The sequence below is a fragment of the Pseudomonas sp. AMR01 genome, assembly GCF_041946035.1.
In the GTDB taxonomy this organism is placed as follows: Bacteria; Pseudomonadota; Gammaproteobacteria; order Pseudomonadales; family Pseudomonadaceae; genus Aquipseudomonas; species Aquipseudomonas antarctica_B.
Map to the genome: position 1 here is coordinate 167,934 of NZ_JAUTYR010000004.1, position 56,991 is coordinate 224,924.

Genomic DNA, 56,991 nt, shown 5'->3' on the forward strand with positions numbered 1-56,991 from the left:
CAAGACCCATGTATTACCCCTTACACCGCGGCTGGTGTAGAGATTTCTATTCGGGTGGGTGCGGATTTATCAATGACATAACCGTCGCCGCTCACATCATTGCTTGCCCGTATCGTGAATATCCGAGAAGTGGTGATATCCAGGTCTCGATTGGTGACGCCACCGTCTTCGGTCAGAAGTTTAAGGTCCCATTTTGTAGTGGCCTTGACCGTGTGGGTATCACTGCCCGGGTTGTATTCAATGGTGAAATACTTCTCGCCCGCTGAAACGCTGTAACCCTCCTTCAATACCGGTGGCATGAGTTCTACAAACGCAGGAAACGATGCGCCTTGGTGAGCAACCTCTGAAATACGGGCTCTCAGATTCGGGTCGGGAATGGTGGCTTCCAGTGTGGCAAGCCTTGTTTTAATCGTTTCCTCATCGGACGTTGACCTGAAATCCAGCTTGGTGCGCACCTCAGTAGCACCTTCTCTGGTAACGATTGTGTAATCGCCTCGGTTCAAGTCGACCGGGAAGCTCGTGGAGTACTCGCTGTTGTAACCGTCAATGGGCTGGGCTCGCTCGGTCTCGGTCACCGCGAACTGCCCGTCATCGATTCTCCAGGAGACGGCAAGGCGCCTTTTAACGTTTGGACCGTCGCTGAAGAGATTATTGATGAACGTATAGTCTTTGCTTTCGTCAACGTTCAAGTAGTCGTCAAACTTGGCAGAGCCGGGGATTTTCGAACCATCAGACTCAACAAATCGCTCCGAAAACTTGGGCGTCGACAATGATTCATCACTGGCGGTTGAGGTGATCGGGCGATTCCAGAACCATCGTCCGCCACCGGTTTCGCCGGCTTTGGTCCACACCCCTGTTTCATCAGGGCTGGCAATAATGGCGCTGCTCGCCAATTTTGATGAATCCTTCGGATCCTTGACGCGCAACAAGTAAGCCGTGCCGTCCCACGCATCGGGTTTATCAGCAACGAAATACGTTTTGCCCCTGTACTTTATTTCCTGCATCCCCGGAAAGGATGAGGCAGGCGTGGTTGCAGGTTTGACTGCGCCTGTTTCAGCGTTTGTCGAAGCCTTTGGGGTTCGCACGAACTCAAAATCGCTCGACTGCTCGTCATATTTCCAACGGTAATGCGGGCTCGTGGCGGACTGGGCGGGGAGCGAAGGTTCACCCAGCCCGGCTTCCACGGCAGAGGGTGCAATTTCGTGGGCCAGCTGCAGGCCCGATATCACCGCTGCGGCGGTGCCGCCCACGCGATCGTCGGCGGTCTTGCCATGGAGGGAGTCATGAATGCCAAAGACGATATTGCCCGTGTTGCCCACGACGGGGATGTAACCGAAGGTACGTCCCCACAATTCTTTGGCGCCCTTCCAGCTTTGTTGCGCGGAGCCAAACACTTCTGTCTGGTCGTCCGATTGTGCATTCCTGGCATTCAGCGCCTGATAGTCGGCGGCAATACCGTTATTAAGCTTGCCGAACTTCAAAACATAGTCGTCTTTTCGCGATTGGGAGTAATTAAACGTCTCCCTCACCGGTACCGCTTTATCCTTGAACAGGCTTTGACGTCCCGGGTAGGTGGCGTGATTTCCTGCAATCAAGTTGTCGAGTACATCAATCGCTTTCGGCCAATGAGCATCTTTGCCGCCCTGGCGGTCTTTGGAGTTGAAACTGCGCTGCAGTTCACTGCGGTTTTCTTTTGCCCAGTTGGCAAAGTCTTTATCGCCGTTTATTTCATTGATCTTGCCGTTCTTCAGGTCAATCATCAGACCTTTATTGGGCCTGTGGTCATAATCGCCGTGATAGTTAACGTACGGAACAAATGCATACCCGGCCAATGGGTAGCCGTATACATTTGGAATCACCACATTACCGTTCTTATCCAGCGTGCGGTTGATCGCTTCCTGCCCGGCAGGTGTCAGTTTTTCATAACTGTGTTTGTCGTTACGCAGGCTTTGTAAAGTGCCCCGCACCGCATAGGCATCGGCTTTTCCCGAACGCTTCGCCAATGCGCCTGACGCGTCCTGCATGGGTTTGGTTATTTCATCGGTCCAATGATCCTGCAGCCGTGCGCCCAGCGCTTCCAGACCGTTGATCTTGTTCCGGTCTTTTGGCTGAATTTCCATTGTTTGGAAATTCAGCAGGCCGCCGCCTGCGGGCCTGTCGTGCTTAAGGGCCCCGGCTGCAATTTCCCAGGCAAAGTAGGTGCGTTCATCGGTATTGGTTTTATGTTCCGGCTTCCATTTGCCGACATAAGCGTTGAACGTCACCGTGATTTTTTCATGCGGGTCATACCCGGCAGCCAACAACCCACCGCTGAAGTAACCGGCCGGTTCCAGGAACTGGCGAGTCTTCTGGAACCTGATATTGCTTTCGCCTTCCTCACCACTTTCTATGTGTTTGATTTGCACCACAACGCGCGCGGCAAACGCATCGACGTGCTGAAGACGTTCCTGTTGCGTATAGCTTTGCGTGGGAGGTGAGACATTGACGGAGCCATAAATAACAGCCTTGGCAAAATCAAGCTCATGGTTGGGAGTTGGAGCCAGTGTCGGTTTTTCGCCAGGACTTATCTTTTTATCTTGCTCGCCGCTGGGTGTTCCCAAACGTATATTTTCTTGCGGTGGCGAGGCAACAACTGCCCGCGTCGTGCGCGTGTGTACAGCCGGTGTTGGAGGGGCAGTGACGAAAGGCTGCGGCAGCGAAGTAAGGCTTATGGTCATGAGCGGCTCGTTATAGGTATGGTTTTTAATTCATAGCGTGGCGTGCCTGAATAAGAAGGGCGGTGCGCACACTGCATAACGTTGCGTCGTCATCAATTGATGTGTCTTTGCTGTCGCGTGGTTTGTTTACAGCTGTGGAGTTGAACGCATAGTGCGAATGCGTCTGTCGAGTCAGGGTTGAGTGCTCGAGTGCGACAGTGTCCGTATTGAATGACGTGCAACTGGGTGGTTACTTGCGCGAAAAGAGTTCCACCTTATGCCCGTGCGGTGTACTCAGCATATGTATAACGAGCGGAAAATCTTACGTCGACGGGCATACAGCTCGCTTAAAAAAAACGGCGCGAGCCTTAAAGGGCCGCGCCGTTTTTATGCCTCGAAAAGAGTTACTGAAGAACTTCAATTACCCCTTCGGCACTCATGTGGACCTGGCTGGTGCCGGCTTCCACTTCCGGCGTCGGCGCCGAATCGGCCATCGCGGCCTTCAGCATCATCGCGCCATTGCGCGCATACGGTTGCGGGTAGCCATTGGTGTTGAAGTTCAGGTTGACGATTTTATAGCCCTTGCCGCCGAGTGCATCGGTGGCCAACTGGGCTCGCGCCTTGAATGCGGCGACCGCGTCTTTGAGCAGCGCGTCTTCGCTGGACTTGCGCGTGCTGTCGGCGATGGCAAAGTCCATGTTTTCCATTTTCAGGGTGTTCAGCAGGTCGCCGGTGAGCTTGGACAGGGCAGGGAAGTCCGCACTTTCCAGGCGCAATTCGGCGCGTTCACGCCAGCCGGTGATCTTCTGGTTCTTGTTATCGTAGATCGGGTAGCTGTTGCGGCTGCCCTGGCGCAGGGTCACGCCTTTGACTTCGCGGGCCTCGCCGAGCGCCTTGTTCACGGTGTTGGTGATTTCAGCGGCGAGCTTGGCCGGGTCGCTGTTCTGGGATTCTGTGTAGAGGGTCACGATCATCTTGTCGCGGGCAACCTCCTGGCTGACTTCGGCACGCAGGGAAATCTGGTTGTAGTTCAGCGCATCGGCGGCAAGTGCCGGCAGGCTGGCGAGGGCGCCGACGCCGAGGGTGATAACGGCTGCACTGCGAGTGAAACGAGACATGGAAGCTCCTTGGGATAGTCGTGTTCGGTATGACTGTAGACGGTGGTATCGGGTTCTTCGGGTTTACACATTCCCTACACGTGCGGCCCAGGCCGACGAACGGTAGGTTGAGCGGCCTGCGTCAAAGAGCCACACAGGCCGTGGCGGCGGGCCCGCTTCGTTTATACTCGTGCCGATCCGCCTGCAGCGCTCACCGGGAGAGCTCATGCTCGCCGCCGTAAAACTGACTTCCGCCACACGCCAGAACCTCTGGCGCCTGACGTTCATTCGAACCCTGGTATTGGCCGCGCAGGCCGGTTCCGTCGGGCTCGCCTACTGGTTCGACCTGCTGCCACTGCCCTGGCTGCAACTGGCCGTGACCCTCGGTTTTTCCACTGTGCTCTGTGCGTTTACCGCCATCCGGTTGCGCACTACTTGGCCGGTGACCGAGCTGGAATACGCCCTGCAGTTGGCCTGCGACTTGTTTATCCACAGTGTGTTGCTTTATTTCTCGGGTGGTTCCACCAACCCCTTTGTTTCGTTTTACCTGGTGCCCCTGACCATCGCCGCCGTGACCTTGCCGTGGCGCTTTTCGGTGGTGTTGTCGGGTATCGCGCTGACCTTGTACACCTTGCTGCTGGCGCGGTTCTATCCGCTGCAAACCTTTCCCATCGCCCGCGAAAACTTGCAGATCTACGGGATGTGGCTGAGTTTCGCCCTCTCGGCTGCGGTGATCACCTTTTTTGCCGCGCGCATGGCCGAAGAGCTGCGCCGCCAGGAAGAATTGCGCGCCATTCGCCGTGAAGAAGGCCTGCGCGATCAGCAATTGCTGGCCGTCGCCACCCAGGCCGCCGGTGCCGCCCATGAGTTGGGCACGCCGCTGGCCACCATGAGCGTACTGCTTAACGAAATGGTCCAGGACCACCACGACCCGGCCCTGCAGGATGACTTGGGCGTGTTGCAGGAGCAGGTCAAGCAGTGCAAGCAAACCTTGCAGCAACTGGTGCGCGCCGCCGAAGCCAATCGCCGTTTGGCGGTGGAGATGCAGGACGTGACCCAGTGGCTCGACGAAGCCCTGAACCGTTGGCACCTGATGCGCCCCGAAGCCAGTTATCGCTTTCATCTGTTGGGCCAGGGCAGCGTGCCGCGCATGGCGCCACCGCCGGACCTGACCCAGGCGCTGCTCAATCTGTTGAACAACGCCGCCGACGCGTGCCCCGAAGGGTTGGGCGTGCAGCTGGACTGGGACGCGGAAAACGTGACCATCAGCATTCGTGACCACGGCGCGGGCGTGCCGCTGGCCATTGCCGAACAGATCGGCAAACCTTTCTTTACCACCAAGGGCAAAGGCTTCGGCCTCGGCCTGTTTTTGAGCAAGGCCAGCGTGACCCGCGCGGGCGGCTCAGTGAAACTCTATAGTCATGAGGAAGGCGGTACGCTCACCGAGCTGCGCCTGCCACGTGTCGCACGAGGAGATATCGATGAGTGACGAGATCCAAGTCGAAGGCGAAGAACTGCCGCATTTGTTGCTGGTAGATGACGACGCCACCTTTACCCGCGTCATGGCGCGCGCCATGAGCCGCCGGGGTTTTCGCGTAAGCACCGCAGGCTCGGCCGAAGAAGGCCTGGCCATCGCCCAGGCGGACTTGCCGGACTACGCCGCACTCGACCTGAAAATGGACGGCGACTCAGGCCTGGTGCTGCTGCCCAAACTGCTGGAACTCGACCCGGAAATGCGCGTGGTGATCCTCACCGGTTACTCCAGCATTGCCACCGCCGTCGAAGCCATCAAGCGCGGCGCCTGCAACTACCTGTGCAAACCGGCCGACGCCGACGACGTGCTGGCGGCCTTGCTGTCCGAACACGCCGACCTCGACACCCTGGTGCCGGAAAACCCAATGTCGGTGGACCGTCTGCAGTGGGAACACATCCAGCGCGTGCTGACCGAGCACGAAGGCAACATCTCCGCCACAGCTCGCGCCCTCGGCATGCACCGCCGTACATTGCAGCGCAAATTGCAAAAGCGCCCGGTCCGGCGCTAAGCGGTCGGGGCGGCCTGCTGAAATAGCCGGGGAATACCCGCTTATTTCAGCAGTGCCTGCAACCACTCCTGCGCTGTTCCAAGCGGCCTTCAACCGAAATAGTTGGGGAACTTATTCGGGCCCAGGTAGAGGAAGTTTGATGGCGCCAGCTTTATGTCCCTGGGCATCTTCAATTCGACGAACGGGCTGCCGGCAGTGATCGCGCCGAGCTCCTGCGGGACTTGGTCAGTGCTGAATATGACCATGTAGTCGCCCCTGCCCACATAACGCTCGTTACCTAAAAACAACAGGTCTTCGACGTTCTCGCTGTTGAATTGCTGGCCCGGGGGATTAACGTACACACCGCCCTTCGAGCCCTCTCGCGTTGCACCCCGCGCTGCATCATTGATGGCTTGCCCGCGAGCAATCGCTTCTGCGCCCGCCTTGTCGGTGTAGTGAATATAAACCGGTTGGCCGTTGTACATGCCCGAATCCACTATCGACTGCCAATCCTGATGATTGATCAATGACTGATCCGTCGAGGCGCGTGGAATAGCATTGTCTTGCGAGAGCGGTTTTCTCTGCGGCGCATGCGTGATGGTTTTCTTGCCGCCGCCCTTCATTGTGTTTAAACGCCATTCTCCGTTGCCCGCCGACTCCAAGAACATCGCTGTCTTCCCGGTCGCCGGATGAATGGCCCGAACGTATCCATTCTCGGTTTTATAGTTTCGGCTGATCTCAAATACTCTGCTGACACCTGTGCCATCCGTGTAACGGACAAAGAACCGTTCGCCGACTTGATACGTGCCATCCCCCCTCAGGGTTCGACCCTCAAGGAAGTTATCCGGCATGGCGTAGGCGCTGAAGTCGGGCAACTGTCGGGACGTGTCCGGTAGTTGTAGATGCGATGGCTCCGGGGCAGTCGGTGCAGGTTTATCATCGACGTGGAGTGCATTGGACTCGATTTCACCGGCGGCGCCCTCTGCTGCCTTGCCCCCTCTTGCGATATGCGGGATCACGACGGTAGCGGCATTGAACACGCCGAACGCAATGCGCTCGGTGCCAGTGGGTTTACCGTGCACTGTGTCGTCAATGCCAATCACCGTGGTGGTTACCCCATCCGCCAGATAAAAGGCATCCAGCACCAATGCCACTTCGGGCATCACTAACGCCAGCGGGGTCAGAAACAGTGCGACTTTTGTGGATTTTTCCAGGGCTGACAAGACAGCCTTTTTAGTTTGATCTGCATCACTGGTTATCTGGACATCGGCATCCGCATAGGAACGGTTCTTCTGGCGTTTCGCGATTTCATCGAACGGCAGGTGGTGCGGTTCTGTGGTGATGAATGTTTGCGGATCCCAAAAACCGGTAAAGGCCCTGTGGTCGTAATTGAGTAACCCACCCGGGGTTTCACGTTTTTCAGGCCAGCTACCAAGACCTGCCAGCGTTTCGTCTATGCCGGCTCGTGCGAAGCCATTGGGTTTGTCTTTCAATGCGAAGTGCAACGCCATCGCAGCACGTTTTGTAGGGTCGGCCATTTGTGTTGCGAGCCATTGCTTCATTTCCGCCTGGCTGCTGAAGCTGTGAATGGGGGAGGAGTTCCCGGGTATGTAAAGCAGCGTCAGTGCAGGCGTGCTCTTGGTATCCGTTATGTACACAAGGTCGGTGGATTGATAGCTGCCGAGCTTGATTAAACCCAGTTCAATGTTGGGGTCATTGGGTGGGTTCTTCTGCAAGTCTTCGTACTGGATGTCCGGCCATGACGCCTGATTACCTGACATACCCGCAGCTCGCATGATCAGCTCACGACCTTGCGGGGTCAGGCTGCCCTCTTGACGCTGGGCCATGGCGGATTGGATGAACGACGCTTTGGCCAGCACGGGGTATTTGTCCAGGTGGTGGGTCCAGAACTCATCCAGAAACGCTTTGTAAGGCTGTTGAAAATCAGCCTTCCAAATCAGTTTTTTGAATTCGGCAGGCGTGATCGAACTTTGGCTTACCCCGTTGTAAACCGGTGCAGGCTCTTCGGCGGACTCTTTGTAAATGCCCTGGAAAGTATGGGTGTTGTTGGCCAGTTCCCTGTTGGGGTTGAAGCGGCTTGAAAGGTCGAACGTTGCGGGCCTGAGTGTTTTCAGATCAGGTTTGACGATGACTTCCGGTCCGCCCGGGTAGAAGGGCACTTCATACCCTTGCCCCGCAGGCGTGGCCTGTGCATTTTGAATCAGCGCCTGGGTTAACGAGATTCTTTGGATGACCTTTGCGGGGTAAGGCCTTTCTCCAGTGGTGTTGTAATCGAACGTCACCAGAAACGTGTTATCAGGGTCTATATCCCACTGTTCTTTATCCGCCGGGCTTTTTGCCTTTTGCGCGAATTCAGCAAATTTTTTCTTGAGGAAGTTTGCTGCCTCTTGCTCGACGCTGTTGAACGAGTCGGTGATTTCTCGCACGGCCGGGTCAACGTTGATATTGAGGTCTGGAAGGGTGGACGGCGGTACTTTTTCTGCGAGCCCCACACGTTTACCCGGATCAGGATTGACACTCACTTCTTCGAAGCCGCGCCCTGGCGACTTGCCAATTAATCTGACCTCCTGCACCAACTCTTGGTCGTTGGGCGAGCTGGAGTTGATCGAACGCTTGTGGCGAACAACAGCATCGGCCGGGTCAGCGTTGTTTTCGGATGGTAGTTTTGGCTCTGTCGAGGCCGGGTAAGGGCTGACGCGTTGAGTACCAATGTGCATAAATCGAGCCTCGAACAGTAGGTTTATTGACTGTTTCCTGTGTGGCGAAGCGGTAGGCAACGTTCCACGGCTTATGTCACCTCTTTTTTCTTCCGAGGTAGGACGAAGTATCTTGATGCGTGCGGCATTAAGCTGCTGATGCATCCTTTATGGCGCTGAACAAAGTCTGAACAATTTGCTTCAGGCCGCACGGAGCCTTGAACCGATCGTCTATGATCGGTTCGAAAGCCTGTCACATTTTCTTACAGAGCCTGAACGATGAATCAGAACGCTGAGTATTCCGCGGCCAACGACGCGGTGCGTGGGCACTTCTTTCGCCGAACCTGGGCGATGATCACGCCCTATTGGCGCAGTGAAGAGAAGGGCAAGGCCTGGTTGCTGTTAGCGGCGGTGATTGCACTGTCGCTGTTCAGCGTGGCGATCTCCGTGTGGATCAACCACTGGTACAAGGATTTCTACAACGCCCTGGAGAAGAAGGACACCGAGGCCTTCTGGCGGTTGATCGGTTATTTCTGCGGTATTGCGACCGTGGCTATTCTGGGCGCGGTTTACCGTTTGTACCTGACCCAGATGCTGACCATTCGCTGGCGCGCCTGGCTCACCGAAAAGCACTTCACGCGCTGGCTGGGCAACAAAAACTATTACCAGCTGGAGCAGGGCGGTTACACCGATAACCCGGACCAGCGGATTTCCGAAGACCTCAACAACTTCACCTCGACGACGTTGAGCCTGGGACTGGGGTTGCTGCGCAATGTGGTCAGCCTGGTGTCGTTCTCGGTTATTTTGTGGGGCGTGTCGGGCAGCATTGAAGTGTTTGGTATCACCATCCCTGGCTATATGTTCTGGTGCGCGCTGCTGTATGCCGCCGTGGGCAGTTGGCTGACTCACCTGATTGGCCGTCGCTTGATTGGCTTGAGCAACCAACAACAACGCTTCGAAGCGGACCTGCGTTTCTCCATGGTGCGTGTGCGTGAGAACGCCGAGAGCATTGCCCTGTACAACGGCGAGCCGAATGAAAAACAGCGTTTGAGCACGCGGTTCGGCAAGGTCTGGCAGAACTACTGGGACATCATGCGAGTGTCCAAGCGCCTGACGTTCTTTACCGCCGGGTATGAACAGATCGCGATTGTTTTTGCCTTTATTGTGGCGGCGCCGCGTTATTTCGCCGGCAAGATCGAGTTGGGTGAGCTGATGCAAATCAACTCGGCGTTCGGCAACGTGCAGGGCAACTTTAGCTGGTTTATCAGTGCCTATTCCGACCTCGCCTCATGGCGCGCCACCAGTGACCGTCTGCTGAGTTTCCAGCAAGCCATGCGTGACAATGAACAGCGTCCTGCGGCGATCGATGTGCGCGGTGAAGGCGAGCGTCTGGTGGTGCAGGGCCTGGGCATGGACCTGGCCGATGGCCGTCACTTGCTCACCCATGCCGACATGACGGTGGAGCCGGGCCAGCGGGTGATGCTCAGCGGGCGTTCCGGCAGCGGTAAAAGTACGCTGCTGCGGGCCATGGGGCATTTGTGGCCGGCGGGCCACGGCAGTATTCGTCTGCCGGCGGCGCGTTATCTGTTTTTGCCGCAGAAGCCGTATTTGCCGATTGGTACGCTCAAGGCTGCGTTGAGTTATCCACAGGACGACAGCGTCTACTCGGCGGAACGTTATGCACAGGTGCTGGAAACCTGCCGCTTGCCACATTTGGTCGCGCGTCTGGATGAGGCTAACCATTGGCAGCGCATGCTCTCCCCGGGTGAACAGCAGCGCCTGGCCTTTGCCCGCGCACTGTTGTTTGCTCCGCAATGGTTGTACATGGACGAGGCGACCTCGGCCATGGATGAAGAGGATGAGGCGACGCTGTATCAGGCGTTGATTGATGAGTTGCCGGGGTTGAGTGTTGTCAGCGTTGGGCACCGCAGCAGCCTTAAGCGTTTCCATGGGCGGCATGTGCGGATTGAAGGTGGGTTATTGCAGGAACAAACCACCTCCTGAAGTCGGAGCGCGGTCAGTGTGGGAGGGGGCTTGCTCCCGATAGCGGCGTATCAGTCAGAGTATTTGGCACTGATAGACCTCTATCGGGAGCAAGCCCCCTCCCACATTTGACCGGTGTCGTTTGAGGGTTTGTATACCCAACAAAAAGCCCGGCTGATCATCGATCAGCCGGGCTTTTTTAACGCTTGAAAATGACTTACTTCTTCAAGCCGTAATGCTCATCCAGCATGCCTGGGGCGTTTGGCGTTTTTGGCGCGTAGTCCCGTGGCGGTTCCTGATTCTCACGCGGAGGAGTCAGGCGTTCCCGTGGAGCTTGCGGTGCATCGGAATGCAACGCGGCCAGCAGACGCTGACGGGTGATGTCGTCGAGGGCCAGGCGGTTAGCGCCATCGGCGAGGTGATCCTGTACGTCCTGGTAGCTCTGAGTGAGCTTCTTGACCAGGGTCGCGGTGCTGTTGAAGTGGGTAACCACCTCATTCTGGTAACTGTCAAAACGTTCCTGAATGTCATCCAGCTGACGCTGCGTGCGGTTAGGCGCGGCATTCGGCAGCAGGCGAGCAACCAGGAATCCAATGGCGACACCGGCAACCAGGGCAAGAGTCGGCAACAACCAAACTAAGAGCGAGTGTTCCACGAGTCCTTCCTCTATAAACGGCTTTGCTTTACGTTAACGGCTCAAACCTGCGCTGTATACCGCGATTAAGCTCGCAATGATGCCATGCACAGACTTTTAGCTAGACGAGTCGACCCATTGAGAGGTCACGGAGTTCATTCCTTGCTCATGCGTGAAACCCCCGTTTTGATCGATGGCCCAGTGGGCCAATTGGAAGCCCTGTACCTGGATCACCCCGAGCCACGCGGCCTGGCGCTCATCTGTCACCCCAACCCGGTGCAGGGTGGGACCATGCTCAACAAAGTCGTATCGACCCTGCAACGCACCGCCCGCGATGCCGGTTTGATTACTTTACGTTTCAATTACCGTGGCGTCGGTGCCAGCGCCGGTACCCACGACATGGCCACCGGTGAAGTGGACGATGCCGAAGCGGCCGCCACCTGGCTGCGGGAAAAACACCCCGACCTGCCAATCACCCTGCTCGGTTTCTCCTTCGGCGGTTACGTGGCCGCCAGCCTCGGCGGGCGTCTGGAAGCCAAGGGCGAACAGCTCGCGCACCTGTTTATGGTCGCCGCCGCCGTGATGCGCCTGCGCGATACCGACGTGCTGCCCCAAGGGTGCCCGTTGACCCTGATCCAGCCGGAAACCGACGAGGTGGTCGACCCGCAAGCCGTTTACGACTGGTCGGCAGCCCTGAATCGCCCCCATGAGCTGCTGAAAGTGGCAGAATGCGGGCACTTTTTTCATGGCAAGCTCACCGATCTCAAGGATCTGGTGCTGCCCCGTCTTTCGAATTGATAGCAGTCTGATAAGCGATTACCCATGACGACTCGTACCCGCATCCTCACCGGCATCACCACCACTGGCACGCCGCACCTGGGCAACTACGCCGGTGCGATCCGCCCGGCGATCCTTGCCAGCCAGGACGCCAATGCCGATTCCTTCTACTTTCTGGCCGACTACCACGCCCTGATCAAGTGCGATGACCCGCAGCGCATCCAGCGCTCGCGTATGGAAATCGCCGCGACCTGGCTGGCCGGTGGCCTGGATGTAAACCGGGTAACGTTCTACCGCCAGTCCGACATCCCGGAAATTCCCGAGCTGACCTGGCTGCTGACCTGCGTTGCCGCCAAGGGCCTGCTCAATCGCGCCCACGCCTACAAGGCGTCGGTGGACAAAAACGTGGAAGCCGGCGAAGACCCGGATGCGGGCATCACCATGGGCCTGTACAGCTACCCGGTGCTGATGGCCGCGGACATCCTGATGTTCAACGCGCACAAGGTGCCGGTCGGTCGCGACCAGATCCAGCACGTGGAAATGGCCCGCGACATCGGCCAGCGCTTCAACCACCTGTTTGGCAACGGTAAAGAATTCTTCACCATGCCCGAGGCGTTGATCGAAGAAAGCGTCGCCACCTTGCCGGGCCTGGATGGCCGCAAGATGTCGAAGAGCTACGACAACACCATCCCGCTGTTTACCAGCGCCAAGGACATGAAAGACGCCATCTCGCGGATCGTCACCGATTCCCGCGCGCCCGGCGAAGCCAAGGACCCGGACAATTCGCACCTGTTCACCTTGTACCAGGCGTTTGCCAGCAAGGCTCAGGAAGAAGAATTCCGCGCCGAACTGCAGCAAGGTCTGGGCTGGGGCGAGGCGAAGAGTCGCCTGTTCCAGCTGCTGGACAGCCAGTTGGGCGAAGCGCGCGAGCGTTATCACCAGTTGATGTCGCGCCCCTCTGACATGGAAGACCTGCTGCTAGTCGGCGCCAAAAAAGCCCGCGCCGTGGCGGCGCCATTCCTTGCTGAGCTGCGTGAGGCCGTTGGCCTGCGTTCGTTCGTCGAGCAGGCCGCCGCACCGGTTGCAGCGAAGAAGAAAGCCGCGAAAGCTGCGCGCTTTGTAAGCTTTCGCGAAGACGATGGCAGCTTCCGCTTCCGCCTGCTGGCCGCCGATGGCGAGCAATTGCTGTTGTCGCGCAATTTTGCCGATGGCAAAGCCGCTGGCGCCGTCACCAAGCAGCTGCAAAACGGCGACGCGCTGGATGTGCGCACGGAAGCCCTGAGCTTCAGTGTCTGGCTGGACAATGCCGTCGTGGCCGACAGCGCCGAATTCGCCGACGAAACGTCGCGCGATGCTGCCATCGCCGCCTTGCGCGTTGCGTTGACCCCAATCGAGGATTAACCCGACCAAGGGTTGATTGCCATTAATCAGGGCCGTCGTTACAGTGACGGCCCGTTTTTGTTGCCTTGCTAACGAAATTATGACGCCCCTAGAACGATATCAAGCTGATCTGAAACGCCCTGAATTCTTCCATGACGCGGCCCAGGAAAACGCCGTACGTCATTTGCAGCGCCTGTACGACGATTTGGTCGCGGCCTCGCAAAGCAAGCCAGGGATGTTCAGCAAGCTGTTTGGCAAGAAAGACCACACCCCGGTCAAAGGCCTGTACTTCTGGGGCGGCGTGGGTCGAGGCAAGACTTACCTGGTCGACACCTTCTTTGAAGCGCTGCCGTTCAAGGAGAAGGTGCGGACCCACTTCCACCGCTTCATGAAGCGCGTGCACGAAGAGATGAAGACGCTGCCGGGCGAGAAAAATCCGCTGACCATTATCGCCAAGCGCTTCTCCGACGAAGCGCGGGTGATTTGCTTCGATGAGTTCTTTGTCTCCGACATCACCGACGCCATGATCCTCGGCACCTTGATGGAAGAGCTGTTCAAGAATGGCGTGACCCTGGTCGCCACCTCGAACATCGTGCCCGACGGTTTGTACAAGGACGGCCTGCAACGCGCGCGCTTCCTGCCGGCCATCGCGCTGATCAAGCAGAACACCGACATCGTTAACGTCGACAGCGGTGTCGACTACCGTTTGCGTCACCTTGAGCAAGCGGAGCTGTTCCACTTCCCGCTGAACGAAGCGGCGCATGAAAGCCTGAAAAAGAGCTTCCGCGCGCTGACGCCGGAATGCACGAAGGCGGTGGAAAACGACAAGTTGATGATCGAGAACCGCGAAATCATTGCGCTGCGTACCTGCGATGACGTGGCCTGGTTCGAGTTTCGCCAACTGTGCGACGGCCCGCGTAGCCAGAACGACTACATCGAACTCGGCAAGATCTTCCACGCGGTGATCCTGAGTGGCGTAGAGCAGATGAGCGTCACCACCGACGACATCGCGCGGCGCTTTATCAACATGGTCGACGAGTTCTACGACCGTAACGTGAAGCTGATCATCTCGGCGGAAGTCGAGCTCAAGGACCTCTACACGGGCGGTCGCTTGAACTTTGAATTCCAGCGCACGCTGAGCCGTTTGCTCGAAATGCAATCCCACGAATTCCTGTCGCGCGGCCACAAGCCCTAAGAACGCCGCAAATCAAAATGTGGGAGCGGGCTTGCTCGCGAAAGCGGAGTGTCAGTCACCGAATGTATTGACTGATCCACCGCATTCGCGAGCAAGCCCGCTTTCACATTGATTTGTGTGCGCTTGAGGGTTATGCAGCCTGCTGGAACTGCTGGCGGTATTGGTTGGGTGACAGTTCGGTGTGCTGCCTGAACAGCCGCGCGAAGAAGCTCGCATCGTCGTAACCCACCTCATAACTGATGGTCTTGATGCTCTTGCGGCTGCCCGAGAGCAGGCCTTTTGCTGTTTCGATGCGCAGGCGTTGCAGGTAGTGCAGAGGCTTGTCGCCCGTCGCTGTCTGGAAGCGGCGCATGAAGTTACGGATGCTCATACCGTGTTCCCGCGCGACGTCTTCAAAACGGAACTTGTCGGCGAAATGCTCTTCGAGCCAATGCTGGATCTGCAGGATGATCACATCTTGGTGCAGCTTCTGCCCGCCGAAACCGATGCGGCCCGGCGCGTAGCTGCGCTGCACTTCGTAGAGAATGTCGCGGGCCACCGCCTGTGCGATGTTGGCGCCGCAGAAGCGTTCGATCAGGTAGATGTAGAGGTCGCACGCCGAGGTGGTGCCGCCGGCGCAATACAGGTTGTCGGCGTCGGTAAGGTGCTTGTCCTGGTTGAGCTGGACCTTGGGGAAACGTTCGCTGAAGGCATTGAAGAAACGCCAGTAGGTGGTCGCCTCCTTGCCATCGAGCAAGCCCGCTTCAGCCAGCCAGAACACCCCGGTGGCTTCGCCGCAGAGCACAGCGCCGCGTGCGTGTTGTTCACGCAGCCAGGGCAGCACTTGCGGGTAGCGGGTGCAGAGGGCGTCGAAGTCGTCCCAGAAGGCCGGTAGCACGATGATGTCGGCATCTTCCAGGCCGCCGTCCACCGGTATGATCACGTCGCTGAAGCTGCACACTGACTGCCCGTCGGGGCTGACCAGGCGCGTTTCGAACGCTGGCGTCAGGCCCAGGCCTTGTTGCTTGCCGTAACGCAGGCTGGCTAAGTGGAAGAAATCCTTGGCTTGCATGAGGGTAGAAGCGAATACCCGATCAATGGCCAAAATGCTGACGCGCCGCAACGGCGTAGAGATTTGGTTAGACATAATTTCATTTATTCTTATAGGGGAAAGTGGTCACCAGACGGCTGGATCGTCTTATTTTTTGTCGCATGTGTCCAGTGTCCCGTGACGTCATCGCGGCATAGGCTCTGTGGGCTCGCTCTTGTCCGACAATGCCATGCAGGTGACCCATGATCTCCAGAACCTTGTTCAGCTCTGAGCACGAGCTCTTTCGCGAGAGCGTGCGCACCTTCCTCGAGAAACACGCCGTGCCGTTCCATGGGCAATGGGAAAAACAGGGCTATGTCGACCGTGGGTTGTGGAGCAAGGCGGGGGAGGCGGGGATGCTGTGTTCCCATCTGCCGGAAGAATACGGCGGCCTGGGCGCGGACTTTTTGTACAGCGCGGTGGTGATCGAGGAGATTGGCCGCATGGGCCTGACCGGTATCGGTTTCTCCCTGCATTCGGACATCGTCGCGCCGTACATCCTGCATTACGGCAGCGAAGCGTTGAAGCACAAGTACCTGCCCAAATTGATCTCCGGCGAGATGGTCACGGCGATTGCGATGACCGAGCCGGGCGCCGGCTCTGACCTGCAAGGCGTGAAAACCACGGCGGTGCTGGACGGCGATGAGTACGTGATCAACGGCTCGAAAACCTTCATTACCAACGGCTACCTTGCCGAGCTGGTGATCGTCGTCGCCAAGACCGATCCCAAGGCCGGCGCCAAGGGCACCAGCCTGTTTCTGGTGGAGGCCGACACGCCGGGCTTCGACAAGGGCAAGCGGCTGGAGAAGGTCGGCATGAAAGCCCAAGACACCTCCGAGCTGTTCTTTCAGGACATGCGCGTGCCCAAGGAAAACCTGCTGGGCCAGGCCGGTATGGGTTTCGCTTACTTGATGCAGGAGCTGCCCCAGGAGCGCTTGAGCGTGGCAATCGGTGCTGTGTCTTCTGCCGAGGCGGCGTTGCAGTGGACCCTGGAATACACCCGTGAGCGCAAGGCGTTCGGCAAGGCGATTGCGGATTTCCAGAACACCCGGTTCAAGTTGGCGGAGATGGCCACCGAGATTCAGATTGGCCGTGTGTTCGTCGATAAGTGCATGGCCTTGCACCTGGAGGGCAAGCTGGATGTGCCCACGGCGGCGATGGCCAAGTACTGGGCCACGGACCTGCAATGCAAGGTGCTTGATGAGTGCGTGCAGTTGCACGGCGGTTACGGCTTTATGTGGGAATACTCGATTGCGCGGGCCTGGGCGGATGCGCGGGTGCAGCGGATTTATGCGGGGACCAATGAAATCATGAAGGAAATTATTGCGCGGGCGCTTTGATTGGATGGTGCTTTGGAGGGCGCCATCGCAGGCAAGCCAGCTCCCACATTTGACAGTGTTCACACATCAAAAAGGTGGGAGCTGGCTTGCCTGCGATAGCTATCTAAAGATCAATCAAGGCGCTGGATTTGGATGATCCTTCTGAATCGCCTCAATCCCTTCCAGTACCTCTTTCGACAGCTTCAGATCAGCACTGGCAATGTTGCTATCCAACTGCTCAAGCGACGTGGCACCAATGATATTGCTGGTCACAAACGGCTGCTGCGTCACGAACGCCAGTGCCATCTGCGCCGGGTCCAAGCCATGCTCCCGCGCCAGTGCCACATAACGGCTGCACGCCGCTTCCGACTGCGGGTTGAAGTAACGGCTGAAGCGGCTGTATTCGGTCAGACGAGCGTTGGCCGGGCGTGCGCCGTTTTCGTATTTGCCGCTGAGCATGCCGAACGCCAGGGGCGAATAAGCCAGCAAACCGCACTGTTCACGAATCGCGACTTCCGCCAAGCCCACTTCAAAGCTGCGGTTGAGCAGGTTGTAGGGGTTCTGGATCGACACCGCGCGAGTCCAGCCACGGGCTTCGGCCAGGGCCAGGAACTTCATGGTGCCCCACGGGGTTTCGTTGGACAGGCCGATGTGGCGGATCTTGCCGGCTTTCACTTGTTCGTCCAGCGCTTCGAGGGTCTCTTCCAGTGGCGTGAGGTCCTCTTCGTCCTTGTGCTTGTAGCTCAGCTGGCCGAAGAAGTTGGTGCTGCGCTCAGGCCAGTGCAGTTGGTAGAGGTCGATCCAGTCGGTTTGCAAGCGCTTGAGGCTGGAATCCAGCGCTTCGACGATGTGCTTGCGGTTGTGGCGCAGGTGGCCATCACGGATGTAGTCGATGGTGTTGCCGGGGCCGGCGATCTTGCTGGCGAGGATCCAGTCGGCGCGGTCGCCACGGCTTTTGAAGTAATTGCCGATATAACGCTCGGTGGTGGCGTAGGTGTCGGCCTTGGGCGGCACCGGGTACATTTCTGCCGTGTCGAGGAAGTTGATCCCTGCGGCCTTGGCCCGTTCGATTTGTGCGAAGGCCTCTGCCTCGCTGTTCTGCTCGCCCCAGGTCATGGTGCCCAAGGCTATCGCGCTCACGTTCAGATCGGTACGGCCCAGCTGTCGATAATCCATCGGGTACTCCTTCGGGGAAAACAATCATAAAAGCAGGTTGAATTTTTTTTCGCAATCTGCATAATTGCCCACCTCTTTCTGCAGTGGAAGTGATGCGCCGTCTGCCGAAGAATCTTGCCGTTGAACGGACGCGCTGACCCGAGCCCCCGATAGCGTCTGTATCCGGCTGCCTTTGACTTGTCAAAGTACGCACTATTCAGTAAGATCCGCCGTCTAATTTACAGGGCGGCCCCTGAGGCTATTAAAGAATGACAACTTTTACTGCAAAACCGGAAACAGTTCAGCGCGACTGGTTTGTCGTCGACGCCGCTGGTCAGACCCTGGGTCGTCTGGCCACTGAAGTCGCCAGCCGTCTGCGTGGCAAGCACAAGCCTGAGTACACCCCTCACGTTGACACCGGTGACTACATCGTCATCATCAACGCTGAGCAGGTACGTGTTACCGGCAACAAAGCGCAAGACAAAATGTACTACCGTCACTCCGGTTTCCCAGGCGGTATCAAGTCTTCGAACTTCGAAGGTCTGATTTCCAAGAAGCCTGAAGCCCCGATCGAAATCGCGGTCAAAGGCATGCTGCCTAAGGGCCCACTGGGTCGCGATATGTTTCGCAAGCTGAAAGTCTATGCGGGCGCTGTACACCCTCATGCTGCTCAGCAGCCCCAAGAACTGAAGTTTTAACGGAATAGTTCATTATGTCGGCGACTCAAAATTACGGCACTGGCCGTCGCAAAACCGCAACCGCACGCGTTTTCCTGCGTCCGGGCACTGGTAACATCTCGATCAACAACCGCACTCTGGAAAATTTCTTCGGTCGCGAAACTGCCCGCATGGTAGTTCGTCAGCCGCTGGAACTGACCGAGACTGTTGAGAAGTTCGACATCTACGTCACCGTTATCGGTGGCGGTGTAAGTGGTCAAGCTGGCGCAATCCGCCACGGTATCACTCGCGCTCTGATGCAGTACGACGAAACCCTGCGTGGCGCTCTGCGCAAAGCTGGCTTCGTAACTCGCGATGCTCGTGAAGTTGAACGTAAGAAAGTCGGTCTGCGTAAAGCGCGTAAGCGTCCGCAGTACTCGAAGCGTTAATTCGCTTTACGTTCTACAAAAACGCCCAGCCTCCTCACGGAGCTGGGCGTTTTTTATTGCCTGCGATTTATGCACAAATTTCGCCGTGACAACTTGCCACATCCGTAGACGCCCTATACTACAAGGCCTGGAGGCCGAGGCTCGGGCAATTCCCTTGTCATTCGTGGGGCTTTTCATTACCATCCGACAAAATTTTTATAAGTAAAGATTCAACACTTAGTAGACGCCTGATTTAACAGGCCAAAAAGCTGATGGGAGAGGACTGAATGAGCAATGACGGCGTGAATGCAGGCCGGCGTCGCTTCTTGGTAGCAGCCACATCCGTGGTGGGTGCTGCAGGAGCGGTGGGGGCTGCGGTCCCGTTCGTGGGGTCATGGTTTCCCAGTGCCAAGGCGAAAGCCGCAGGTGCACCGGTGAAGGTGAATGTCAGCAAGATCGACCCAGGCCAGCAAATGATTGCTGAGTGGCGCGGTCAGCCCGTATTCATCGTTCGTCGTACCGAGGAAATCCTGGGGAATCTGAAGAAAATCGAGGGGCAACTGTCTGACCCCGATTCAAAGAATTCCGACCAACCCGCTTACGTCGACAAGGAAGTTCGCTCGATCAAGCCAGAAATCTTGCTGCTGATCGGTATCTGCACCCACTTGGGTTGCTCGCCTACCTTCCGCCCGGAAGTTGCTCCAGCAGACCTTGGCAAGGACTGGGTCGGTGGCTATTTTTGCCCTTGCCACGGCTCTCACTACGACCTCGCCGGCCGCGTCTACAAGTCGCAACCCGCACCCTTGAACCTGCCAGTTCCGCCACATCACTACGAGACTGACGATGTCATTGTCATTGGCGTAAACGAGGGGGAGAAAGCCTGATGAGCAAGTTCATGGATTGGGTGGATGCGCGTTTCCCCGCTACCAAAATGTGGGAAGACCACCTCAGCAAATATTACGCGCCCAAAAACTTCAACTTCTTCTACTTCTTTGGCTCGCTGGCCCTGCTGGTGCTGGTCAACCAGATCGTCACCGGTGTCTGGCTGACGATGAGTTACACGCCGTCTGCGGAAGAAGCGTTCGCCTCCGTCGAATACATCATGCGTGACGTCGAGTACGGCTCGATCCTGCGCCTGCTGCACTCCACCGGCGCGTCGGCGTTCTTCATCGTCGTCTATATGCACATGTTCCGTGGCCTGCTCTACGGCTCGTACCAGAAGCCGCGCGAGTTGGTGTGGGTGTTCGGCATGCTGATCTACCTGGCGCTGATGGCCGAAGCCTTCATGGGTTACCTGCTGCCGTGGGGCCAGATGTCGTACTGGGGCGCCCAGGTGATCATCTCGCTGTTTGGCGCGATCCCGGTGATCGGCAACGACCTGACCCAGTGGATTCGTGGTGACTACCTGATCTCCGGCATCACCCTGAACCGCTTCTTCGCCTTGCACGTGGTGGCCTTGCCCATCGTGATTCTGGGCCTGGTGGTGTTGCACATTCTGGCACTGCACGAAGTGGGTTCGAACAACCCGGATGGTGTGGATATCAAGAAGCACAAGGACGAGAACGGCATCCCGCTCGATGGCATTCCGTTCCACCCGTACTACACCGTCAAAGACATCGTCGGCGTGGTCGTGTTCTTGTTTGTGTTCTGCTCGATCGTGTTCTTTTTCCCGGAAATGGGCGGGTACTTCCTGGAGAAGCCTAACTTCGAGCAGGCCAACGCCTTCAAGACGCCCGAGCACATTGCCCCGGTCTGGTACTTCACGCCGTTCTACGCGATCTTGCGGGCTATCCCCGACAAGCTCATGGGCGTGATTGCCATGGGCGCAGCGATTGCGGTGCTGTTCGTGTTGCCTTGGCTCGACCGCAGCCCGGTCAAGTCCATGCGCTACAAAGGCTGGCTGAGCAAGATCTGGCTGTGGGTGTTCTGCATTTCGTTCGTGATCCTGGGCGTGCTGGGCGTTCTGGCGCCGACCCCTGAGCGTACGTTGTTGTCGCAGGTTTGCACCTTCCTGTACTTCGCCTACTTCATTCTGATGCCGTTCTACACCCGGCTCGAGAAGACCAAACCGGTACCGGAAAGGGTGACTGGCTGATGAAAAAATTATTCGTAGCATTGATGCTTGCGGCCCTGCCGCTACTGTCCTTCGCCGCCGAGCACGGCGCGGAGTTGGAAAAAGTCGACATTGACGTCTCCGACAAAGCTGCCATGCAGGATGGGCTGCGTACCTTCACCAACTATTGCATGGGCTGCCACAGCGCCAAGTTCCAGCGCTATGAGCGTGTGGCAGATGACCTGGGCATCCCCCATGACGTGATGCTCAGCCATTCGGTGTTCACCGGCGCCAAGATCGGCGACCACATGACCATCGGCATGCAACCGGCTGACGCCAAGACCTGGTTCGGTGCCGCACCGCCAGACCTGACGTTGGTGGCGCGCGTGCGCGGTACCGATTGGCTCTACGGTTACCTGAAATCCTTCTACGAAGACCCTGCGCGCCCCTATGGCGTGAACAACAAAGTCTTCCCGAACGTCGGTATGCCTAACGTTCTGGTCGGCCTGCAGGGGCGCCAAGTGGTAGGATGCAAGCAGGTTCAGGTCGTTGAAGACGGCAAGAAGCAATATGACCCGTTGACCGGCACGCCTTTGACTCATGAAGCGTGCGATCAACTGACCATCGTGCCCAAGACCGGCACGCTGAATGAAGAGCAGTTCGACGAGAAGGTAAAAAATCTCGTGACCTTCCTGGCCTACTCGGCCAACCCGGTCAAATTGCAGCACCAGCGCATCGGTACGTACGTCTTGCTTTACCTGGCTTTCTTCTTTGTATTCGCCTATCTGCTCAAACGCGAATACTGGAAGGATGTGCATTGATCCAACCGTAAGCAATTGCTGTTAATCTTGCGCGCCCAGCGGCATCTCTGAACACGTAGCGGTCGGGTTTTCCTGACGCTGCAGAGATGCTCTCTGGGCGCGCTCGTTTTTGAGCTTTCGATAATTTCAACAAGCGAGGAGGACCGCCATGGGCGTGACCAACCGGTTGGCCTGTTACTCCGACCCCGCCGACCACTATTCCCACCGAGTACGCATCGTGCTCGCAGAGAAGGGTGTCAGCGCCGAGATCATCAGTGTGGAGGTGGGTCGTCATCCGCCGAAACTGATCGAAGTGAACCCTTACGGCAGCTTGCCCACCCTGGTCGATCGCGACCTGGCGTTGTGGGAGTCAACCGTGGTGATGGAATACCTGGATGAGCGTTACCCGCATCCGCCTTTGCTGCCGGTGTACCCGGTGGCGCGTGCCAACAGCCGCCTGCTGATCCATCGGATCCAGCGTGACTGGTGCGGGCTGGTGGATGTGATTCTGGATTCACGCAGTAAAGAAGCGGCACGTGTTGTGGCGCGCAAGGAATTGCGCGAGAGCCTCACCGGTGTTTCGCCGCTGTTCGCCGACAAGCCTTTTTTCCTCAGCGAGGAACAAAGCTTGGTGGATTGCTGCCTATTACCCATACTCTGGCGCTTGCCGATTCTGGGTATTGAACTGCCGCGGCCGGCCAAGCCGTTGCTTGATTATATGGAGCGCCAGTTTGCGCGTGAGGCTTTCCAGGCGAGTCTGTCTGGTGTCGAACGCGATATGCGCTAAGGCTTAAGGAGCCGCTGATGAAGTCCAGTCGACCCTACCTGCTCCGCGCGCTCTATGAGTGGATTGTGGACAACGATTGCACCCCGCACATGCTGGTCAACTCTGAATTTCCCAAGGTTGACGTGCCGCAGGGTTTTGCCAGTGATGGGCAGATCGTGCTGAACGTGTCACCCAGTGCCGTGCGTCACCTGCACATGGACAACGAAGCGGTGAGCTTCGAAGGGCGTTTCGGCGGTGTGCCGCATACGCTGTTTGTGCCCATTGGCGCCATCCTCGGCATTTATGCCCGGGAGAACGGTCAGGGCATGGTGTTTGATCTGGAGTCGCCTTTCGAGGAGGACGAAGCGATCGAAGGCGAAGACGGTGATGACGTGCCGCCACCCGATGCCGAGCCACCGCGCCCAAGCGGTCGGCCGAGCCTGAAAGTGGTGAAGTAACCGGCTTTTACCCTCGGGTAAGCCTCAAAAATGCCTCGGCCTGTGCCGGGGCATTTTTTTGCGCGCTGGATGTGGATGAAAGTCGTGTCAGAACGGTGATCGTACAACCGCCATGGGCTATGATGCCCCCTCAAGTTCGCCGAGAAAGATGATTCATCATGGAAAACGCCAACACTGTCCCTCGTCTTCCCCGCAAGCGCCGCAGCCTTGCCCAGGAATTGGTCACGGTGTTGTCCGAGCAGATCCGCGACGGCCAGCTCAAGCGGGGCGACAAACTGCCCACCGAGTCGGCGATCATGGAGGCCCATGGGGTCAGCCGCACCGTGGTGCGTGAAGCCATCTCGCGCTTGCAGGCGGCGGGGCAGGTCGAAACCCGCCACGGCATCGGTACCTTTGTGTTGGACACGCCAAGCCCGAGCGGCTTCCGGATTGACCCGGCCACGGTGGTGACGTTGCGTGATGTGTTGGCGATTCTGGAACTGCGTATCAGCCTTGAAGTGGAGTCCGCCGGGCTTGCTGCCTTGCGTCGTAGCGATGAACAGCTGGCTGCGATGCGCGCGGCCCTTGATGCATTGAACGAAAGCGCTGCCCATGCCGGCGACGCCGTCGCATCAGATTTCGCGTTCCATCTGGAAATTGCGCTGTCCACCGGCAACCGCTACTTCACCGACATCATGACTCACCTGGGCACCAGCATCATTCCGCGCACCCGCCTGAACTCGGCACGCCTGGCCCATGATGACCAGCAGCACTACATGAGTCGCCTGAGCCGCGAGCACGAAGAGATTTATGAGGCGATTGCCCGCCAGGATTCGGACGCAGCACGCGCGGCCATGCGCCTGCACTTGACCAACAGCCGTGAACGGCTGCGCCACGCCCATGAAGAGGCAGAAGCGCAACGTAACTGAAGACAGCGCAGATCCAGTGTGGGAGCTGGCTTGCCTGCGATGCAGGCACCTCGGTGCTTCAGTGAAACTGAGGTGATGCTATCGCAGGCAAGCCAGCTCCCACAGTTGATTGTTGTTGGCTTGGGTTAGCCAGCAGGCTGGTTGGGCTTGTAGTCCTTGAGCAGCAGATACGTACTCCACCCCCACCAATCATTCGTCCAGTGCTTGTCGTTCAGGTCATTCACGTCCTTGCGACGCAGTACCTTGTCACCCTCCATCTTGAACAACGGCGAGAAGTGATTCGCCGGGTTCTGCGCGGCGCTCAGGTCCGGCACATACAGCGGCGCCTTGAAGCTGGCCGGGGAGGGCGCGACGCCGCTGATGAAGGTTTCGAAGATTTCATCCGCCGACGCCTGCACCGCACGTTTGACCTGCACTCGATTGGCCGCGTCGATGCTGTCGAAGTAGCGTTTATCGCCGTAGGCATGCCATTGATCACCCATGGCATTGCGCACCTTGAGCCCGAACTTGCTGTCTTCATCGTGCATGAAGCGGCTGATCAGCGAACCCAGTTCGCCCGGCGTCACCACGGCGGCCAATTGTTTGCGCGGCACGCGCAGGTGGCCAGCGGAAAACAGGTCGGTTAAAAAGTGATCAGCAAAGCTGTTCATGGCGTAAGCCAATTCCAGTGCCTGATCGGTGCCGGTTTGATGGGCCACCACCGCCTGTTGCAGCGCCGCCGTATGGCCGGCCAGGTACGCCGACAGTGCCCATTCACCGAAGTGGTCGGCGTTGTCCGCCGCCAATTTCAAGTAACGACCCAGCGGGATCAACCCCGACACCGCACTGCCACCGCCGGTGATGCGGTTCCATTCTTCCGACAACGTATCACCCAGCGCGTCGTACGCTTCGTGAGGCTGCTTGCCGTCGTTGATGGCCTGGTTGACCGCGTTGATCTCCTTTTGCATCACCGCGAGGATCTTCTTCGCTTCCTCCCGCGAGGCCGGCAGCACGGCCAGCGTATTAAACGCAGCATTGAAACGTTGCACGCGGTCGGCGGGGGAGGCGCCATCACTGATGGGCTGCCCGGGAATGCCATAAAAATCACCGCCCAGCGCGATCACTTGGCCGTAGGTCAGCGCCAGGCCGTTGGGCAGGTGCAGTTCAACCTGGTGCGCGGGAATCGCCGGTGCGTCTTTGCCAAAACGCAGCAGCGTGTCATCACCGATGGCCGTGTGTTCAGCGCCTTCAAAGCGCAGGGTGGGTGGGGTTTTTTCGGGTGCAGCGAGTTCAAGACCTGACATGTTAGCTCCTTGCTATGTCGTAGGAATCTTTCTTAATAACTGTATGTATATACAGTTATGGCGAGCATAAAGGAAAAACCTCCTACGTCAAGAAACCCGGTTTCAACGTCGCGCGGAACATGAAGCAATTGATGAATTGCAGTTGACGAATCTTTTTATAGTTGTACGATGACGTACGACATCAACAAACCAACAATAATCTTTCGACAGAAAGTTTTCGCCCAGGGTGTTCGAATAATGAATCCACAAGAACTGAAGTCCATCCTTTCCCACGGTCTGCTGTCTTTCCCGGTGACCGATTTCAATGCCCAAGGTGACTTCCACCAGGCGGGCTACATCAAGCGTCTGGAATGGCTGGCCCCTTACGGCGCTACCGCGCTGTTCGCTGCCGGCGGCACCGGTGAGTTTTTCTCCCTGGCTGCCAGCGAATACTCCCAAGTGGTGAAGACCGCTGTTGATACCTGCGCCACCAGCGTGCCGATCCTTGCCGGTGTGGGCGGTTCGACTCGCCAGGCTATCGAGTACGCCCAGGAAGCCGAACGCCTCGGCGCCAAAGGCCTGCTGCTGCTGCCGCACTACCTCACCGAAGCCAGCCAGGACGGCGTTGCCGCCCACGTGGAAGCTGTGTGCAAGTCGGTCAAGATTGGCGTGGTGGTTTACAACCGCAACGTCTGCCGCCTGACCGCGCCACTGCTGGAACGCCTGGCTGAACGCTGCCCTAACCTGATCGGCTACAAGGATGGCCTGGGCGACATCGAGTTGATGGTGTCGATTCGTCGCCGCCTCGGTGATCGTTTCAGCTACCTCGGCGGCCTGCCGACTGCAGAGGTTTACGCCGCTGCCTACAAGGCCCTGGGCGTGCCGGTGTACTCCTCGGCGGTGTTCAACTTCATCCCGAAAACTGCGATGGACTTCTACCACGCGATTGCGCAGGACGATCACGCCACTGTCGGCAAGATCATCGACAACTTCTTCCTGCCTTACCTCGACATCCGTAACCGCAAGGCTGGTTATGCCGTGAGCATCGTCAAGGCGGGCGCCAAAATCGCCGGCTGCGACGCAGGCCCGGTGCGTACCCCGCTGACCGACCTGCTGCCGGAAGAATACGAAGCACTGGCCGCGCTGATCGACAAGCAAGGTCCGCAGTAACTTATCAACAAGGCCGCTGAGAGATCAGCGGCCTTTTGCGTCAGGAGAAGATTTGTGTCCCAAGCCAAACGTTTTGATAACTACATCAACGGCGAGTGGGTGGCCGGTGCCGACTATTGCGCCAACATCAACCCGTCGGAGCTTTCCGATACGATCGGCGAATACGCCAAGGCTGATGTAGCCCAAGTCAACGCTGCCATCGACGCCGCACGCGCCGCTTTCCCCGCCTGGTCCACCTCCGGCATTCAGGCTCGCCATGACTCGCTGGATAAAGTCGGCACTGAAATCCTCGCCCGTCGCGAAGAACTCGGCACCTTGCTGGCGCGGGAAGAGGGCAAGACCCTGCCTGAAGCCATTGGCGAAGTGACCCGCGCCGGTAACATCTTCAAATTCTTCGCCGGTGAATGCCTGCGCTTGTCCGGCGATTACGTGCCGTCGGTGCGCCCGGGCGTCAACGTTGAAGTCACCCGTGAAGCCCTCGGCGTGGTTGGCCTGATCACCCCGTGGAACTTCCCGATTGCCATCCCTGCGTGGAAAATTGCCCCGGCCCTGGCCTACGGCAACTGCGTGGTGATCAAGCCGGCTGAACTGGTACCGGGCTGCGCCTGGGCGCTGGCCGATATTATCTCCCGCGCCGGCTTCCCGGCCGGTGTGTTCAACCTGGTGATGGGCAGCGGTCGCGTGGTTGGCGACGTGCTGGTCAACAGCCCGAAAGTCGACGGTATCAGCTTTACCGGTTCCGTCGGTGTGGGCCGTCAGATCGCCGTCAGCTGTGTGTCGCGCCAGGCCAAAGTGCAGTTGGAAATGGGCGGCAAGAACCCGCAAATCATCCTTGATGACGCCGACCTTAAACAGGCCGTCGAGCTGTCGGTACAGAGCGCGTTTTACTCCACCGGCCAGCGTTGCACCGCGTCCAGCCGCCTGATCGTCACGGCCGGTATTCACGACCAATTCGTCGCGGCCATGGCCGAGCGCATGAAGTCGATCAAAGTCGGCCACGCCCTGAAAAGCGGTACCGACATCGGCCCGGTAGTCTCCCAGGCCCAACTGGATCAGGACCTCAAATACATCGACATCGGCCAAAGCGAAGGCGCGCGGCTGGTCAGCGGTGGCGGTTTGGTGACCTGCGACACCGAAGGCTACTACCTGGCGCCGACGCTGTTTGCCGACAGCGAAGCCGCCATGCGTATCAGCCGTGAAGAAATCTTCGGCCCAGTGGCCAACGTGGTGCGCGTCGCGGACTACGAAGCGGCGCTGGCCATGGCCAACGACACCGAGTTCGGCTTGTCGGCGGGTATTGCCACGACGTCGCTCAAGTACGCCAACCACTTCAAGCGTCATTCCCAGGCCGGGATGGTGATGGTCAACCTGCCAACCGCCGGTGTGGATTATCACGTTCCATTCGGTGGCCGTAAGGGTTCGTCCTATGGTTCGCGTGAGCAAGGTCGCTATGCGCAAGAGTTCTACACCGTGGTGAAAACCAGCTACATCGGTTCGTAACACGTAATACCTGTGGGCACCGGCTCCTACAAGAGCCGGTGCTCACAGACAACAAGACAATTACCCGCAAAAAAAATAATTAGTGGGAGTACATCTTCATGCAAGCGACCAAGCCGACTCACGTCCGCTATTTGATTCTGCTCATGCTGTTTCTGGTGACCACGATCAACTACGCGGACCGGGCCACCATTGCTATCGCAGGCTCCAGCCTGCAAAAAGACCTCGGCATCGACGCGGTCACCCTTGGTTATATCTTCTCCGCATTCGGTTGGGCCTACGTGGCCGGGCAAATTCCCGGCGGCTGGCTGCTGGACCGCTTCGGCTCGAAAAAAGTCTACGCCCTGAGCATCTTCACCTGGTCACTGTTCACTGTGCTGCAAGGCTATGTCGGTGAGTTTGGGATCTCCACGGCGGTTGTCGCGCTGTTTATGCTGCGCTTCATGGTGGGCCTTGCAGAGGCGCCATCCTTCCCGGGCAACGCCCGCATCGTGGCGGCCTGGTTCCCTACCGCCGAGCGCGGCACGGCCTCGGCGATCTTCAACTCGGCGCAATACTTCGCCACGGTGCTGTTCGCACCGCTGATGGGCTGGATCGTTTACACCTTCGGCTGGCAGCACGTGTTTATCGTGATGGGCGTAATCGGCATCATCTTCTCGCTGATCTGGCTGAAAGTTATCCACAGCCCGCGCCAGCACCCGATGATCAACGAAGCCGAACTCAATCACATTGCAGCCAATGGCGCGATGGTCGATATGGATCAGGACAAGGGCAAGGGTAAGAAAACCGACGGCCCTAAGTGGGATTACATCCGTCAGTTGCTGACCAATCGCATGATGCTCGGCGTGTACCTGGGCCAGTACTGCATCAACGGCATTACTTACTTCTTCCTCACCTGGTTCCCGGTGTATCTGGTGCAGGATCGCGGCATGACCATCCTCAAGGCCGGTTTTGTTGCCTCGTTGCCAGCCATCTGCGGGTTTATCGGCGGTGTGCTGGGTGGGGTGATTTCCGACTACCTGTTGCGCAAAGGGCACTCGCTGACCTTCGCTCGAAAAGCACCGATCATTGCCGGCCTGTTGGTTTCCAGCAGCATCATTGCGTGCAACTACGTCGACGTTGAATGGATGGTGGTGGGCTTCATGGCCTTGGCTTTCTTCGGCAAAGGCGTTGGCGCACTGGGTTGGGCGGTTGTGTCCGACACCTCGCCGAAACAAATCGCCGGCCTCAGTGGCGGCTTGTTCAACACCTTCGGTAACCTGGCGTCGATCACTACGCCGATTGTCATCGGCTACATCATTGCCACCACGGGTTCGTTCAAATGGGCCCTGGTGTTTGTCGGCGCCAACGCGCTGGTAGCAGTGTTCAGCTACCTGGTGATTGTCGGCCCGATCAAACGCGTGGTGCTCAAAGAGCCGCCAAGCCAAGGCCCTGAGCTGACCAACCTTACTCAAGCGCATTCCTGAGGGGCGATGTAATGCAGTTGATTGAACATGCCGACTCGCCGCGCTCGATTCGTTTGCACGCGCGCGACAACGTAGTGATCGTGGTCAATGACCAAGGCGTACCGGCCGGGACCGAGTTCCCGGACGGGCTGGTGACCGTTGAGTTCATCCCGCAGAGCCACAAGGTGACGCTGGAAGATATCCCCGAAGGCGGTCAGATTATTCGCTACGGCCAGACCATTGGTTACGCCCTGGCGCCGATTCCACGCGGCAGTTGGGTGCAGGAAGATCAACTGCGCATGCCCACCGCGCCGCCGCTGGACAGCTTGCCGCTGTCCACCGAGGTGCCTGAAACCCAGGCGCCGCTGGAAGGGTTCACGTTCGAGGGGTATCGCAACGCCGACGGCACCGTGGGCACGCGCAATATTTTGGGCATCACCACCACGGTGCAGTGCGTGACCGGGGTGCTGGATCACGCGGTCAAGCGCATCAAGGACGAGTTGCTGCCCAAGTACCCGCACGTCGATGACGTGGTGGCGCTGACTCACAGCTACGGCTGCGGCGTGGCGATTACCGCGACGGATGCCTACATTCCGATCCGCACCGTGCGCAACCTGGCGCGCAACCCGAACCTGGGCGGCGAAGCCTTGGTGATCAGCCTGGGCTGCGAGAAATTGCAGGCCGGGCAGGTGATGCACGACAACGACAGCTCCGTGGATTTGAGCGAGCCGTGGTTGTATCGGTTGCAGGACTCCAGCCACGGGTTTACCGAGATGATCGAGCAGATCATGGCGTTGGCGGAAATCCGCTTGAAGAAACTCGACCAGCGTCGCCGCGAAACCGTGCCGGCGTCCGAGTTGATCCTGGGCATGCAATGCGGTGGCAGTGATGCGTTTTCCGGCATCACCGCTAACCCGGCGCTCGGCTATGCGTCGGACTTGCTGCTGCGGGCCGGTGCGACGGTGATGTTTTCCGAGGTCACTGAAGTACGCGATGCGATTTACCTGCTGACGTCTCGTGCCGAGACGAAAGAAGTCGCACAGGAGCTTGTCAGGGAAATGGACTGGTACGACCGTTACCTGGCCAAGGGCGAGGCGGATCGCAGTGCCAATACCACGCCGGGCAACAAGAAGGGCGGGTTGTCGAACATTGTCGAGAAGTCCTTGGGCTCTATCGTCAAATCCGGCAGCAGCGCGATCAACGGCGTGCTTGGCCCGGGCGAGCGGTTCAAGCGCAAGGGCCTGATCTTTTGCGCAACGCCAGCCAGTGACTTTGTGTGCGGCACCTTGCAACTGGCGGCGGGTATGAACCTGCACGTGTTCACCACCGGGCGTGGCACGCCTTACGGGCTGGCGATGGCGCCGGTGGTGAAGGTGTCGACGCGTACGGAGCTGGCGCAGCGTTGGCCGGACCTGATCGACATCGACGCAGGCCGCATCGCTACCGGGCGCGCGAGCATTGAGGAGCTGGGTTGGGAGCTGTTCCACTTCTATCTGGATGTGGCCAGCGGCAAGAAGCAGACCTGGGCTGAGCAGCACAAGCTGCACAATGACATCACCTTGTTCAACCCGGCGCCTATCACCTGAGACCGAGTCGCCTGCCTTCGCGAGCAAGCCCGCTCCCACACTTGACCGAGTTCCAGCATAAGAATGCGGTCAAGTGTGGGAGCGGGCTTGCTCGCGAAAGCGGCCTACCAGACGCCACAGCGCCGCATGGCTTATCATTAGCCACCTCACGACGCTCACCAAGGTTCTCCCCGGCATGCTGGCTATCTTCCTCACCACACTCACCATCACCGCGCCGGTGTTTGCCATGCTGTTTCTCGGTGTGCTGCTCAAGCGCATCAACTGGATCAACGACAACTTTATCCACACCGCGTCCTCCTTGGTGTTCAACGTCACCATGCCGGCGCTGCTGTTTCTCGGCATCCTGCATGCCGACCTGCACGCGGCGCTCAAGCCGGGCCTGCTGATCTACTTCGCCGTCGCCACCCTGGTGAGTTTCGCCTTGGCCTGGGGCTGGGCGATCTTTCGTTGCCCGCGTGAAGACCGCGGCATCTACACCCAAGGCGCTTTTCGCGGCAACAACGGGGTGATCGGCCTGGCGCTGGCCGCCAGCATGTACGGTGACTACGGCATCTCCCTCGGTGCGATCCTCGCGGCGCTGGTGATCCTGTTCTACAACACGCTGTCGACCATTGTGCTGGCGGTGTACAGCCCGGTGATCAAGTCCGACCCGTGGAGCATCTTCAAAAGCGTGGTGGCCAACCCGCTGATCATCAGCGTGTTCGTGGCTGCGCCGTTTGCCATCTTTAAAATCAGTTTGCCCGGCTGGCTGGAATCGTCCGGCCAGTACCTGGCGGACATGACCCTGCCGCTGGCATTGATGTGCATCGGTGGAACCCTGTCACTGGCGGCCTTGCGCAAGAGCGGCAGCATGGCGCTGAGTGCCAGCCTGGTGAAGATGATCGGGCTGCCGCTGTTGGCGACGCTGGGCGCGTGGCTACTGGGTTTTCGCGGGCCGGAACTTGGGATTCTGTTTCTGTACTTTGGTGCGCCGACGGCGGCGGCAAGCTTTGTGATGGCCAGGGCGGCCGAGGGTAATCATGAGCTGGCGGCGGCGATTATTGTGATCACCACCTTGATGGCGGCGGTGACCACCAATATCGGGATTTTTGTGTTGCAGGCGGGTGGCTGGATCTGAAGTGTGCGGTGGGTTTGAGGGCCAATCGCAGGCAAGCCCGCTCCCACATTTGAATATATTCACAGTTCAAAATGTGGGAGCGGGCTTGCCCGCGATAGCTATATGACAGTCACTGCTTATCCGCCTGATACGCCTCAATCACTTCCTGCGCCGCCCGAAACGCATCAATCGCCGCCGGCACACCCGCATACACCGCGCAGTGCAGCAGCGCCTCGCGAATCTCCTCCACGCTACAACCATTGTTCAGCGCACCGCGCACGTGGCCCTTCAGTTCCTGCGGACATTTGAGCGCCGTCAGGGCCGCGAGGGTAATCAGGCTGCGGGTCTTCAGCGGCAAACCTTCGCGGTTCCACACACTGCCCCAGGCGTGTTCGTTGACGAAATCCTGCAGCGGCTGGGTGAACTCAGTGGCGTTGTTCAGGGCGCGGTCGACGAACACATCGCCCATCACCTGGCGACGCATTTCAACCCCGGGTTTTTTCTGATCGGTCATTGCGATTCCCTTTTGTGTTGGCGGCGCCAGGCTCGCAGCGAGGTGAACAACAGGAACGCTACCAGCGCTGGCAGGACGTAATGCAGCATCAATTGTTCAAGCTTGGTGGCCAGTGGCATGCCGAATGTAAACGACACCACATGCAGCCCATACGCCAGGTACAGGCCGAGGAACAGCAAGCCTTCGGCGCGTGTCACCCGGTAGCCGCTGTAAAACACTGGCAGGCACAACACCACCACGCCGAGCATCACTGGCAGGTCGAAATCCAGCGCGTTGGGCGACACCGAGAGTGGCGATGGCGCGAGCAAGGCGGTCAGTCCCAACACCCCGAGCAGGTTGAACAGGCTGCTGCCGATCACGTTGCCCACAGCGATCTCGCGCTCGCCGCGCAGGGCCGCGATCAGCGAGGTGGCCAGGCACGGCAGCGAGGTGCCGACGCCGATCAGCGTCAGGCCAATGATGCGTTCCGACAGGCCCAGGTCGCTCGCCACATCCACCGCTGCACCGAGCAGAAAATGCCCCGCCAGAACCAGCACCAGCAACCCGCCGAGCATCAGCAGTACGCTGCTCAGCCACGGCGCGCTGGCCACGGTGTGCAGCGTGCGGGGGCGGCGGGAGTGGCGCGTCTGGTAGTGCAGCAGCGCGACATAAGCCACCAATGCCACCAGCAACACCAGCCCGTCGAACGGCGTCAGCTCTTCATTACCCGCCAGGATGAACACCAGCAGGCCGGCGCAGATCATCACCGGGATATCCAGGCGTACCAGCTGGCGTGACACCCGCAGCGGAATGATCAGCGCCGACAGGCCCAGGGTCACGAGGATATTGAAGATGCTGCTGCCGATCACGCTGCCCACGGCGATGTCGGTGTTGCCGGCGAGGGTGGCCTGTAGGCTGACGGTCATCTGCGGCGCGCTGCTGCCGAAGGCGACGATGCTCAGGCCGATGATCAGTGGCCGCACTTTCAGGCTGGCTGCCAGGCGTACGGCGGCACGCACCAGGATTTCGGCGCCGAGGATCAGCAGTGCCAGGCCACTGATCAGTTCGATCAGGCTCCAGGGCGAAAGGGCGGTTAATCCGAAAATGGCATGGGCTCCCTCTTTAATAACTTATGGTTTGCACGCGAACCCGTGCCGTGCCGCGGCCCAGCATACCCAGTTGCGCGGCGGCTTTGCGTGAAACGTCAATCAAACGTCCACGGGTATGCGGGCCGCGATCATTGATGCGCACCACGACGGATTTGTTGTTGTCGAGATTGGTGACCTTGACCTGAGTGCCGAAGGGCAAGCGCCGATGGGCGGCGGTCAGGGCATTCTGGTTGAAGGGTTCACCGCTGGCGGTTCTGTTGCCATGGTGTTTGGCGCCGTAATAGGAGGCGGTGCCGGTTTCGTCGTAACCGTCGGGGTCGATGAGGCCGCTGGCGCAACCGGCCAGTAGAGAGAACAGGGCCAGGAGGCCGAGTAGACGCTTCGTTTTCAAGGATGCCCCCCTATCAAATGTGGGAGGGGGCTTGCTCCCGATGGCGGTGGGGCAGTCAATACAAGTACCGACTGACACGCCCTCATCGGGAGCAAGCCCCCTCCCACAATGGATCCGGGCTGGCTGTGAAACTCCACCCGGACCACTCCACCGCGATCAGCCTTCGAGCTTGCTCTTCAGCAGTTCGTTCACCTGTTGCGGGTTGGCTTTGCCTTTGGAGGCTTTCATTGCCTGGCCAACAAAGAAGCCGAACATTTTGCCGCGCTTGGCTTCGTCTGCCGCGCGGTATTGCTCAACTTGCTCGGCGTTGGCCGCGAGCATTTCATCCAGCACGGCGGAAATCGCGCCGCTGTCGGTGACTTGCTTGAGGCCACGCGTCTCGATGATCTGGTCCGCGCTGCCTTCACCCGCCGCCATCGCTTCAAACACGGTCTTGGCGATTTTGCCGGAGATGGTGTTGTCCTTGATGCGCAGCAGCATGCCGCCCAACTGCTCGGCAGTGACCGGGGCTTCGTCGATTTCCAGGCCCTGTTTGTTCAACAGGCTGCCCAGCTCAACCATCACCCAGTTGGCCGCCAGTTTGGCGTCGCCGGCAATGCTCAGCACTTTTTCGAAGTAGTTGGCTTGTTCACGGCTGGAGGCCAAGACGCTGGCATCGTAAACCGACAGGCCGAATTGCTCCTGGAAGCGCTCGCGTTTTTGCTGCGGCAATTCCGGCAGGGTGGCGCGCACGTCATCGAGGAACGAGTCCTCGATGACCACCGGCAACAGGTCCGGATCGGGGAAGTAACGGTAGTCGTTGGCTTCCTCTTTGCTGCGCATGGCGCGGGTTTCGTCTTTGTTCGGGTCATACAGGCGGGTTTGCTGGATCACCTTGCCGCCGTCTTCGATCAGTTCGATCTGGCGACGCACTTCGCTGTTGATCGCCTTCTCGATGAAACGGAACGAGTTGACGTTCTTGATCTCGCAACGGGTGCCGTATTCGGCCTGGCCCTTTGGACGGATCGACACGTTGCAGTCGCAGCGCAGCGAGCCTTCGGCCATGTTGCCGTCGCAGATGCCCAGGTAACGCACCAGCGCGTGGATCGTCTTGACGTAGGCCACGGCTTCCTTGGCGCTGCGCATGTCCGGTTCGGAGACGATTTCCAGCAACGGCGTACCGGCGCGGTTCAGGTCGATACCGGTAGCGCCCGGGAATTCTTCGTGCAGGCTTTTACCGGCGTCTTCTTCCAGGTGCGCGCGGGTCACGCCGACACGCTTGATGGTGCCGTCTTCCAGCGGGATGTCCAGGTAGCCTTTGCCGACGATCGGCAATTCCATCTGGCTGATCTGGTAGCCCTTGGGCAGGTCCGGGTAGAAGTAGTTTTTGCGCGCGAACACGTTGTGCTGGCCGATTTCGGCGTCAATCGACAGGCCGAACATCACCGCCATGCGCACCGCTTCCTCGTTCAGCACCGGCAACACACCGGGCATGCCCAGGTCGACCAGGCTGGCCTGGGTGTTGGGCTCGGAGCCAAACGTGGTGGCGCTGCCGGAGAAAATCTTCGATTGGGTGGCGAGCTGGGTGTGAATCTCCAGCCCGATCACAACTTCCCATTGCATAGTGTTCTCCTCAGAAGCCGGTAGGGGTGCGTGTGTGCCAGTCAGTGTTCAACTGGTACTGGTGCGCCACATTGAGCAGGCGGCCTTCCTGGAAATACGGGGCGAGCAATTGCACGCCCACCGGCAGGCCATCGACGAAACCTGCCGGCATGGACAAGCCCGGCAAGCCCGCGAGGTTGGCGGTGATGGTGTACAGGTCTTCCAGGTACTCGGCGATCGGGTCGCCGGTCTTGGCGCCGATCTTCCAGGCCGGGTTCGGCGTGGTTGGGCCGAGGATCACGTCGACTTCTTCAAAGGCTGCCATGAAGTCGTTCTTGATCAGGCGACGGATTTTTTGCGCCTTGAGGTAGTAAGCGTCGTAGTAGCCGGCCGACAGGGCGTAGGCGCCGACCATGATGCGGCGTTGTACTTCGGCACCGAAGCCTTCGCCACGGGAGCGCTTATAAAGGTCGGTGAGGTCTTTCGGGTTCTCACAGCGATAGCCGAACCGCACGCCGTCAAAACGCGACAGGTTTGAAGAGGCTTCGGCTGGCGCGATCACGTAGTAAGCAGGAATCGCGTGCTGGTTGTTCGGCAGGCTGATTTCCTTGATCACGGCGCCGAGTTTTTCCAGCTCCTTGATGCTGTTGTGCACCAATTGGGCGATACGCGGGTCGAGGCCGGCGCTGAAATACTCTTTCGGCACGCCGATGCGCAGGCCTTTGAGCGAGGTGTTGAGGCTGGCGCTGTAGTCCGGCACCGGCTCGTCAATGCTGGTGGAGTCCTGTTTATCGAACCCGGCCATACCTTGTAACAATATCGCGCAGTCTTCAGCCGTGCGCGCCAGAGGCCCGCCCTGATCGAGGCTGGATGCGTAGGCGATCATGCCCCAACGGGAAACGCGACCGTACGTCGGTTTCAGGCCGGTGAGGTTGGTGAAGGCCGCAGGCTGGCGGATGGAGCCGCCGGTGTCGGTGGCCGTAGCAGCCGGCAAAAAGCGCGCAGCAACAGCCGCAGCCGAACCGCCGGACGAACCGCCGGGCACGTGCTCCAGGTTCCACGGGTTTTTCACCGCGCCGTAGTAGCTCGATTCGTTGGCCGAGCCCATGGCGAATTCGTCCATGTTGGTCTTGCCCAGGGTCACGGCCCCGGCGGCAGCCAGCTTGGACACCACGGTGGCGTCGTAGGGCGCTTTAAAGTTGTCGAGCATCTTCGAGCCGCAACTGGTGCGAATACCCTGGGTGCAGAACAGGTCTTTGTGGGCGATCGGCGCGCCCAGCAGTGCGCCATTCTCACCGTTGGCGCGACGTACGTCGGCGGCCTTGGCCTGGCTCAGGGCCAGTTCTTCGGTGAGACTGATGAAGCTGTTGACCTTGGGGTCCAGCGTGGCGATACGCGCCAGCAGGGTTTGGGTCAGCTCTTCGGAAGAAAACTTTTTGTCGGCGAGACCGCGGGCGATCTCGGCCAGAGTCAATTGATGCATTGCAGGCTCTTTCCCTTTAGTCGATGACTTTCGGAACCAGGTACAGGCCGTTTTCGACCGCTGGTGCGATGGACTGGTAAGCCTCGCGATTATTGCGCTCGGTCACGACGTCTGCGCGCAGGCGCTGGCTGGCTTCCAGCGGGTGAGCCAGGGGCTCGATGCCGTCGGTGTTCACCGCCTGCATTTGGTCAACCAGCCCGAGAATGCTGTTCAGGGCTGCGGTGGTCTGTGGAAGATCGGCGTCATTCAGGCCAAGCGAGGCCAGATGCGCGATTTTTTCCACGTCGGAGCGTTCAAGCGCCATGGGATTCTCCAGTGGAAAACAGAACGGAGGGCGTCCGTGTGTTAGATTGTCGGAACACTACCGCATTTCTACGGTCATATGGCCGCGATTGTGGGGGTTGGTGCACAGAAAGTCGGCCAATTTAGCACATTGGCGCCTTGCCCAAAATCCCTGTCGTTGTTAGAGTTTGCCGCACTTTTTTACCCACGCGTTGCCTAGGGTCCTTTCCCCATGTTCAAGAAACTGCGTGGCATGTTTTCCAGCGATCTTTCCATTGACCTGGGCACTGCCAACACCCTTATTTACGTGCGCGAGCGCGGAATCGTTCTGAATGAGCCATCGGTTGTGGCCATTCGGACCCATGGTAATCAGAAAAGTGTCGTTGCCGTCGGCACCGAGGCCAAGCGCATGCTCGGCCGAACACCTGGCAATATTGCCGCCATTCGTCCGATGAAAGACGGCGTGATCGCCGACTTCAGTGTCTGCGAAAAGATGCTGCAGTACTTCATCAACAAGGTTCACGAAAACAGTTTCCTGCAGCCCAGCCCTCGTGTGCTGATCTGCGTTCCGTGCAAGTCCACCCAGGTGGAGCGTCGTGCCATCCGTGAATCGGCCCTTGGCGCCGGTGCCCGCGAAGTGTTCCTGATCGAAGAGCCTATGGCTGCCGCTATCGGCGCCGGCTTGCCGGTTGAAGAAGCGCGCGGTTCGATGGTGGTGGATATCGGTGGTGGTACCACTGAAATCGCCCTGATTTCCCTGAACGGTGTGGTGTATGCCGAATCCGTACGTGTAGGCGGCGACCGCTTCGACGAAGCGATCATCACTTATGTACGTCGCAACTACGGCAGCCTGATCGGTGAATCCACCGCTGAGCGCATCAAGCAGGAAATCGGCACGGCCTACCCGGGCGGCGAAGTTCGCGAAGTTGATGTTCGCGGTCGCAACCTGGCCGAAGGTGTTCCACGTGCCTTCACCCTGAACTCCAACGAAGTGCTGGAAGCTCTGCAAGAGTCGCTGGCCACTATCGTTCAGGCTGTGAAGAGTGCCCTGGAGCAATCGCCGCCGGAACTGGCTTCCGACATCGCCGAGCGTGGCCTGGTACTGACCGGTGGTGGCGCCTTGCTGCGCGACCTCGACAAGTTGTTGGCTCAGGAAACCGGTCTGCCGGTGATCGTTGCCGAAGACCCGCTGACTTGCGTCGCGCGTGGCGGTGGCCGTGCACTGGAAATGATGGATAAACACACCATGGACCTGCTCTCCAGCGAATAAGCTCGCGCGCAGGGTTCATGCTTTGCTCGCAGGCGGCACTTTGCAGTGCTGCCTGTTGGCGTTTATCTTCTTCAATCTGCATCCAGGCCGGTTTGATGCCGTATGAATAAAGAGAACATTTGCCTGGGAGGAGCGGCTTATTAAACCGCTTTTCGCCAAAGGCCCCTCATTGGGCGTGCGCTTATTGGTGCTGGTCGTGCTTTCGGTCGCGCTGATGGTGGTCGATGCCCGCTTTGCACTGCTCAAGCCTGTGCGTAGCCAGATGTCGCTGGTGTTGATGCAGACTTACTGGATCACCGACCTGCCGCAACGTCTCTACCAGGGCGTGGCCAGCCAGTTCGGCAGCCGCACCGAGCTGGTCGCCGAGAACGAAAAACTCAAGACTGAAAACCTGCTGTTGCAGGGGCGCATGCAAAAGCTTGCGGCCCTCACCGAGCAGAACGTGCGGCTGCGCGAGTTGCTCAACTCCTCCGCACTGGTCAACGAGAAGGTCGAAGTGGCCGAGTTGATCGGCATGGACCCTAACCCCTTTACCCATCGCATCATCATCAACAAGGGTGAGCGCGACGGTGTGGTTCTCGGCCAGCCGGTGCTCGACGCCCGTGGCTTGATGGGCCAGGTGGTTGAGTTGATGCCCTACACCTCGCGAGTGCTGCTGCTGACGGACACGACTCACAGCATTCCGGTGCAGGTGAATCGCAACGGCTTGCGCGCGATTGCCAGCGGCACCGGTAACCCGGAACGTCTGGAATTGCGCCATGTGGCCGACACCGCAGACATCAAGGAAGGCGACCTGTTGGTCAGCTCCGGCCTCGGTCAGCGGTTCCCGGCGGGCTACCCGGTGGCGACGGTCAAGGAAGTCATCCACGATTCCGGTCAGCCATTTGCCATCGTACGGGCCGTACCGACTGCTGCCCTGAACCGCAGTCGCTACCTGCTGCTGGTGTTCAGCGATAACCGCACCCCGGAAGAGCGTGTCAACGACGCCGCCCAGGCTCAGGAAGCGGAAGACAAGCAAAACGGTACCGCGCCGACTGTTCCCGCCACGGTACCGAAGCCGGCATTCGTCGGGCCGCCTGCGCCGCCCGCCACCCCGGCAGCGCCGGTGGCAACTCCGGTCAAACCGGCAGCCCACAGCGCGCGCCCGGCCAAGCCGGCGGCCAAGCCCGCAGCCACCACGCCTGCCAGCACGACGCCCGCAGCCAGAGCTCCGGCCGCTGCTCCGGCAACCACGCGGCAGAGGGAGGAATAATGGCCGGTACTCATTCGCACAATGGCTGGATCGTCTGGCTGACGTTTGCCATCGGTTTGCTGCTCAGTGTTTCGCCACTGCCCCAATTCATGGAGATTCTGCGCCCGCTCTGGCTGGCCTTGCTGCTGGCCTTCTGGTCGCTGACCTTGCCGCATAAAGTTGGCATGGTCACGGCGATGTGCCTGGGCTTGGCGGAAGATGTGCTCTATGGCACCTTGCTGGGGCAGAACGCGCTGATCCTCACCCTGATTACGTTCCTGGTGCTGTCGTTGCAGCAGCGTTTGCGCATGTTCCCGATGTGGCAGCAGTGCCTGGTGATCCTGGTGATCTTCGGCCTGGCGCAATTGGTGCAACTGTGGCTCAGCGCCCTGACCGGTAATCGTCAACCCACCCTGGCGTTGGTATTGCCGGCCCTGGTCAGTGCATTGCTGTGGCCATGGGTGAGTTTCGGTCTGCGTGGGTTACGTCGTCGCTACAAAATCAATTGAATGGATTGCGAGGCTCTGCCTGGTTATCGAACGTCACAGGGAGAGTCTGCAATGAATTCGCTTTATCTGGCCTCGGGCTCTCCGAGGCGGCGTGAACTGCTGACCCAGATCGGTGTGCCTTTCACCGTGGTCAGTGCCGCTATTGACGAAACCCCTCTTACAAACGAAACCGCCGTTGCCTACGTAGAGCGCCTTGCGCGCGGCAAGGCAGCGGCGGGTTTTGCTGCGCTCGAAAACAATGTCCAGGCCTGTGTGCTGGGTGCCGACACCGCCGTGATCGTTGACGGCCAAATCCTCGGCAAACCAGTAGATCAGGCGGACGCGCTGGCGATGTTGGTGGCGCTTTCTGATCGAGAACATGAAGTCCTTACCGCCATCGCCCTGACTGCCGGCCAACGTTGCGAAACACTGTGCGTCAGCAGTCGCGTACGTTTTCGCAGTATTTCTGTCGAAGAGGCTACAACCTACTGGCACAGTGGTGAACCTCAGGACAAAGCCGGCGGCTATGCTATTCAGGGGCTTGGTTCGGTGTTTGTCGCCGGGCTCAATGGCAGCTATTCCGCCGTGGTAGGCCTGCCGGTGTGCGAAACCGCGCATCTGCTCAGCCAATTCGGCATACCCTGTTGGCAACACCTTACCGCGCGCTGACCGCCGTATTACAGCGCCCAGCCTTTAGCGATCGGTCACTATTGTGAAAACGCCTGAACGAGACCCAGCCATGAGTGAAGAGATTCTGATCAATATCACGCCGATGGAATCGCGCGTGGCGGTGGTAGAGAACGGTGTTCTGCAAGAAGTGCACGTCGAGCGCACCCAAAAGCGCGGGATCGTCGGCAACATCTATAAGGGCAAAGTGGTGCGCGTCCTGCCAGGCATGCAGGCGGCGTTCGTCGACATCGGCCTGGACCGCGCGGCGTTCATCCACGCCTCGGAAATTTCCCTGCGCGAAGGCCCGGCGGTTGAGAGCATCAGCGCCTTGGTGCATGAAGGGCAGAGCCTGGTGGTGCAAGTCACCAAGGACCCCATCGGTTCCAAAGGCGCACGCTTGACCACACAGCTGTCGATCCCTTCGCGCTATCTGGTGTACATGCCGCGTACGGCGCATGTTGGCATTTCCCTGAAAATCGAAGACGAAGCCGAGCGCGAGCGCCTGAAAAAGGTGGTCAGCGATTGTGTGGCTGCCGAGGGCATCAAGGAGGCGGGCGGCTTCATCCTGCGCACCGCCGCAGAAGGCGCCGGCGCCGATGAAATCCTCATGGACATCCGCTACCTGCGTCGCCTGTGGGATCAGATCGGCGCGCAGATCAAGACCATCGGCGCCCCCAGCGTAATTTATGAAGACCTCGGCCTGGCCTTGCGCACCCTGCGCGATTTGGTCAGCCCGAAGATCGAGAAAATTCGCATCGACTCGCGGGAAACCTTCCAGCGCACCACGCAATTTGTTGCCGAGCTTATGCCGGAAATTGCCGACCGCCTCGAGCATTACCCCGGCGAACGACCGATTTTCGACCTGTATGGCGTTGAAGACGAAATTCAGAAAGCTCTGGAACGCAAGGTGCCGCTCAAGTCCGGCGGCTATCTGGTGATAGACCCGGCGGAAGCCATGACCACCATCGACGTCAACACTGGCGCGTTCGTGGGCCATCGCAACCTCGAAGAAACCATCTTCAAGACCAACCTCGAAGCGGCCACCGCGATCGCCCGCCAGCTGCGCCTGCGTAACCTGGGCGGCATCATCATCATCGACTTCATCGACATGGAAGATGAAGAACACCAGCGTCAAGTATTGCGCACCCTTGAGAAGCAATTGGAGCGCGATCACGCCAAGACCAATATCATCGGCATCACCGAATTGGGCCTGGTGCAGATGACGCGCAAACGCACCCGCGAGAGCCTCGAGCAAGTGCTGTGCGAGCCTTGCAGCAGTTGCCTGGGGCGCGGCAAGTTGAAGACTCCCGAAACGGTTTGCTACGAGATTTTCCGGGAAATCTTACGGGAGGCGCGTGCCTACCAGGCCGAAGGTTATAGAGTGCTTGCCAACCAGAAGGTGGTCGATCGTCTGCTGGATGAAGAGTCCGGTAATGTCGCTGAATTGGAGGGTTTTATCGGGCGCACCATTCGCTTTCAGGTCGAAACCATGTATTCCCAGGAACAATACGACGTGGTGCTGCTCTGATCCCCAATCGCTTTCTTTCTTTGAGACCGGCAGACCTTGATCTGCCGTCCGCCTATTGCTTTGAGGGTCGCCCGACATGGAGCGTCTGATACGCTTTTTTGCCGCTTTGACCCGTTGGGGCTTGGGCCTCTGTGCGTTGCTGTTGGTATTGGCGGCGGTGTACGTGAGCCTGGGTCGTGAACTGACCCCGCTGGTGGCCGAATATCGCGCCGAAATCGAAGCCAAGGCCCAGGCCGCCGTTGATATGCCTCTGCGGATCGGTAGCCTTGAAGGGCGCTGGAGCGGTTTTGCTCCGGTGTTGCTGGCTCACGACGTGATGGTTGGTGAGGGTAACAGTGCCTTGCGTCTGGACCAGGTCGAAGTGGTGCCAGACCTCTGGGCCAGCCTGATGGCGCGTGAAGTGCGCATCGCCCATCTGGAAGTCAGCGGCTTGCAGTTGAGTGTGAAGGAAGGCAAGGACGGGCACTGGGCGCTGCAAGGCCTGCCGTTGCAGGATGACCAGCCACTGGACCCGGAGCAGTTGCTCACGCGCCTGCAAAGGGTCAATCGAGTGTCAGTGTTCGACAGCCAGGTGACGTTGCAGCCGTTTAATCAGGCGCCGTTGACTCTGACTTACGTGGGTTTGAGCCTGGAAACCGGCGCCAGCCGCCAACGGCTCGATGCACGCCTGACGTTGCCTGACGGCCAGCCGTTGGCATTGAGTCTGCGCACGCGCATCCGCGCCAGTCAGTGGAAAGAAGGCGAAGCCCAGGCTTACCTGAGCCTGCCGCAGAGTGATTGGGCCAAGTGGATTCCGGCCAGCCTGACTCAGCAATGGAAACTTACCCAGCTCAAGGCCGGCGGCGAGTTCTGGTTGGATTGGGCCAAGGGCACGGTACAAAGCGCTGTGGTGCGCTTTCATTCACCCCAGGTAAAAGGCAGTTACGCCGACCGCAAGCCTGTCCACATCGAAAACCTCGCCCTGACGGCTTACCTCCAGCGCAGCGACAGCGGCCTGAAGGTTCTGTTTGACTCGCTGGCGATGAATATTGGCGAGACACGTTGGGAGTCGCATCTGCAATTGCAGCAAACCCTAGCGACCGACAAGGATCTGGAAGTCTGGAAGCTGCAGGCCGACCGCCTTGACTTGACCCCCATCACGCCGCTGCTCAACGCCTTGGCGCCGTTACCGGAAGGTTTCGCCAAGACCATCGAGCACCTGAAAGCCACTGGCGTCTTGCGCAACGTGCTGGTGGATTTCCGTCCTCAGGACACCACGGACAAAAAAATCAGTTTTGCAGCCAACCTTGAGCGCGTCGGCTTTGATGCCTATAGCGGCGCACCGGCTGCACGTAATGTGTCCGGTAGCATCAGCGGTGACCTGGGCCAGGGCGAGCTGCGCATGGACAGCAAGGATTTCGCCCTGCACTTGGATCCGATCTTCGCCAAACCGTGGCAGTACATCCAGGCGAACGCGCGCCTGACCTGGAAGCTGGATAAAGAAGGCTTCACCCTGATTGCCCCTTACATCAAGGTGCTGGGTGAAGAGGGCAAGGTCGCCGCCGATTTCCTGATTCGCCTGCATTTTGACCATAGCCAGGAAGACTACATGGACCTGCGGGTCGGTATGGTCGATGGCGATGGGCGCTTCACCTCTAAATATTTGCCTGCGGTGCTGAGCCCGTCTTTGGACGAATGGCTGCGCACGGCAATCCTCAAGGGGGCGGTTGACCAGGGTTTTTTCCAGTACCAAGGTTCGTTGAACCACGACGCACTGCCCGCAGCACGCAATATCAGTCTGTTCTTCAAGGTGCATGACGCCGAGCTGGCTTTCCAGCCGGGCTGGCCGCATGTGAGCAAGGTCAATGGCGAAGTGTTCGTCGAAGAGACCGGCGTGCGTATCGTGGCGAACAAGGGCCAGTTGCTCGACACCAAAGTTAAAGACGTTTACGTCAATATTCCTCACGCGCCTGCTGGCAAAGACAGCCATCTGCTGATCACCGGTGGGTTCGTGGGTGGCTTGGGCGATGGCCTGAAGATCCTCCAGGAAGCGCCCATCGGCACAGATTCAACCTTCGCTGGTTGGAAGGGTGAGGGCGACCTGCGCGGCAAGCTGGATCTGGATATCCCGCTGGCCGAAGACACCGAACCCAGGATTGTGGTGGACTTCCAGACCGACAAGGCCCGCCTGCAATTGACGGAGCCGACCCTGGACCTGACTCAGCTCAAAGGCGATTTTCGTTTCGACAGCGCCAAGGGCTTGAGCGGGCAGAACATCTCGGCACAGGCATTTGATCGCCCCATCACGGCGCAGATTGCTGCCGATGGCCAGCCGGGCAATATCACCACCCGCGTCAGTGTCAAAGGCCAGGTCACGGTCAAGCGGCTGACGGACTGGCTGAAAGTCAGTCAGCCACTGCCGATATCCGGTGATATCCCTTACCAGTTGCAACTCACCCTGGCCGGCGCCGACAGCCAATTGATGGTCAGCTCCAACATGAAAGGCGTTGCCGTGGACTTGCCGGCGCCCTTTGGCATGCCGGCCAGCCAGGGGCGCGACAGCGTGTTCCGCATGACCTTGCAGGGCGCTGAGCGGCGCTATTGGTTCGACTATGGCGAGCTGGCGAGCTTCACTTTCGCATCGCCCCCGGACAACTTCAATGACGGTCGTGGGGAGTTGTTCCTTGGCAATGGTGATGCCGTGTTGCCTGCCACTAAAGGCTTGCGTATTCGCGGCGTGCTGTCGGAGCTGGACATCGACCCGTGGAAAAAACTCGCAAACCGCTACGCCGGTAATGATCCAGGCGGCAGTGCCAAGCAACTCCTGAGCGGCGCTGACTTCAAGGTGGGCAAGCTGACTGGCTTTGGCAGCCAATTTGATCAGGTCAGCTTGCAGATGGCTCGTAAGCCGGCGGCGTGGGGCTTGCAGTTCGACAGTCAGCAGGCCAAAGGCTCGGTCAACCTGCCGGACGCCAAGGGCGCGCCGATTGCGATCAACCTGCAATACGTGAAGCTGCCGGCGGTAGACCCGACGGTGCAGGCGGATGAAAACGCGCCGGACCCGTTGGCGGATATCGATCCTAAAGACATCCCCGCCCTGGATATTTCAATCAATCAATTGTTCCAGGGGCCGGATCTGGTGGGCGCCTGGTCGCTGAAGATCCGGCCAACGGCCAAAGGCTTGGCCTTCAACAACCTCGACCTTGGCCTCAAGGGCATGCAACTCAATGGTGCCGGTGGCTGGGAAGGCGCGCCGGGGGCGAGCAGCAGTTGGTACAAGGGCCGTCTGGATGGCAAGAACATCGCCGATGTGCTCAAGGGTTGGGGTTTTGCGCCGACCGTGACCAGTGAGGACTTCCACCTGGACGTGGATGGTCGTTGGCCGGGTTCGCCGGCCTGGGTTGGGCCCAAGCGTTTTTCCGGCAGCCTGGATGCGGCGTTCCGCAAAGGGCAGTTTGTGGAAGTGGAAGGCGGCGCGCAGGCCCTGCGAGTGTTTGGCTTGCTCAATTTCAACTCCATTGGCCGCCGTCTGCGTCTGGATTTCTCCGACCTGCTCGGCAAAGGCTTGAGCTACGACCGGGTGAAAGGCTTGCTGGCCGCCAGTGATGGCGTGTTCGTGACCCGTGAACCCATCACCATGACCGGCCCTTCTACCAACCTTGAGCTCAACGGGACCCTGGATTTGGTGGCCGACCGCGTCGACGCCAAGCTGCTGGTGACCCTGCCGGTGACCAACAACCTGCCGATTGCCGCGCTGCTTGTGGGTGCACCCGCCATTGGTGGCGCGTTGTTCCTCATCGACAAGCTGATCGGTGACCGTGTTTCGCGCTTCGCCAGCGTGCAGTACAAAGTGGAAGGCCCGTGGAAGGATCCAAAAATCACTTTCGACAAGCCATTTGAAAAACCAAACTGAGAGCCTGTGGAGTAGCATGGCCGCATGCCTATTACGGAGTGTCGGCCCATGCCCTTTGCGGTAATTCAAATGGTCAGCCAGAGTGATGTGCTGGCCAACTTGGCCCAGGCCCGGCGCTTGCTGGAGCAGGCTGCGGCGGGTGGTGCGAAGCTTGCGGTGCTGCCGGAAAACTTCGCCGCCATGGGCCGCCGCGACGTGGCAGATATCGGCCGCGCCGAGGCGTTGGGTGAAGGGCCGATCCTGCCATGGTTGAAACAGACCGCCCGCGACCTCACCTTATGGATAGTGGCCGGCACTTTGCCGTTGCCTCCAGAGGGCCAGCCGAACGCCAAGTCCAACGCGTGCTCGCTGCTGATTGATGATCGCGGTGACATCGTTGCCCGTTACGACAAGCTGCATCTGTTCGATGTGGATGTCGCCGATGCGCGGGGTCGCTATCGAGAATCCGATGACTATGCTTTCGGGAGCAACGTGGTAGTGGCGGATACGCCCGTCGGTCGGTTGGGCCTGACGGTGTGTTATGACCTGCGTTTCCCGGAGCTGTACAGCGAGTTGCGTGCAGCCGGGGCTGAATTGATTACCGCGCCCTCGGCGTTTACGGCGGTGACTGGCGCCGCGCATTGGGACGTGCTGATTCGCGCGCGGGCCATCGAAACCCAGTGCTATGTGCTGGCGGCGGCGCAAGGCGGTGTGCACCCTGGGCCACGCGAGACCCATGGGCATGCAACGATTGTCGACCCGTGGGGGCGTGTACTCACACAACGGGACACAGGCGAGGCGGTGTTGTTGGCCGAACGCGACAGCAGTGAACAGGCGTCGATACGGGCGCGCATGCCGGTGGTCAACCACCGGCGCTTTTTCTCGCAGGGCGCACAGCGACCTGCTTCGGAACGATGAATTTAAGGCCAAACCTATGAGCACGTTGTTGTCCTCAGTCAGTGAACACCTCCTGGCACCCGGTGGCGTGACCATCGAAAGCTTGCAAACCGTCCTCGGCGATCTGGCCGGGCCGGGCATCGACGCCGCCGACCTGTATTTTCAGGGGCAGATTTCCGAGTCGTGGGCGCTGGAAGACGGCATCGTCAAGGAAGGCAGTTTTAACCTCGACCAAGGCGTGGGCGTGCGTGCGCAGTCCGGTGAAAAGACCGGTTTTGCCTACAGCAACGCAATCACCCTTGAAGCCCTGGGCTTGGCGGCTCGTGCAGCGCGCTCGATTTCCCGCGCTGGCCAAAATGGCACGGTGCAGGCGTTCAGCACCCAGGACGTGGCCCAGCTGTACGCGCCGGATAACCCATTGGAAGTGATCAGCCGTGCGGAAAAGGTCGACTTGCTCAAGCGCATCGACGCGGCTACCCGTGCCCTCGACCCGCGTATCCAGCAGGTGACCGTGAGCATGGCGGGCGTGTGGGAGCGCATTCTGGTCGCTTCCACCGATGGCGGCCTGGCGGCGGACGTACGCCCTCTGGTGCGTTTCAATGTCAGTGTGATCGTCGAGCAAAACGGTCGTCGTGAGCGCGGTGGCCATGGTGGTGGCGGGCGTACTGACTATCGTTATTTCCTGACTGAAGACCGCGCCATGGGCTATGCCCGTGAAGCGCTGCGCCAGGCACTGGTCAACCTGGAAGCCATTCCGGCGCCCGCAGGTACCTTGCCGGTGGTGTTGGGCTCGGGTTGGTCCGGGGTTCTGTTGCACGAAGCGGTAGGCCATGGCCTGGAAGGCGACTTCAACCGCAAGGGCAGCTCGGCTTACAGCGGGCGTATGGGTGAGATGGTTGCGTCCAAGCTCTGCACCATCGTCGATGACGGCACCCTGGCCGGTCGCCGTGGCTCGCTGAGCGTCGACGACGAAGGCACGCCGACCGAGTGCACCACGTTGATTGAAAACGGCGTGCTCAAGGGCTACATGCAAGACAAGCTCAACGCCCGCTTGATGGGCGTGGCCCGCACCGGTAATGGCCGTCGCGAATCCTACGCACATTTGCCAATGCCGCGCATGACCAACACCTACATGCTCGGTGGCGAAAGCGATCCGGCGGAAATCATCGCCTCGGTAAAACGCGGCATCTATTGCGCCAACCTCGGCGGCGGCCAGGTGGATATCACCAGCGGCAAGTTCGTGTTCTCCACCAGCGAGGCGTACCTGATCGAAGACGGCAAGATTACCGCGCCGGTCAAAGGGGCGACGTTGATTGGTAATGGGCCAGAAGCCATGAGCAAGGTGTCGATGGTCGGTAACGACCTGTCGCTGGACAGCGGCGTAGGCACATGCGGCAAGGATGGGCAGTCGGTGCCGGTGGGTGTCGGCCAGCCAACGCTGAAAATTGATGCGATCACCGTGGGTGGCACGGGGTCGTAAGGCGTGGAGCTTCGGGTGGCGAAGACCGCCACCCGGGGAAGAGGATCAGCGCAGACCGCGTTGAGTCTCGTCCAGCTCACGGATGTACTTGAAGATTTTACGGCTGGTGGCTGGAGCCTTGTTTTGCGCCGCTTCGTGCTGGGCCTGACGAATCAGGGAGCGCAGTTGCTGGCGATCGGCGTCCGGGTAGTCCACTACAAACTTCTCCAGTACGGCGTCATCGCCCGCGATCAGGCGGTCACGCCAACGTTCCAGGTTATGGAAACGTTCGTTGTACTGGCGAGTGGAGGCATCCAGTTGATCGAGCAAAGTGAGGATCGCGTCAGTGTCCTGGTCGCGCATCAATTTGCCGATAAACATGATGTGCCGTTTACGCGCGATATTCGCGGTGTGCTTGGGCGCATCCGCCAGAGCCCGGCGCATTTCGTCGGTCAGTGGCAGTTTTGCAACCAAATCCGGCTTGAGCGTTGTAAGGCGCTCGCCAAGGTCAACCAGAGCATGCAGCTCGCGTTTGACTTGGGTTTTGCTTTTCTCCCCATCGAGGGAGTCGTCGTAAGAATCAACCATGGTGGCAGTCCGCAAAGAAACGCCGCCATGATAACCAGTCGGGGGCCGCTTGTCCGGCCCGGTCGCTCGATGGCCTTAACCGAAAGCAGAATTTGAGTGGAGAAAACCATGAGTGCAGCCCAAAGCGTCGGTCCGCAAGCGTTACCGGCACTGCAGGAACAAGTCGAGCAGATCATTGCCGAGGCCAAGCGCCAGGGGGCCAGTGCCTGTGAAGTGGCGGTGTCGCTGGAGCAGGGGCTGTCGACGTCGGTACGCCAGCGGGAAGTTGAAACTGTTGAATTTAACCGGGATCAGGGGTTTGGCATCACCTTGTATGTCGGGCATCGCAAAGGCTCGGCCAGCACCTCGGCAAGCGGCCCGGAAGCGATTCGCGAGACCGTTGCCGCTGCGTTGGCAATCGCCAAGCACACCTCCGAAGATGAAAGCTCGGGTTTGGCTGACAAAGCGCTGATGGCCAAGGATCTTAAGGATTTTGATCTGTTCCACGCCTGGGACATCACTCCTGAAAGGGCTATCGAGCTGGCGCTGACCTGCGAAGCGGCAGCATTCGACGCCGATGCCCGCATCAAGAACGCCGATGGCACCACCTTGAGTACGCATCAGGGATGCCGCGTGTATGGCAACAGCCATGGTTTTATCGGCGGCTACGCCTCCACTCGCCACAGCTTGAGCTGCGTGATGATCGCCGAAGCCAATGGCCAGATGCAGCGCGATTATTGGTACGACGTGAACCGTCAGGGCGAATTGCTCGCCGACCCGGTGAGCATTGGCCAGCGTGCAGCGCAACGTGCTGCGAGCCGTTTGGGCGCGCGCCCGGTGCCGACCTGTGAAGTGCCGGTGCTGTTTTCGGCGGAGCTGGCCGGTGGTCTGTTCGGCAGTTTCCTGGGGGCGATTTCCGGTGGCAACCTGTACCGCAAGTCTTCGTTCCTGGAAGGCGCAATCGGTCAGACGTTGTTTCCTGAGTGGCTGACCATTGATGAACGCCCGCACCTGATGCGCGCCATGGGCAGTTCCTCGTTTGACGGTGATGGCCTGGCGACCTATGCCAAGCCATTCGTTGAGAAGGGTGAGCTGGTTTCCTACGTACTGGGCACTTATGCCGGTCGCAAGCTCGGCTTGCCAAGCACCGCCAACTCCGGCGGCGTGCATAACCTGTTCGTGACCCATGGCGATGAAGATCAGGCCGCATTGTTGCGCCGTATGGGGCGCGGTTTGCTGGTGACCGAGTTGATGGGCCATGGCTTGAACATGGTCACCGGCGATTATTCGCGAGGTGCGGCGGGTTTTTGGGTGGAAAATGGTGAGATCCAGTTCGCCGTCCAGGAAGTGACCATCGCAGGCAATATGCGCGACATGTTCAAACAAATCGTTGCCGTGGGTAACGACCTAGAGCTGCGCAGCAATATTCGCACCGGTTCGGTACTGATCGAGCGAATGACCGTCGCTGGCAGTTAACCTGCACGACGCTTAAAAAAAGGCGCGCCATCGTAAAGATGGCGCGCTTTTTTTATGGCCGCGTTTAAGCGCTATCAACAGGCTATGCTTGTTTTGATTCTTAATATCATTTAATAATAAATCTCATTACCGGATGAGTGTGGATCATGAGTTCTGTCCTGCATGAGGATCCGTATCTGGAAAGCTGGCGCTGGATGAGTCGTCAGATTCGCTGCTGCCTCAATCCCAATGAACCTCGCCTGATCGAATATTACCTCAATGAGGGTCGATACCTGGCGTGTTGCACCGCAACCCACCCGTGGACCATCGCAGAAACCTCATTGCGCCTGCTGATCGACACCGCCAGCGATATCGCCTTGCCCTGGCACTGGCGCTCCGCGTGCCTGGACCAGGCCTGGCGCCCCCTGCGCGACCTGGAAAAACTCTCTCACTGTGCCTGCCGCCTCAAGCGCTGGCAGACCTTTGCCTGGCAATTGGCGACCTGCGAATTGCTGCCGTCCCTTTCTGTTTCTGACCTGGTGCAAGGATCTAACGATGAGTAACACCCGAATTGAGCGCGACAGCATGGGCGAGCTGCAAGTGCCTGCCGAGGCGTTATATGGCGCCCAGACCCAGCGCGCGGTGAACAATTTCCCGATCAGTCATCAACGCATGCCGGCGCAATTCATCCGTGCCCTGATCCTGGCCAAAGCCGCCGCCGCCAAGGTCAATGTGGACCTCAAGCAAATCAGCGAAGGGCAGGGCAACGCCATTTTCGACGCCGCCCAAGGCTTGCTCGAAGGCGATTTCATGCAGCACTTTCCGGTGGATATCTTTCAGACCGGCTCCGGCACCAGTTCCAACATGAATGCCAACGAAGTGATCGCCACGCTCGCCAGCCGTTTGCTCGGCGAGCCGGTCAATCCCAACGACCACGTGAACTGCGGCCAAAGCAGCAACGACATCATTCCGACCACCATTCACGTAAGTGCCGCGCTGGTCCTGCATGAAAAAACGCTGCCCGCGCTGCTGCACCTTGTGCAGGTTATCGAGCAAAAAGCCGAAGAGGTTCACCCGTTCATCAAGACCGGCCGCACGCACCTGATGGATGCGATGCCGGTGCGCATGAGCCAGGTGCTCAATGGCTGGGCACAGCAACTCAAGGCCAATATCAGCCACTTGCAGGACCTGCTGCCAAGTTTGCAGGCTCTGGCCCAAGGCGGCACGGCGGTCGGGACCGGCATCAATGCACACCCGGAATTCGCGGCGCGTTTCAGCGCGCAACTGAGCAGCCTGACCGGCGTGAAGTTCACCCCGGGCAAAAACCTGTTCGCGCTGATCGGCTCCCAGGACACTGCCGTTGCCGTCTCCGGTCAGTTGAAGGCCACCGCGGTATCACTGATGAAAATCGCCAACGACTTGCGCTGGATGAACTCCGGCCCGCTCGCCGGCCTCGGTGAAATCGAGCTTGAAGCGTTGCAGCCTGGCTCGTCGATCATGCCGGGCAAAGTCAACCCGGTGATTCCGGAGGCCACCGCCATGGTTGCCGCGCAGGTGATCGGCAATGACACGGTGATCACCGTCGCCGGCCAATCGGGCAACTTCGAGTTGAATGTGATGCTGCCGATCATCGCGCAGAACCTGCTCGGCAGCCTCGAACTGCTGGCCAATTCAAGCCGCCTGCTGGCCGACAAAGCCATCGCCAGCTTCAAGGTCAACGAAGCCAAACTCAAGGAAGCGCTGTCACGCAACCCCATTCTGGTCACCGCACTCAACCCGATCATTGGTTACCAAAAGGCCGCTGAAATTGCCAAGAAAGCCTATCAGCAAGGTCGCCCGGTGATTGATGTAGCCCTGGAACACACGGACTTGCCGCGCAGCCAACTGGAGATTCTGCTGGATCCGGAAAAGCTCACCGCCGGCGGCGTGTAATCACCGACCCTGCTTTGGAGGCTCACCATGGAGCACTGGAAACGCACGATCGAACGGGCCAATCGCTGTTTTATGGCAGGCGAATTGGTCGACGCACGCGAGGCCTATCTGCAAGCCCTGGCCCTGGCTCAAGTGCTGTTCGAGCGCTGGGCGGATGCCGACGAAGCAGTGGCGGCCTGCGTCATTTCCCATCACAACCTGGCGGACCTGCACCTGCACCTGAATCAGCCTGAGGAGAGTGCCGAATACCTCTGCGCCATCCATCAGCGCCTGTTGCAGACCATGCAGGACCCGCGCCTGAGCGCAGCATTGCGCGAGGCGGCGTTGCGCCAGAGCAGCAAGACCTACGTTGAATTGTTGAATTTCATCAGCGACCACGGCGAGTACCCGCGTACTCATCGCCTGCTGGGCGGCGCCGCGGCGCAACCGTATGCCTCGTCCCGCAATAATCCTTATTACGGAGCTCATTGATATGACCTACACCTTGCCTGCCTTGCCTTACGCCTACGACGCCCTGGAACCGCATATCGACGCGCAAACCATGGAAATTCACTACACCAAACACCATCAAACCTACATCAACAACCTCAATGCCGCGGTCGAGGGCACCGAGTTCGCGGGCTGGCCCGTAGAGAAACTGGTGTCCAGCGTTCAAAACCTGCCAGAAAAACTGCGCGCAGCCGTGATCAACCAGGGCGGCGGCCATGCAAACCATTCGCTGTTCTGGGCGGTCATGTCGCCAAAAGGCGGCGGCAAACCCGAAGGCGCATTGAGCAACGCCATCGATGAGCAATTGGGCGGTTTCGACCGCTTCAAGGAAGCCTTCACCAAAGCGGCCCTGACCCGTTTCGGCAGCGGCTGGGCGTGGTTGAGCGTCACCCCGCAAAAGACACTGGTGGTGGAAAGCAGTGGCAACCAGGACAGCCCCCTGATGAGTGGCAACACACCGATCCTCGGCCTCGACGTCTGGGAGCACGCTTATTACCTGCAGTACCAGAACCGCCGCCCGGAATACATCAACGCCTTCTATAGTGTACTCAACTGGCCGGAAGTGGCCGCTCGCTACCAGGCCGCCTTGGTCTGACATTCACCTATAACAAGATCTAAGGCCGACTATGGGCACTGAAACACTGGCGATCAGCAGCGTGCGAATGTTTCGTTATGCGTTTGGCTCGCTGCTGCTATTGGCAGGTACTGCATTGCTGGTGGCCAAAGGGCTGGCTTGGCTGGACCTGGAACCGCGCATGCTGCGCGCCTTGCAGGGTGGAGCACTGTGCGCGCTCGGCACGGCGCTGGGCGCTGTACCTGTGTTGGTTATTCGTCGCATGCCGGCGGCGCTGAGCGATACCCTGCTGGGTTTTGGTGCCGGGGTAATGCTGGCGGCAACGGCGTTTTCGTTGATCGTCCCCGGCATCGCTGCTGCCGAAAGCCTGGGGCTCTCGCCCTGGAAGGCCAGTGGTCTGATCAGTCTCGGCATCATGCTGGGCGCGTTCGGGCTGTACCTGGTCGACCGCAGGGTCTCCGGAGCGAGTCCGGAAATGCTGGTGGGCACGCCGGACAAACCGGTGATTCCGCCGCGCATCTGGCTGTTCGTGTTTGCCATCATTGCCCACAACATTCCGGAAGGCATGGCCGTCGGCGTTTCTGCTGGCGGCGGTATGCCGGATGCCGACAGCCTGGCCATGGGGATTGCCCTGCAGGACGTGCCGGAAGGCCTGGTGATCGCGCTGGTTTTGGCCGGGGCGGGCATGTCGCGGGTAAGGGCGTTCCTGATCGGTGCGGCGTCAGGCCTGGTCGAACCGGTGTTTGCCGTGATCTGCGCCTGGCTGGTGAGCCTGGCCGAAATGCTCTTGCCCTTGGGGTTGGCGCTGGCTGCGGGGGCGATGCTGTTGGTGGTGACCCATGAAGTGATCCCTGAATCACGCCGTAATGGCCATGAAAAGCTCGCCAGCCTGGGGCTGTGCATCGGGTTTTGTTTGATGATGGTGATGGATACTGCGTTGGGGTGAAGCCGCTGCGGCTTCACCCTTCTGAAAGGGTGGGCTTACTCACCCTCATCAAAGTAGTTATTGATCAGCTCAACCAGCGCATCCATTGCTTCCTGTTCTTGCTCGCCTTCAGTCTTCAGGTGAATCCTGGTGCCTTTACCGGCAGCCAACATCATCATGGCCATGATGCTTTTGCCATCGACCATGGAATCCGGGGTGCGCCCGGCGCGGATCTGGCAGGGGAATCTTCCGGCAACACCGACGAACTTGGCAGAGGCCCGGGCGTGCAGGCCCAGCTTGTTGATGATTTCAATTTCCAGAGCGGGCATCGCGAGGGTGTTCCTTTCAGCTAAGGTCGCGGTGGCGGACCTGAACGTTCTTGAGGGTTTGTTGCAGCACTTTGCCAAGACGCTCGGTCAGGTAGACGGAACGGTGATGGCCACCGGTGCAGCCAATGGCAATGGTGACATACGCCCGGTTGCTGGCGGCAAAGCGCGGCAGCCATTTGAGCAGGTAACTGGAAATGTCCTGGAACATCTCCTCCACATCCGGTTGTGCCGCCAGGTAGTCGGCTACAGGCTGGTCCAGCCCGGACTGAGCCCGTAACTCCGGCTTCCAGTAAGGATTGGGCAGGCAACGCACATCGAAGACCAGGTCGGCATCCACCGGCATCCCCCGTTTGAAGCCAAACGACTCCACCAGAAAAGCCGTGCCAGGCTCCGGCTGGTTCAGAAGGCGCAGCTTGATGGCGTCGCGCAGCTGATACAGGTTCAGAGCGGTGGTGTTGATTTTGAGGTCGGCGAGGTCAATGATCGGCCCCAACAGGGTCGTCTCGTCCTCAATGGCTTCAGCCAGGGAGCGATGGGGGCTGCTGAGAGGGTGGCGGCGACGGGTTTCAGAAAAACGCTTCAGCAGCGTTTCTTCATCCGCATCCAGGTAGAGCACATCGCAATGAATGTGCTTGGCCCGCACTTCTTCGAGCAATTCAGGGAATCGCGAGAGGTGGCTGGGCAGGTTGCGGGCGTCAATTGAAACGGCGACCAGAGGCTGCGCCAGTTCGGTATGGATAAGGGCGCGCTCCGCCAATTCCGGCAGCAGGCCGGCCGGCAGGTTGTCGATGCAATAGAATCCACTGTCCTCAAGAACATTAAGGGCGGTGCTTTTACCCGAGCCGGAACGGCCGCTGACGATGATCAAACGCATGATTACTGCCTGTTTTGTTCATCCAGAACGACCTGATAGAGCGCCTCATTGCTGTTGGCGCTGCGCAGTTTGTCGCGTACTTCCTTTCGGTCGAGCATGCTGGCGATCTGCCGAAGCAGTTCCAGGTGAGCGTCGGTGGCGGCTTTCGGGACCAGCAGCACGAACAGTAGGTCAACCGGAGCGCCGTCAATGGCGTCGAAATCGATTTTTTCTTGCAGGTGCAAAAGTGCACTGACGGGAGAAGTACAGCCTTCCAGGCGGCAGTGAGGAATGGCGATGCCGTTACCAAAACCGGTCGAGCCCAGTTTTTCACGGTCAATCAGGGCCTTGAACACAACTTGCTCATCCAGCTCGGGCACTTCGCGGCCGATCAGGTTGGCAATTTGTTCGAGGGCGCGCTTTTTACTGCCGCCCGGCACGTTCACGAGGGAACGGCCGGGGGTCAGGATGGTTTCGAGTCGGATCATGGGGGGAGAATTAACGACCTGTACCTTGCATTAGGTGCAGATTCTTTTCCTTATGCTTTATGAGTTGGCGGTCCAGCTTGTCGTAGAGCGAGTCAATCGCTGCGTACATGTCGTCATGTTCCGCATTGGCAACGACTTTGGCATGCGGTATGTGCAGGGTGGCCTCAATTTTCTGCTTGAGCTTGTCGACCTCCATAATGACCTGCACATTGGTGATCTTGTCGTAATGCCCCGCAAGCTTGTTCAGCTTGCTCTCGGTGTACTCACGCAGGGGCTTGGTGACTTCCAACTGGTGTCCACTGATGTTGACTTGCATACAGCTTCTCCTTCGTTGCCAGTGCATAACGCGACAGGCGAAAGCGCCTGCCACTGGAATGCATTCCAAAACTGCCTTCGCGTCGATCATGCTGCGTCAAAAACAGGCTCGGAATGCTCATTTAGGAGCCTGAACTGCGCTTC

The 56,991-nt window shown here is 59.1% G+C and carries 52 protein-coding genes; 34 read left to right on the top strand and 18 right to left on the bottom strand.

All coding sequences use genetic code 11. The annotated features are described in order from the left end of the window. Window positions 1–20: 20 nt before the first annotated feature. Entirely contained in the window at window positions 21–2,717 is a 2,697-nt protein-coding gene (locus Q7C20_RS05920) for a hypothetical protein (RefSeq protein WP_375066235.1), read from the bottom strand. Window positions 2,718–3,100: 383 nt separating this feature from the next. Continuing rightward, window positions 3,101–3,814, bottom strand: coding sequence for an SIMPL domain-containing protein (locus tag Q7C20_RS05925; RefSeq protein ID WP_375066237.1), 714 nt, complete (start codon window positions 3,812–3,814; stop codon window positions 3,101–3,103). A 205-nt stretch (window positions 3,815–4,019) separates the two neighbouring features. Between Q7C20_RS05925 and Q7C20_RS05930 the strand changes: the two genes are divergently transcribed. Further along, window positions 4,020–5,282: an ATP-binding protein gene (locus Q7C20_RS05930; RefSeq protein WP_348055559.1), complete on the top strand. Its 1,263-nt coding sequence runs from the start codon at window positions 4,020–4,022 to the stop codon at window positions 5,280–5,282. Then, entirely contained in the window at window positions 5,275–5,835 is a 561-nt protein-coding gene (locus Q7C20_RS05935; RefSeq protein WP_010565532.1) for a response regulator transcription factor, read from the top strand. Before Q7C20_RS05930 ends, Q7C20_RS05935 begins: the two co-directional genes overlap by 8 nt. 89 nt (window positions 5,836–5,924) lie before the next feature. Here the strand turns inward: Q7C20_RS05935 and Q7C20_RS05940 are convergent, their stop codons facing one another. Then, window positions 5,925–8,552, bottom strand: coding sequence for a dermonecrotic toxin domain-containing protein (locus Q7C20_RS05940; RefSeq protein ID WP_375066240.1), 2,628 nt, complete (start codon window positions 8,550–8,552; stop codon window positions 5,925–5,927). A gap of 258 nt (window positions 8,553–8,810) precedes the next feature. Between Q7C20_RS05940 and Q7C20_RS05945 the strand changes: the two genes are divergently transcribed. Continuing rightward, window positions 8,811–10,535, top strand: coding sequence for an ABC transporter ATP-binding protein/permease (locus tag Q7C20_RS05945; RefSeq protein ID WP_375066242.1), 1,725 nt, complete (start codon window positions 8,811–8,813; stop codon window positions 10,533–10,535). Window positions 10,536–10,731: 196 nt separating this feature from the next. On the opposite strand, the gene Q7C20_RS05950 is transcribed toward Q7C20_RS05945, so the two are convergent. Next, window positions 10,732–11,169, bottom strand: a complete 438-nt coding sequence (locus Q7C20_RS05950) for a YhcB family protein (RefSeq protein WP_004372274.1) — start codon at window positions 11,167–11,169, stop codon at window positions 10,732–10,734. Between the two features lie 147 nt (window positions 11,170–11,316). Between Q7C20_RS05950 and Q7C20_RS05955 the strand changes: the two genes are divergently transcribed. The 3 genes from Q7C20_RS05955 (at window position 11,317) to zapE (ending at window position 14,500) form a co-directional block, all read left to right on the top strand. Then, a complete protein-coding gene (locus Q7C20_RS05955; RefSeq protein ID WP_375066245.1) occupies window positions 11,317–11,946 on the top strand; it encodes an alpha/beta hydrolase in 630 nt (209 codons plus the stop codon). A gap of 24 nt (window positions 11,947–11,970) precedes the next feature. Further along, the gene (locus Q7C20_RS05960; RefSeq protein ID WP_375066247.1) at window positions 11,971–13,326 is read left to right on the top strand and encodes a tryptophan--tRNA ligase; all 1,356 of its coding nucleotides are present in this window, start codon (window positions 11,971–11,973) and stop codon (window positions 13,324–13,326) included. A gap of 79 nt (window positions 13,327–13,405) precedes the next feature. Then, window positions 13,406–14,500 (top strand): cell division protein ZapE, encoded by a 1,095-nt coding sequence (gene zapE, locus Q7C20_RS05965; protein WP_348055568.1) that lies wholly within the window; start codon window positions 13,406–13,408, stop codon window positions 14,498–14,500. A gap of 130 nt (window positions 14,501–14,630) precedes the next feature. Here the strand turns inward: zapE and Q7C20_RS05970 are convergent, their stop codons facing one another. After that, the gene (locus tag Q7C20_RS05970) at window positions 14,631–15,551 is read right to left on the bottom strand and encodes a GlxA family transcriptional regulator (RefSeq protein WP_375066447.1); all 921 of its coding nucleotides are present in this window, start codon (window positions 15,549–15,551) and stop codon (window positions 14,631–14,633) included. 221 nt (window positions 15,552–15,772) lie between these two features. Here Q7C20_RS05970 and Q7C20_RS05975 point away from each other — a divergent pair, with 221 nt between their 5' ends. After that, window positions 15,773–16,909 (top strand): acyl-CoA dehydrogenase family protein, encoded by a 1,137-nt coding sequence (locus Q7C20_RS05975; protein WP_375066249.1) that lies wholly within the window; start codon window positions 15,773–15,775, stop codon window positions 16,907–16,909. Window positions 16,910–17,023: 114 nt separating this feature from the next. Here the strand turns inward: Q7C20_RS05975 and Q7C20_RS05980 are convergent, their stop codons facing one another. Continuing rightward, the gene (locus tag Q7C20_RS05980) at window positions 17,024–18,064 is read right to left on the bottom strand and encodes an NADP(H)-dependent aldo-keto reductase (protein WP_375066251.1); all 1,041 of its coding nucleotides are present in this window, start codon (window positions 18,062–18,064) and stop codon (window positions 17,024–17,026) included. Window positions 18,065–18,312: 248 nt separating this feature from the next. On the opposite strand from Q7C20_RS05980, the gene rplM reads away from it, so the two are divergent. From rplM to Q7C20_RS06020, 8 genes are all read left to right on the top strand, one after another. Further along, complete coding sequence (gene rplM / locus Q7C20_RS05985) at window positions 18,313–18,741, top strand: 50S ribosomal protein L13 (RefSeq protein WP_003171742.1); 429 nt, start codon at window positions 18,313–18,315, stop codon at window positions 18,739–18,741. A 14-nt stretch (window positions 18,742–18,755) separates the two neighbouring features. Continuing rightward, window positions 18,756–19,148 carry a 30S ribosomal protein S9 gene (gene rpsI, locus Q7C20_RS05990; RefSeq protein ID WP_003216038.1) on the top strand — a complete coding sequence of 131 codons (393 nt, stop codon included), beginning with the start codon at window positions 18,756–18,758 and terminating at the stop codon, window positions 19,146–19,148. A gap of 266 nt (window positions 19,149–19,414) precedes the next feature. Further along, complete coding sequence (petA, locus tag Q7C20_RS05995) at window positions 19,415–20,011, top strand: ubiquinol-cytochrome c reductase iron-sulfur subunit (RefSeq protein ID WP_078740713.1); 597 nt, start codon at window positions 19,415–19,417, stop codon at window positions 20,009–20,011. After that, on the top strand, window positions 20,011–21,222 hold the full coding sequence (locus Q7C20_RS06000; RefSeq protein ID WP_032877803.1) for a cytochrome bc complex cytochrome b subunit: 1,212 nt from the start codon (window positions 20,011–20,013) through the stop codon (window positions 21,220–21,222). Before petA ends, Q7C20_RS06000 begins: the two co-directional genes overlap by 1 nt. Then, window positions 21,222–22,001 carry a cytochrome c1 gene (locus Q7C20_RS06005; RefSeq protein ID WP_348062689.1) on the top strand — a complete coding sequence of 260 codons (780 nt, stop codon included), beginning with the start codon at window positions 21,222–21,224 and terminating at the stop codon, window positions 21,999–22,001. The genes Q7C20_RS06000 and Q7C20_RS06005 overlap by 1 nt, the downstream gene beginning before the upstream one ends. Before the next feature lie 148 nt (window positions 22,002–22,149). Next, entirely contained in the window at window positions 22,150–22,767 is a 618-nt protein-coding gene (locus Q7C20_RS06010) for a glutathione S-transferase N-terminal domain-containing protein (protein ID WP_375066259.1), read from the top strand. 17 nt (window positions 22,768–22,784) lie between these two features. After that, window positions 22,785–23,204 (top strand): ClpXP protease specificity-enhancing factor, encoded by a 420-nt coding sequence (locus Q7C20_RS06015; protein WP_375066261.1) that lies wholly within the window; start codon window positions 22,785–22,787, stop codon window positions 23,202–23,204. Between the two features lie 158 nt (window positions 23,205–23,362). Beyond that, window positions 23,363–24,112, top strand: coding sequence for a FadR/GntR family transcriptional regulator (locus Q7C20_RS06020; protein ID WP_348062481.1), 750 nt, complete (start codon window positions 23,363–23,365; stop codon window positions 24,110–24,112). Window positions 24,113–24,237: 125 nt separating this feature from the next. Here Q7C20_RS06020 and Q7C20_RS06025 read toward each other — a convergent pair whose 3' ends face one another. Then, the gene (locus tag Q7C20_RS06025; protein ID WP_375066263.1) at window positions 24,238–25,395 is read right to left on the bottom strand and encodes a phospholipase; all 1,158 of its coding nucleotides are present in this window, start codon (window positions 25,393–25,395) and stop codon (window positions 24,238–24,240) included. Between the two features lie 237 nt (window positions 25,396–25,632). Between Q7C20_RS06025 and kdgD the strand changes: the two genes are divergently transcribed. From kdgD to Q7C20_RS06050, 5 genes are all read left to right on the top strand, one after another. After that, the gene (kdgD, locus tag Q7C20_RS06030) at window positions 25,633–26,544 is read left to right on the top strand and encodes a 5-dehydro-4-deoxyglucarate dehydratase (protein WP_375066265.1); all 912 of its coding nucleotides are present in this window, start codon (window positions 25,633–25,635) and stop codon (window positions 26,542–26,544) included. 54 nt (window positions 26,545–26,598) lie between these two features. Next, the gene (locus Q7C20_RS06035) at window positions 26,599–28,044 is read left to right on the top strand and encodes an aldehyde dehydrogenase family protein (RefSeq protein WP_078740720.1); all 1,446 of its coding nucleotides are present in this window, start codon (window positions 26,599–26,601) and stop codon (window positions 28,042–28,044) included. A 98-nt stretch (window positions 28,045–28,142) separates the two neighbouring features. Further along, a complete protein-coding gene (locus Q7C20_RS06040; protein ID WP_375066268.1) occupies window positions 28,143–29,507 on the top strand; it encodes an MFS transporter in 1,365 nt (454 codons plus the stop codon). Window positions 29,508–29,518: 11 nt separating this feature from the next. Next, complete coding sequence (garD, locus tag Q7C20_RS06045) at window positions 29,519–31,072, top strand: galactarate dehydratase (RefSeq protein ID WP_375066270.1); 1,554 nt, start codon at window positions 29,519–29,521, stop codon at window positions 31,070–31,072. 175 nt (window positions 31,073–31,247) lie between these two features. Next, window positions 31,248–32,189 (top strand): AEC family transporter, encoded by a 942-nt coding sequence (locus Q7C20_RS06050; RefSeq protein ID WP_375066272.1) that lies wholly within the window; start codon window positions 31,248–31,250, stop codon window positions 32,187–32,189. Between the two features lie 109 nt (window positions 32,190–32,298). On the opposite strand, the gene Q7C20_RS06055 is transcribed toward Q7C20_RS06050, so the two are convergent. The 6 genes from Q7C20_RS06055 to gatC all read right to left on the bottom strand — a co-directional run bounded on the left by Q7C20_RS06055 (window position 32,299) and on the right by gatC (window position 37,529). Beyond that, window positions 32,299–32,682: a carboxymuconolactone decarboxylase family protein gene (locus Q7C20_RS06055; protein WP_348057484.1), complete on the bottom strand. Its 384-nt coding sequence runs from the start codon at window positions 32,680–32,682 to the stop codon at window positions 32,299–32,301. Beyond that, window positions 32,679–33,725 (bottom strand): calcium/sodium antiporter, encoded by a 1,047-nt coding sequence (locus Q7C20_RS06060; protein ID WP_375066449.1) that lies wholly within the window; start codon window positions 33,723–33,725, stop codon window positions 32,679–32,681. The genes Q7C20_RS06055 and Q7C20_RS06060 overlap by 4 nt, the downstream gene beginning before the upstream one ends. Before the next feature lie 58 nt (window positions 33,726–33,783). Continuing rightward, window positions 33,784–34,161 (bottom strand): septal ring lytic transglycosylase RlpA family protein, encoded by a 378-nt coding sequence (locus Q7C20_RS06065; protein WP_348057486.1) that lies wholly within the window; start codon window positions 34,159–34,161, stop codon window positions 33,784–33,786. Window positions 34,162–34,317: 156 nt separating this feature from the next. Next, window positions 34,318–35,763 carry an Asp-tRNA(Asn)/Glu-tRNA(Gln) amidotransferase subunit GatB gene (gatB, locus tag Q7C20_RS06070; RefSeq protein ID WP_375066275.1) on the bottom strand — a complete coding sequence of 482 codons (1,446 nt, stop codon included), beginning with the start codon at window positions 35,761–35,763 and terminating at the stop codon, window positions 34,318–34,320. Window positions 35,764–35,773: 10 nt separating this feature from the next. Continuing rightward, on the bottom strand, window positions 35,774–37,225 hold the full coding sequence (gatA, locus tag Q7C20_RS06075) for an Asp-tRNA(Asn)/Glu-tRNA(Gln) amidotransferase subunit GatA (protein ID WP_375066277.1): 1,452 nt from the start codon (window positions 37,223–37,225) through the stop codon (window positions 35,774–35,776). 16 nt (window positions 37,226–37,241) lie between these two features. Continuing rightward, the gene (gatC, locus tag Q7C20_RS06080) at window positions 37,242–37,529 is read right to left on the bottom strand and encodes an Asp-tRNA(Asn)/Glu-tRNA(Gln) amidotransferase subunit GatC (RefSeq protein ID WP_003188556.1); all 288 of its coding nucleotides are present in this window, start codon (window positions 37,527–37,529) and stop codon (window positions 37,242–37,244) included. 210 nt (window positions 37,530–37,739) lie between these two features. On the opposite strand from gatC, the gene mreB reads away from it, so the two are divergent. From mreB to tldD, 8 genes are all read left to right on the top strand, one after another. After that, window positions 37,740–38,777 carry a rod shape-determining protein MreB gene (gene mreB, locus Q7C20_RS06085; protein WP_002555108.1) on the top strand — a complete coding sequence of 346 codons (1,038 nt, stop codon included), beginning with the start codon at window positions 37,740–37,742 and terminating at the stop codon, window positions 38,775–38,777. Between the two features lie 139 nt (window positions 38,778–38,916). After that, entirely contained in the window at window positions 38,917–40,029 is a 1,113-nt protein-coding gene (gene mreC / locus Q7C20_RS06090; protein ID WP_375066451.1) for a rod shape-determining protein MreC, read from the top strand. After that, window positions 40,029–40,517, top strand: coding sequence for a rod shape-determining protein MreD (gene mreD, locus Q7C20_RS06095; protein WP_128588513.1), 489 nt, complete (start codon window positions 40,029–40,031; stop codon window positions 40,515–40,517). Before mreC ends, mreD begins: the two co-directional genes overlap by 1 nt. A 51-nt stretch (window positions 40,518–40,568) precedes the next feature. Next, window positions 40,569–41,165: a Maf family protein gene (locus Q7C20_RS06100; protein ID WP_375066317.1), complete on the top strand. Its 597-nt coding sequence runs from the start codon at window positions 40,569–40,571 to the stop codon at window positions 41,163–41,165. A gap of 70 nt (window positions 41,166–41,235) precedes the next feature. Beyond that, window positions 41,236–42,693, top strand: coding sequence for a ribonuclease G (rng, locus tag Q7C20_RS06105; protein WP_348057496.1), 1,458 nt, complete (start codon window positions 41,236–41,238; stop codon window positions 42,691–42,693). A gap of 76 nt (window positions 42,694–42,769) precedes the next feature. Next, window positions 42,770–46,585, top strand: a complete 3,816-nt coding sequence (locus Q7C20_RS06110) for a YhdP family protein (protein WP_375066319.1) — start codon at window positions 42,770–42,772, stop codon at window positions 46,583–46,585. Window positions 46,586–46,633: 48 nt separating this feature from the next. Further along, entirely contained in the window at window positions 46,634–47,482 is an 849-nt protein-coding gene (locus Q7C20_RS06115; protein ID WP_375066321.1) for a carbon-nitrogen hydrolase family protein, read from the top strand. 16 nt (window positions 47,483–47,498) lie between these two features. Then, window positions 47,499–48,941, top strand: coding sequence for a metalloprotease TldD (gene tldD, locus Q7C20_RS06120; RefSeq protein WP_375066323.1), 1,443 nt, complete (start codon window positions 47,499–47,501; stop codon window positions 48,939–48,941). A gap of 45 nt (window positions 48,942–48,986) precedes the next feature. Here the strand turns inward: tldD and yjgA are convergent, their stop codons facing one another. Continuing rightward, window positions 48,987–49,508: a ribosome biogenesis factor YjgA gene (gene yjgA / locus Q7C20_RS06125; RefSeq protein ID WP_375066325.1), complete on the bottom strand. Its 522-nt coding sequence runs from the start codon at window positions 49,506–49,508 to the stop codon at window positions 48,987–48,989. A 108-nt stretch (window positions 49,509–49,616) separates the two neighbouring features. On the opposite strand from yjgA, the gene pmbA reads away from it, so the two are divergent. The 6 genes from pmbA (at window position 49,617) to Q7C20_RS06155 (ending at window position 54,883) form a co-directional block, all read left to right on the top strand. Then, window positions 49,617–50,963 (top strand): metalloprotease PmbA, encoded by a 1,347-nt coding sequence (gene pmbA, locus Q7C20_RS06130; protein WP_375066327.1) that lies wholly within the window; start codon window positions 49,617–49,619, stop codon window positions 50,961–50,963. Window positions 50,964–51,109: 146 nt separating this feature from the next. Continuing rightward, on the top strand, window positions 51,110–51,505 hold the full coding sequence (locus Q7C20_RS06135) for a FagA protein (protein WP_375066329.1): 396 nt from the start codon (window positions 51,110–51,112) through the stop codon (window positions 51,503–51,505). Then, window positions 51,498–52,874: a class II fumarate hydratase gene (locus Q7C20_RS06140; protein ID WP_375066332.1), complete on the top strand. Its 1,377-nt coding sequence runs from the start codon at window positions 51,498–51,500 to the stop codon at window positions 52,872–52,874. The genes Q7C20_RS06135 and Q7C20_RS06140 overlap by 8 nt, the downstream gene beginning before the upstream one ends. 27 nt (window positions 52,875–52,901) lie before the next feature. After that, on the top strand, window positions 52,902–53,345 hold the full coding sequence (locus Q7C20_RS06145; protein WP_348057505.1) for a hypothetical protein: 444 nt from the start codon (window positions 52,902–52,904) through the stop codon (window positions 53,343–53,345). Between the two features lies 1 nt (window position 53,346). Further along, window positions 53,347–53,958, top strand: a complete 612-nt coding sequence (locus tag Q7C20_RS06150; protein ID WP_348057507.1) for a superoxide dismutase — start codon at window positions 53,347–53,349, stop codon at window positions 53,956–53,958. Between the two features lie 31 nt (window positions 53,959–53,989). Then, window positions 53,990–54,883 (top strand): ZIP family metal transporter, encoded by an 894-nt coding sequence (locus tag Q7C20_RS06155; protein WP_375066335.1) that lies wholly within the window; start codon window positions 53,990–53,992, stop codon window positions 54,881–54,883. A 35-nt stretch (window positions 54,884–54,918) separates the two neighbouring features. Here the strand turns inward: Q7C20_RS06155 and Q7C20_RS06160 are convergent, their stop codons facing one another. Genes Q7C20_RS06160 through hpf form a run of 4 tightly spaced genes read right to left on the bottom strand, consistent with a single transcriptional unit; the run spans window position 54,919 to window position 56,848 of the window. Further along, window positions 54,919–55,191: an HPr family phosphocarrier protein gene (locus Q7C20_RS06160; protein ID WP_375066337.1), complete on the bottom strand. Its 273-nt coding sequence runs from the start codon at window positions 55,189–55,191 to the stop codon at window positions 54,919–54,921. A 16-nt stretch (window positions 55,192–55,207) separates the two neighbouring features. Continuing rightward, complete coding sequence (gene rapZ / locus Q7C20_RS06165; protein ID WP_375066339.1) at window positions 55,208–56,065, bottom strand: RNase adapter RapZ; 858 nt, start codon at window positions 56,063–56,065, stop codon at window positions 55,208–55,210. A 2-nt stretch (window positions 56,066–56,067) separates the two neighbouring features. Beyond that, window positions 56,068–56,532 (bottom strand): PTS IIA-like nitrogen regulatory protein PtsN, encoded by a 465-nt coding sequence (gene ptsN / locus Q7C20_RS06170; RefSeq protein WP_348057515.1) that lies wholly within the window; start codon window positions 56,530–56,532, stop codon window positions 56,068–56,070. A 10-nt stretch (window positions 56,533–56,542) separates the two neighbouring features. After that, window positions 56,543–56,848 (bottom strand): ribosome hibernation-promoting factor, HPF/YfiA family, encoded by a 306-nt coding sequence (gene hpf / locus Q7C20_RS06175; RefSeq protein WP_348057517.1) that lies wholly within the window; start codon window positions 56,846–56,848, stop codon window positions 56,543–56,545. Window positions 56,849–56,991: the final 143 nt, after the last annotated feature.

Coding starts and splice junctions, on each gene's coding strand:
- Q7C20_RS05920 (WP_375066235.1), bottom strand. CDS start 2,717: ATGACCATAAGCCTTACTTCGCTGCCGCAGCCTTTCGTCACTGCCCCT.
- Q7C20_RS05925 (WP_375066237.1), bottom strand. CDS start 3,814: ATGTCTCGTTTCACTCGCAGTGCAGCCGTTATCACCCTCGGCGTCGGC.
- Q7C20_RS05930 (WP_348055559.1), top strand. CDS start 4,020: ATGCTCGCCGCCGTAAAACTGACTTCCGCCACACGCCAGAACCTCTGG.
- Q7C20_RS05935 (WP_010565532.1), top strand. CDS start 5,275: ATGAGTGACGAGATCCAAGTCGAAGGCGAAGAACTGCCGCATTTGTTG.
- Q7C20_RS05940 (WP_375066240.1), bottom strand. CDS start 8,552: ATGCACATTGGTACTCAACGCGTCAGCCCTTACCCGGCCTCGACAGAG.
- Q7C20_RS05945 (WP_375066242.1), top strand. CDS start 8,811: ATGAATCAGAACGCTGAGTATTCCGCGGCCAACGACGCGGTGCGTGGG.
- Q7C20_RS05955 (WP_375066245.1), top strand. CDS start 11,317: ATGCGTGAAACCCCCGTTTTGATCGATGGCCCAGTGGGCCAATTGGAA.
- Q7C20_RS05960 (WP_375066247.1), top strand. CDS start 11,971: ATGACGACTCGTACCCGCATCCTCACCGGCATCACCACCACTGGCACG.
- zapE (WP_348055568.1), top strand. CDS start 13,406: ATGACGCCCCTAGAACGATATCAAGCTGATCTGAAACGCCCTGAATTC.
- Q7C20_RS05970 (WP_375066447.1), bottom strand. CDS start 15,551: ATGCAAGCCAAGGATTTCTTCCACTTAGCCAGCCTGCGTTACGGCAAG.
- Q7C20_RS05975 (WP_375066249.1), top strand. CDS start 15,773: ATGATCTCCAGAACCTTGTTCAGCTCTGAGCACGAGCTCTTTCGCGAG.
- Q7C20_RS05980 (WP_375066251.1), bottom strand. CDS start 18,064: ATGGATTATCGACAGCTGGGCCGTACCGATCTGAACGTGAGCGCGATA.
- rplM (WP_003171742.1), top strand. CDS start 18,313: ATGACAACTTTTACTGCAAAACCGGAAACAGTTCAGCGCGACTGGTTT.
- rpsI (WP_003216038.1), top strand. CDS start 18,756: ATGTCGGCGACTCAAAATTACGGCACTGGCCGTCGCAAAACCGCAACC.
- petA (WP_078740713.1), top strand. CDS start 19,415: ATGAGCAATGACGGCGTGAATGCAGGCCGGCGTCGCTTCTTGGTAGCA.
- Q7C20_RS06000 (WP_032877803.1), top strand. CDS start 20,011: ATGAGCAAGTTCATGGATTGGGTGGATGCGCGTTTCCCCGCTACCAAA.
- Q7C20_RS06005 (WP_348062689.1), top strand. CDS start 21,222: ATGAAAAAATTATTCGTAGCATTGATGCTTGCGGCCCTGCCGCTACTG.
- Q7C20_RS06010 (WP_375066259.1), top strand. CDS start 22,150: ATGGGCGTGACCAACCGGTTGGCCTGTTACTCCGACCCCGCCGACCAC.
- Q7C20_RS06015 (WP_375066261.1), top strand. CDS start 22,785: ATGAAGTCCAGTCGACCCTACCTGCTCCGCGCGCTCTATGAGTGGATT.
- Q7C20_RS06020 (WP_348062481.1), top strand. CDS start 23,363: ATGGAAAACGCCAACACTGTCCCTCGTCTTCCCCGCAAGCGCCGCAGC.
- Q7C20_RS06025 (WP_375066263.1), bottom strand. CDS start 25,395: ATGTCAGGTCTTGAACTCGCTGCACCCGAAAAAACCCCACCCACCCTG.
- kdgD (WP_375066265.1), top strand. CDS start 25,633: ATGAATCCACAAGAACTGAAGTCCATCCTTTCCCACGGTCTGCTGTCT.
- Q7C20_RS06040 (WP_375066268.1), top strand. CDS start 28,143: ATGCAAGCGACCAAGCCGACTCACGTCCGCTATTTGATTCTGCTCATG.
- garD (WP_375066270.1), top strand. CDS start 29,519: ATGCAGTTGATTGAACATGCCGACTCGCCGCGCTCGATTCGTTTGCAC.
- Q7C20_RS06050 (WP_375066272.1), top strand. CDS start 31,248: ATGCTGGCTATCTTCCTCACCACACTCACCATCACCGCGCCGGTGTTT.
- Q7C20_RS06055 (WP_348057484.1), bottom strand. CDS start 32,682: ATGACCGATCAGAAAAAACCCGGGGTTGAAATGCGTCGCCAGGTGATG.
- gatB (WP_375066275.1), bottom strand. CDS start 35,763: ATGCAATGGGAAGTTGTGATCGGGCTGGAGATTCACACCCAGCTCGCC.
- gatA (WP_375066277.1), bottom strand. CDS start 37,225: ATGCATCAATTGACTCTGGCCGAGATCGCCCGCGGTCTCGCCGACAAA.
- gatC (WP_003188556.1), bottom strand. CDS start 37,529: ATGGCGCTTGAACGCTCCGACGTGGAAAAAATCGCGCATCTGGCCTCG.
- mreB (WP_002555108.1), top strand. CDS start 37,740: ATGTTCAAGAAACTGCGTGGCATGTTTTCCAGCGATCTTTCCATTGAC.
- mreD (WP_128588513.1), top strand. CDS start 40,029: ATGGCCGGTACTCATTCGCACAATGGCTGGATCGTCTGGCTGACGTTT.
- Q7C20_RS06100 (WP_375066317.1), top strand. CDS start 40,569: ATGAATTCGCTTTATCTGGCCTCGGGCTCTCCGAGGCGGCGTGAACTG.
- rng (WP_348057496.1), top strand. CDS start 41,236: ATGAGTGAAGAGATTCTGATCAATATCACGCCGATGGAATCGCGCGTG.
- Q7C20_RS06110 (WP_375066319.1), top strand. CDS start 42,770: ATGGAGCGTCTGATACGCTTTTTTGCCGCTTTGACCCGTTGGGGCTTG.
- Q7C20_RS06115 (WP_375066321.1), top strand. CDS start 46,634: ATGCCCTTTGCGGTAATTCAAATGGTCAGCCAGAGTGATGTGCTGGCC.
- tldD (WP_375066323.1), top strand. CDS start 47,499: ATGAGCACGTTGTTGTCCTCAGTCAGTGAACACCTCCTGGCACCCGGT.
- yjgA (WP_375066325.1), bottom strand. CDS start 49,508: ATGGTTGATTCTTACGACGACTCCCTCGATGGGGAGAAAAGCAAAACC.
- pmbA (WP_375066327.1), top strand. CDS start 49,617: ATGAGTGCAGCCCAAAGCGTCGGTCCGCAAGCGTTACCGGCACTGCAG.
- Q7C20_RS06135 (WP_375066329.1), top strand. CDS start 51,110: ATGAGTTCTGTCCTGCATGAGGATCCGTATCTGGAAAGCTGGCGCTGG.
- Q7C20_RS06140 (WP_375066332.1), top strand. CDS start 51,498: ATGAGTAACACCCGAATTGAGCGCGACAGCATGGGCGAGCTGCAAGTG.
- Q7C20_RS06145 (WP_348057505.1), top strand. CDS start 52,902: ATGGAGCACTGGAAACGCACGATCGAACGGGCCAATCGCTGTTTTATG.
- Q7C20_RS06150 (WP_348057507.1), top strand. CDS start 53,347: ATGACCTACACCTTGCCTGCCTTGCCTTACGCCTACGACGCCCTGGAA.
- Q7C20_RS06155 (WP_375066335.1), top strand. CDS start 53,990: ATGGGCACTGAAACACTGGCGATCAGCAGCGTGCGAATGTTTCGTTAT.
- Q7C20_RS06160 (WP_375066337.1), bottom strand. CDS start 55,191: ATGCCCGCTCTGGAAATTGAAATCATCAACAAGCTGGGCCTGCACGCC.
- rapZ (WP_375066339.1), bottom strand. CDS start 56,065: ATGCGTTTGATCATCGTCAGCGGCCGTTCCGGCTCGGGTAAAAGCACC.
- ptsN (WP_348057515.1), bottom strand. CDS start 56,532: ATGATCCGACTCGAAACCATCCTGACCCCCGGCCGTTCCCTCGTGAAC.
- hpf (WP_348057517.1), bottom strand. CDS start 56,848: ATGCAAGTCAACATCAGTGGACACCAGTTGGAAGTCACCAAGCCCCTG.